The sequence below is a fragment of the Rhodanobacter sp. C05 genome (assembly GCF_002001165.1).
Classification (GTDB): Bacteria; Pseudomonadota; Gammaproteobacteria; order Xanthomonadales; family Rhodanobacteraceae; genus Rhodanobacter.
Genome location: NZ_MUNQ01000026.1, coordinates 171,109 through 228,064, shown reverse-complemented (window position 1 = coordinate 228,064; position 56,956 = coordinate 171,109). Strand labels below are relative to the sequence as shown.

Annotated in this window: 50 protein-coding genes, 1 tRNA gene and 1 riboswitch (1 of these 52 cut by a window edge); of the genes, 33 read left to right on the top strand and 18 right to left on the bottom strand. The window is 63.9% G+C overall.

Annotated elements, in window-relative coordinates; all coding sequences use genetic code 11:
* Positions 1-72: 72 nt before the first annotated feature.
* On the bottom strand, positions 73-2,241 hold the full coding sequence (locus B0E51_RS18815; protein ID WP_077446407.1) for a DUF6600 domain-containing protein: 2,169 nt from the start codon (positions 2,239-2,241) through the stop codon (positions 73-75).
* Positions 2,242-2,550: 309 nt separating this feature from the next.
* On the opposite strand from B0E51_RS18815, the gene B0E51_RS18810 reads away from it, so the two are divergent.
* From B0E51_RS18810 to B0E51_RS18775, 8 genes are all read left to right on the top strand, one after another.
* A tRNA-Gly gene (locus tag B0E51_RS18810) sits at positions 2,551-2,624 on the top strand.
* 34 nt (positions 2,625-2,658) lie between these two features.
* Positions 2,659-3,111 (top strand): RimK/LysX family protein, encoded by a 453-nt coding sequence (locus B0E51_RS18805; protein WP_077446406.1) that lies wholly within the window; start codon positions 2,659-2,661, stop codon positions 3,109-3,111.
* A gap of 10 nt (positions 3,112-3,121) precedes the next feature.
* A complete protein-coding gene (rimK, locus tag B0E51_RS18800) occupies positions 3,122-4,045 on the top strand; it encodes a 30S ribosomal protein S6--L-glutamate ligase (protein WP_077446405.1) in 924 nt (307 codons plus the stop codon).
* Positions 4,046-4,157: 112 nt separating this feature from the next.
* The gene (locus B0E51_RS18795; protein WP_077446404.1) at positions 4,158-4,646 is read left to right on the top strand and encodes a hypothetical protein; all 489 of its coding nucleotides are present in this window, start codon (positions 4,158-4,160) and stop codon (positions 4,644-4,646) included.
* A gap of 63 nt (positions 4,647-4,709) precedes the next feature.
* Positions 4,710-5,105, top strand: a complete 396-nt coding sequence (locus tag B0E51_RS18790) for a BlaI/MecI/CopY family transcriptional regulator (protein WP_077446403.1) — start codon at positions 4,710-4,712, stop codon at positions 5,103-5,105.
* Positions 5,105-6,814: a M56 family metallopeptidase gene (locus B0E51_RS18785; RefSeq protein ID WP_077446402.1), complete on the top strand. Its 1,710-nt coding sequence runs from the start codon at positions 5,105-5,107 to the stop codon at positions 6,812-6,814. The genes B0E51_RS18790 and B0E51_RS18785 overlap by 1 nt, the downstream gene beginning before the upstream one ends.
* Positions 6,815-7,167: 353 nt before the next feature.
* Positions 7,168-7,854 carry a response regulator transcription factor gene (locus B0E51_RS18780; RefSeq protein WP_077441131.1) on the top strand — a complete coding sequence of 229 codons (687 nt, stop codon included), beginning with the start codon at positions 7,168-7,170 and terminating at the stop codon, positions 7,852-7,854.
* Positions 7,838-9,121 (top strand): HAMP domain-containing sensor histidine kinase, encoded by a 1,284-nt coding sequence (locus B0E51_RS18775; RefSeq protein WP_077446401.1) that lies wholly within the window; start codon positions 7,838-7,840, stop codon positions 9,119-9,121. The genes B0E51_RS18780 and B0E51_RS18775 overlap by 17 nt, the downstream gene beginning before the upstream one ends.
* A gap of 68 nt (positions 9,122-9,189) precedes the next feature.
* On the opposite strand, the gene B0E51_RS18770 is transcribed toward B0E51_RS18775, so the two are convergent.
* The 3 genes from B0E51_RS18770 to metF are packed head-to-tail and all read right to left on the bottom strand — an operon-like array spanning position 9,190 to position 11,606.
* Positions 9,190-10,107, bottom strand: coding sequence for a branched-chain amino acid transaminase (locus B0E51_RS18770; RefSeq protein WP_077446400.1), 918 nt, complete (start codon positions 10,105-10,107; stop codon positions 9,190-9,192).
* Between the two features lie 43 nt (positions 10,108-10,150).
* Positions 10,151-10,738 (bottom strand): DUF4124 domain-containing protein, encoded by a 588-nt coding sequence (locus tag B0E51_RS18765; RefSeq protein WP_254424578.1) that lies wholly within the window; start codon positions 10,736-10,738, stop codon positions 10,151-10,153.
* 43 nt (positions 10,739-10,781) lie between these two features.
* The gene (gene metF, locus B0E51_RS18760) at positions 10,782-11,606 is read right to left on the bottom strand and encodes a methylenetetrahydrofolate reductase [NAD(P)H] (RefSeq protein WP_077446398.1); all 825 of its coding nucleotides are present in this window, start codon (positions 11,604-11,606) and stop codon (positions 10,782-10,784) included.
* Between the two features lie 151 nt (positions 11,607-11,757).
* Here metF and B0E51_RS18755 point away from each other — a divergent pair, with 151 nt between their 5' ends.
* The gene (locus B0E51_RS18755) at positions 11,758-12,720 is read left to right on the top strand and encodes a glutathione S-transferase family protein (protein WP_168172685.1); all 963 of its coding nucleotides are present in this window, start codon (positions 11,758-11,760) and stop codon (positions 12,718-12,720) included.
* A 102-nt stretch (positions 12,721-12,822) separates the two neighbouring features.
* On the opposite strand, the gene ahcY is transcribed toward B0E51_RS18755, so the two are convergent.
* Positions 12,823-14,265: an adenosylhomocysteinase gene (gene ahcY, locus B0E51_RS18750; protein WP_077446396.1), complete on the bottom strand. Its 1,443-nt coding sequence runs from the start codon at positions 14,263-14,265 to the stop codon at positions 12,823-12,825.
* Positions 14,266-14,286: 21 nt separating this feature from the next.
* Positions 14,287-14,387: riboswitch (S-adenosyl-L-homocysteine riboswitch) on the bottom strand.
* Positions 14,388-14,483: 96 nt separating this feature from the next.
* Between ahcY and ppc the strand changes: the two genes are divergently transcribed.
* Together ppc and B0E51_RS18740 are read left to right on the top strand one after the other, a co-directional pair.
* Positions 14,484-17,189, top strand: a complete 2,706-nt coding sequence (gene ppc, locus B0E51_RS18745; protein ID WP_077446395.1) for a phosphoenolpyruvate carboxylase — start codon at positions 14,484-14,486, stop codon at positions 17,187-17,189.
* Positions 17,190-17,249: 60 nt separating this feature from the next.
* Positions 17,250-17,750, top strand: coding sequence for a DUF3828 domain-containing protein (locus B0E51_RS18740; protein ID WP_077446394.1), 501 nt, complete (start codon positions 17,250-17,252; stop codon positions 17,748-17,750).
* Between the two features lie 18 nt (positions 17,751-17,768).
* On the opposite strand, the gene B0E51_RS18735 is transcribed toward B0E51_RS18740, so the two are convergent.
* Positions 17,769-19,652, bottom strand: coding sequence for an ATP-binding cassette domain-containing protein (locus B0E51_RS18735; protein WP_077446393.1), 1,884 nt, complete (start codon positions 19,650-19,652; stop codon positions 17,769-17,771).
* Positions 19,653-19,986: 334 nt separating this feature from the next.
* Between B0E51_RS18735 and B0E51_RS18730 the strand changes: the two genes are divergently transcribed.
* Entirely contained in the window at positions 19,987-21,060 is a 1,074-nt protein-coding gene (locus B0E51_RS18730) for a D-alanyl-D-alanine carboxypeptidase family protein (RefSeq protein ID WP_143526014.1), read from the top strand.
* A gap of 36 nt (positions 21,061-21,096) precedes the next feature.
* Here B0E51_RS18730 and B0E51_RS18725 read toward each other — a convergent pair whose 3' ends face one another.
* The 4 genes from B0E51_RS18725 to B0E51_RS18710 all read right to left on the bottom strand — a co-directional run bounded on the left by B0E51_RS18725 (position 21,097) and on the right by B0E51_RS18710 (position 24,712).
* On the bottom strand, positions 21,097-22,014 hold the full coding sequence (locus tag B0E51_RS18725; RefSeq protein ID WP_077446391.1) for a glutaminase: 918 nt from the start codon (positions 22,012-22,014) through the stop codon (positions 21,097-21,099).
* Between the two features lie 55 nt (positions 22,015-22,069).
* Positions 22,070-23,323: a polyhydroxyalkanoate depolymerase gene (gene phaZ / locus B0E51_RS18720; protein ID WP_077446390.1), complete on the bottom strand. Its 1,254-nt coding sequence runs from the start codon at positions 23,321-23,323 to the stop codon at positions 22,070-22,072.
* A 100-nt stretch (positions 23,324-23,423) separates the two neighbouring features.
* Positions 23,424-24,170, bottom strand: coding sequence for a class I SAM-dependent methyltransferase (locus B0E51_RS18715; protein WP_077446389.1), 747 nt, complete (start codon positions 24,168-24,170; stop codon positions 23,424-23,426).
* Positions 24,171-24,211: 41 nt separating this feature from the next.
* Entirely contained in the window at positions 24,212-24,712 is a 501-nt protein-coding gene (locus tag B0E51_RS18710; protein ID WP_077446447.1) for an RDD family protein, read from the bottom strand.
* Between the two features lie 50 nt (positions 24,713-24,762).
* Here B0E51_RS18710 and xerD point away from each other — a divergent pair, with 50 nt between their 5' ends.
* From xerD to B0E51_RS18680, 6 genes are all read left to right on the top strand, one after another.
* A complete protein-coding gene (gene xerD / locus B0E51_RS18705) occupies positions 24,763-25,680 on the top strand; it encodes a site-specific tyrosine recombinase XerD (RefSeq protein WP_077446446.1) in 918 nt (305 codons plus the stop codon).
* Between the two features lie 95 nt (positions 25,681-25,775).
* Positions 25,776-26,543, top strand: a complete 768-nt coding sequence (locus B0E51_RS18700; RefSeq protein WP_077446445.1) for a DsbC family protein — start codon at positions 25,776-25,778, stop codon at positions 26,541-26,543.
* Positions 26,544-26,634: 91 nt separating this feature from the next.
* Positions 26,635-30,498, top strand: coding sequence for a phosphoribosylformylglycinamidine synthase (gene purL / locus B0E51_RS18695; RefSeq protein ID WP_077446388.1), 3,864 nt, complete (start codon positions 26,635-26,637; stop codon positions 30,496-30,498).
* 29 nt (positions 30,499-30,527) lie between these two features.
* Positions 30,528-31,283, top strand: a complete 756-nt coding sequence (locus B0E51_RS18690; RefSeq protein ID WP_077446387.1) for a hypothetical protein — start codon at positions 30,528-30,530, stop codon at positions 31,281-31,283.
* Positions 31,284-31,377: 94 nt separating this feature from the next.
* Positions 31,378-32,265 (top strand): glycosyltransferase family 2 protein, encoded by an 888-nt coding sequence (locus B0E51_RS18685; protein ID WP_254424577.1) that lies wholly within the window; start codon positions 31,378-31,380, stop codon positions 32,263-32,265.
* Entirely contained in the window at positions 32,262-33,161 is a 900-nt protein-coding gene (locus tag B0E51_RS18680; protein ID WP_256364111.1) for a DMT family transporter, read from the top strand. Before B0E51_RS18685 ends, B0E51_RS18680 begins: the two co-directional genes overlap by 4 nt.
* Here B0E51_RS18680 and B0E51_RS18675 read toward each other — a convergent pair.
* A complete protein-coding gene (locus B0E51_RS18675; protein WP_077446385.1) occupies positions 33,149-33,634 on the bottom strand; it encodes a DUF2127 domain-containing protein in 486 nt (161 codons plus the stop codon). The genes B0E51_RS18680 and B0E51_RS18675 overlap by 13 nt on opposite strands.
* Positions 33,635-33,821: 187 nt before the next feature.
* On the opposite strand from B0E51_RS18675, the gene iadA reads away from it, so the two are divergent.
* The 4 genes from iadA (at position 33,822) to B0E51_RS18655 (ending at position 40,609) form a co-directional block, all read left to right on the top strand.
* Complete coding sequence (gene iadA, locus B0E51_RS18670; protein WP_217333131.1) at positions 33,822-34,985, top strand: beta-aspartyl-peptidase; 1,164 nt, start codon at positions 33,822-33,824, stop codon at positions 34,983-34,985.
* 86 nt (positions 34,986-35,071) lie between these two features.
* The gene (locus tag B0E51_RS18665; RefSeq protein ID WP_077446384.1) at positions 35,072-35,920 is read left to right on the top strand and encodes a cyanophycinase; all 849 of its coding nucleotides are present in this window, start codon (positions 35,072-35,074) and stop codon (positions 35,918-35,920) included.
* A gap of 127 nt (positions 35,921-36,047) precedes the next feature.
* Positions 36,048-38,843 carry a cyanophycin synthetase gene (gene cphA, locus B0E51_RS18660; protein ID WP_077446383.1) on the top strand — a complete coding sequence of 932 codons (2,796 nt, stop codon included), beginning with the start codon at positions 36,048-36,050 and terminating at the stop codon, positions 38,841-38,843.
* The gene (locus B0E51_RS18655; protein ID WP_254424576.1) at positions 38,840-40,609 is read left to right on the top strand and encodes a Mur ligase family protein; all 1,770 of its coding nucleotides are present in this window, start codon (positions 38,840-38,842) and stop codon (positions 40,607-40,609) included. Before cphA ends, B0E51_RS18655 begins: the two co-directional genes overlap by 4 nt.
* Positions 40,610-40,795: 186 nt before the next feature.
* On the opposite strand, the gene B0E51_RS18650 is transcribed toward B0E51_RS18655, so the two are convergent.
* Both B0E51_RS18650 and B0E51_RS18645 read right to left on the bottom strand, forming a co-directional pair.
* Positions 40,796-40,999 (bottom strand): YbdD/YjiX family protein, encoded by a 204-nt coding sequence (locus tag B0E51_RS18650; RefSeq protein WP_077446382.1) that lies wholly within the window; start codon positions 40,997-40,999, stop codon positions 40,796-40,798.
* A 10-nt stretch (positions 41,000-41,009) separates the two neighbouring features.
* The gene (locus B0E51_RS18645; protein ID WP_077446441.1) at positions 41,010-43,082 is read right to left on the bottom strand and encodes a carbon starvation CstA family protein; all 2,073 of its coding nucleotides are present in this window, start codon (positions 43,080-43,082) and stop codon (positions 41,010-41,012) included.
* Between the two features lie 174 nt (positions 43,083-43,256).
* Here B0E51_RS18645 and B0E51_RS18640 point away from each other — a divergent pair, with 174 nt between their 5' ends.
* The 5 genes from B0E51_RS18640 to B0E51_RS18620 all read left to right on the top strand — a co-directional run bounded on the left by B0E51_RS18640 (position 43,257) and on the right by B0E51_RS18620 (position 46,619).
* Complete coding sequence (locus B0E51_RS18640) at positions 43,257-44,048, top strand: DUF4197 domain-containing protein (protein WP_077446381.1); 792 nt, start codon at positions 43,257-43,259, stop codon at positions 44,046-44,048.
* Between the two features lie 126 nt (positions 44,049-44,174).
* Complete coding sequence (gene def / locus B0E51_RS18635) at positions 44,175-44,711, top strand: peptide deformylase (protein WP_077446380.1); 537 nt, start codon at positions 44,175-44,177, stop codon at positions 44,709-44,711.
* A complete protein-coding gene (locus B0E51_RS18630; RefSeq protein ID WP_077446379.1) occupies positions 44,711-44,992 on the top strand; it encodes a DUF427 domain-containing protein in 282 nt (93 codons plus the stop codon). The genes def and B0E51_RS18630 overlap by 1 nt, the downstream gene beginning before the upstream one ends.
* 72 nt (positions 44,993-45,064) lie before the next feature.
* On the top strand, positions 45,065-46,255 hold the full coding sequence (locus tag B0E51_RS18625) for an acyltransferase (RefSeq protein WP_077446378.1): 1,191 nt from the start codon (positions 45,065-45,067) through the stop codon (positions 46,253-46,255).
* A gap of 130 nt (positions 46,256-46,385) precedes the next feature.
* Positions 46,386-46,619, top strand: coding sequence for a hypothetical protein (locus tag B0E51_RS18620; protein WP_077446377.1), 234 nt, complete (start codon positions 46,386-46,388; stop codon positions 46,617-46,619).
* Positions 46,620-46,652: 33 nt separating this feature from the next.
* Here the strand turns inward: B0E51_RS18620 and pyrF are convergent, their stop codons facing one another.
* From pyrF to B0E51_RS18605, 3 genes are all read right to left on the bottom strand, one after another.
* Positions 46,653-47,471 (bottom strand): orotidine-5'-phosphate decarboxylase, encoded by an 819-nt coding sequence (gene pyrF, locus B0E51_RS18615; RefSeq protein WP_077446376.1) that lies wholly within the window; start codon positions 47,469-47,471, stop codon positions 46,653-46,655.
* A 64-nt stretch (positions 47,472-47,535) separates the two neighbouring features.
* Positions 47,536-49,197, bottom strand: coding sequence for an energy-dependent translational throttle protein EttA (gene ettA / locus B0E51_RS18610; RefSeq protein WP_077446375.1), 1,662 nt, complete (start codon positions 49,195-49,197; stop codon positions 47,536-47,538).
* A gap of 130 nt (positions 49,198-49,327) precedes the next feature.
* A complete protein-coding gene (locus tag B0E51_RS18605) occupies positions 49,328-50,326 on the bottom strand; it encodes an aldo/keto reductase (protein ID WP_077446374.1) in 999 nt (332 codons plus the stop codon).
* Positions 50,327-50,552: 226 nt separating this feature from the next.
* Between B0E51_RS18605 and B0E51_RS18600 the strand changes: the two genes are divergently transcribed.
* Positions 50,553-51,404, top strand: a complete 852-nt coding sequence (locus B0E51_RS18600; RefSeq protein ID WP_143526013.1) for a DUF817 domain-containing protein — start codon at positions 50,553-50,555, stop codon at positions 51,402-51,404.
* A gap of 21 nt (positions 51,405-51,425) precedes the next feature.
* Here the strand turns inward: B0E51_RS18600 and B0E51_RS18595 are convergent, their stop codons facing one another.
* Together B0E51_RS18595 and B0E51_RS18590 are read right to left on the bottom strand one after the other, a co-directional pair.
* Complete coding sequence (locus B0E51_RS18595) at positions 51,426-52,037, bottom strand: TetR/AcrR family transcriptional regulator (protein WP_077446372.1); 612 nt, start codon at positions 52,035-52,037, stop codon at positions 51,426-51,428.
* Between the two features lie 12 nt (positions 52,038-52,049).
* On the bottom strand, positions 52,050-53,126 hold the full coding sequence (locus tag B0E51_RS18590) for a prolyl oligopeptidase family serine peptidase (protein ID WP_143526012.1): 1,077 nt from the start codon (positions 53,124-53,126) through the stop codon (positions 52,050-52,052).
* 156 nt (positions 53,127-53,282) lie between these two features.
* Between B0E51_RS18590 and glyA the strand changes: the two genes are divergently transcribed.
* The 5 genes in view from glyA to ribD are tightly spaced (at most 35 nt apart) and all read left to right on the top strand, a layout consistent with a single transcriptional unit that may run on beyond the window.
* On the top strand, positions 53,283-54,536 hold the full coding sequence (gene glyA, locus B0E51_RS18585; RefSeq protein ID WP_077446370.1) for a serine hydroxymethyltransferase: 1,254 nt from the start codon (positions 53,283-53,285) through the stop codon (positions 54,534-54,536).
* Between the two features lie 10 nt (positions 54,537-54,546).
* Positions 54,547-55,245 carry a CTP synthase gene (locus B0E51_RS18580; RefSeq protein WP_077446369.1) on the top strand — a complete coding sequence of 233 codons (699 nt, stop codon included), beginning with the start codon at positions 54,547-54,549 and terminating at the stop codon, positions 55,243-55,245.
* Between the two features lie 2 nt (positions 55,246-55,247).
* On the top strand, positions 55,248-55,757 hold the full coding sequence (nrdR, locus tag B0E51_RS18575) for a transcriptional regulator NrdR (protein ID WP_077446368.1): 510 nt from the start codon (positions 55,248-55,250) through the stop codon (positions 55,755-55,757).
* Between the two features lie 17 nt (positions 55,758-55,774).
* Positions 55,775-56,116: an MmcQ/YjbR family DNA-binding protein gene (locus B0E51_RS18570; protein ID WP_077446367.1), complete on the top strand. Its 342-nt coding sequence runs from the start codon at positions 55,775-55,777 to the stop codon at positions 56,114-56,116.
* A gap of 35 nt (positions 56,117-56,151) precedes the next feature.
* Positions 56,152-56,956, top strand: the 5' portion of a protein-coding gene (ribD, locus tag B0E51_RS18565) for a bifunctional diaminohydroxyphosphoribosylaminopyrimidine deaminase/5-amino-6-(5-phosphoribosylamino)uracil reductase RibD (protein ID WP_077446440.1). 257 nt of this gene lie beyond the right edge of the window; only the first 805 of its 1,062 coding nucleotides appear in the window; it begins with the start codon at positions 56,152-56,154; its stop codon lies off the right edge, out of view.

Genomic DNA, 56,956 nt, shown 5'->3' with positions numbered 1-56,956 from the left:
GTTTGCAGAGTGACCCCAAAAGCAAAAGCCCGCAGGAACGCGGGCTTTTGCCTGGACTCGATAGCATGTTGCTCAGTGCTGACGGTCATCCTCACGCTTGCGCGGTTCGGATTTCTCTGCTGGACGCGGTTCCGCGTGCTGTGGCTGCGCTGGTGCCACTGTCCGCGGTGGTGGTGCGTACTGTGGTGCGCTGCGTTGCGGTTGCTGGTACTGCGGCTGCTGATAGCTCTGACGCACCGGTTCGGCCATCGTACGCGGCGGCTCGTTGGGATACGCGCGCGTACCGTTGTCGCTGCGTGGCGCCTGGGTGTCATCGCGCATGCCGCGCTCGCTTTCGTAACGAGGTGCGGGCCGATCGGCAGCCGGCTGCGGCTGGTTGATCACGGTGGCGCGTTGGATCTGCGGCACCTGAGGCAGCGTGCGGTTTTCAGGTGGCAGCGGCCCTCGATCCTGGTTGGCGCCGGGCGTGTAGCTGGCATCCGGGCGTGGCATCGACCCGCGCGGTTCCGGCGGCATGCCTCCGGAAGCGTCGCCGGCTTGCGAACGGGCGAAGCGTGACGACGGCAGATCACCCTGGCGCGGTTCGCCACGATTGCCTTGCGGCACACCGATCGGTACGCCGGCCGCCACGTTGGAGGTGGGCGGCAGATTGCGCTGCGAACGATCCACCGGCACGGCAGGACCGCGAGAATTCAGCACACGGACGTTGGCGCCCGGTGTGGCGGCACGTTGCGGGCCGGCCAGGTTGTTGAACGAAGCCGTCGTGCGTGTCGACGGCGGCGCATGACGGGCGACCACTTCGCGCTGGAAGCCAGCGGCAGGCAGCGACTGCGCATGCGAGCTGCGTGGGAGTGCGATGCTGCCTGGTGCGGGGCGCAGGCTGGTGCCGCGCGGCAGCACGGCGGCCGAAGCCAGCTGGCGTTGATCGACACGCACCAGATTGTGTTGCACATGCTGCCCACCGGCGAACGCCTGTCCCGGCATGGCCGAGAAGCCGTGGGGCGCGTCGCGGTTGGCGTAGCGTGCGTCGTTTACCGGTCGGCCGCTGCGGTAGCCGTTGTAGTGGATGTTGATGTTGTTGATCATCGTGTTGCGGTCGTAGCCGCGATAGCCGCGGATATTGGTGATGTTGACGTTGCTGTAGTAACCGCGGCTGGCGCGATACCACGGGTTGTAGATTTCGCCGGGACCAAGCGGGAACCAGCCGACCGGGCCACCGCCGATGCCGACAGACCAGCCACCGCCACCGACGAACGCCACCAGTGCCGGAGCATAGATGGCGCGCACGCCACGTGGCCCGGGAAGCCAACCCCAGTGACCACCGATATAAGCCCAACGCCCGTAGTGATACGGGGCGTAGCCCCACGGTGAATCATCCTCCCAGGTCCAGCCCCACGGGGCGATATAAGCCCAATGGCCATTGCGATAGGGTGCCCAGTCGACAGCGACGCTGGCGGGAAACCAGACCGCGCCGTAATCGCTGGTGGTCTGCCAGCTGCCGTATTGATCCAGATCCTGGGAACCGACCACATCGTCCGACACATACTGGCTGGAGGTGGATTGCGCGTAACGGCTGTCGCGATCGTTGCACCATGCGTCAAAGGCGTCGCCACCACCGATGTCGTTGATGGCTACTGCGCCCAGACTGGAATCGACGAAGCTGTAGCTGCGTCCGGCGTGGACTGTGCGCTGCGCATTGTTTTCGCCGTAAACCGTGGCATCGCCATTGAAGGCGGTTACCTGCGTGCTGCCACCGTTGTTGCCGATATCGATGCGGAACGTTCCCGGCTGGTCGACCACCAGGGCCACGGTCGGGGTATCGATCTCGTAGCTCTGCCCTTGATCAAGCTGCCTCACGGTGAGGTTCAGCGTGCCCTGGGTCAATTCGAGCTGGGCCAGTTGATCGTCCAGGCTGAGCAGGCCGAGATCGGTCCGGCCGGCGATGCGCAGGGTGCTGCCACCCAGTTCCAGTTCGGCACGGCCGCCCTGGCTGCTGGAAAGACGGTCGCCGGTCGTCAGCGGGCGATTGAGGTTGGCGTCGCTCCAGTCGGTCGCGCCGGATGGCAGGAAGCCCACATCGCCGGCCATGTACGACAACCGTGCCACCCGGCTCGGCGGATCGGCACTGTTGTCGTCGGCAGATTGCGCCTGGACCAGACCAACGGTCGTGCCTAGCAGCACGATCGCCAGCGGTCGCCAGCTGCGGCGCATGGGAGCAAGGATTTTGGCAAACACGTGCATGTGAAGATTCCCCTGGTGAGCGCGAGTGTCATCGCGCGATGAGTCCATTCGAGCTGCCAAACAGTCCTGGAACATGGCGCCGATGACGGCGTAATTATGGGCATAACAAAAGTCAGGTCGATCTTAGTTTCGCCGACCACGTGACGGGCAATTCAGCTGGCCGCCATCTCGGGTTCACGTGGCGTTGGGGAGGATGGCCAGCTGCGTACCTCCGGCGCGCATCAGGGAGGCCACTGTTTGCATGGAATGCAACTTGAGCGGGCCGACTTTCCAACGGCGCTTGTCACGCGCTACCATCCGCCGGCCAAGGCGGGTGTAGCTCAATGGTAGAGCTGTAGCTTCCCAAGCTACTGACGAGGGTTCGATTCCCTTCACCCGCTCCACTCCGCGATCCCCACCGAGCAATCCCGAACCTATATGGCGGATCTGATAACTCTCGGTTGGCGGGAGCGGCTGGCATTGCCGCAGCTGGGCATCGGCCTGCTCAAGGCCAAGCTCGATACCGGTGCACGCAGCAGCTCGCTGCATGTCGATACCCTCGAAGATTTTCAGCGTGATGGCATCACCTGGCTGCGCTTCACCATGCATGTCGGCCGGCGCCAGCCAGTGCCTGTGCATTGCGAGGCGCCGGCACTGGATCGGCGTGCAGTGACCGATACCGGTGGACGACGCACCGAGCGCTGGTTTATCCGCAGTGAGGTGCAACTGGCCGGGCAACGCTTCAGCACCGACATCAATCTGACCGATCGGCGGCATATGCTGTTTCCCTTGCTGCTTGGCCGCAGCGCCCTGTGCGGGCGTTTTGTGGTGGATCCGGCACGTTCCTATACCCAGTCGCGGCCGCTGGTCGTGGCCACTGACCTTTCGTGATGGCCTCTCTATGAAGATTGCGATCCTGTCGCGCAACACGCGCCTGTATTCGACCAAGCGACTGGTCGAGGCGGCACGCGAGCGTGGCCACGTGGTGCGTGTACTCGATCCACTGCGCTGCTATGTGCGCATCGCGCCGGGCGCCGTGGCAATCCGCTACAAGGGCAGGGAGGTGCGCGACATCGACGCGGTGATCCCGCGCATCGGTACCACCAGCACGTTCTACGGCACGGCCGTGTTGCGCCAGCTGGAAATGATGGGCGTGTACACGCCCAACCCGTCCGACGCCGTACTGCGCGCGCGCGACAAGTTGCGCTGCCTGCAGATACTCGCTGCGCAGGGTATCGACATGCCGATCACAGTATTCGGCGACAACCCGGATGACACGGCCGATGTGCTGGCCTTGCTCGGCGATCCGCCGCATGTGATCAAGCTCAACGAAGGCAGCCAGGGCACCGGCGTGGTGCTGGCGGAGAAACGCAGTGCGTCGCAAAGCGTGATCGAGGCATTCCGCGGCCTGTTCGCGAACTTCCTGGTGCAGGAGTTCATCGCCGAGGCGAAGGGCAGCGACCTGCGTTGTTTCGTGGTCGGCAAGAAGGTGGTGGCGGCGATGCAGCGCGATGCCAGCCCGGGAGAGTTCCGCGCCAACCTGCATCGCGGTGGTACGGCCATGGCCGCCACATTGAGCGCGGAAGAGAAGCGCATCGCGGTACGTGCCGCCGGCGCGCTGGGGCTGGGCATCGCCGGCGTCGACCTGCTGCGCTCCAACCGCGGGCCGCTGCTGCTCGAAGTGAATTCCTCGCCCGGTCTGGAGGGTATCGAGGCCGCCACCGGCGTCGACGTGGCTGGCGCAATCATGGACCTGTTGCTCGCCCAGGCCGGTGGCACGGCACCGGCTGGACGCATGCGCCGGAGCGCACTACGAAACGTATAGTACGAACATCTTCGTTGACAGTGTTTGGCCAGCTGACCTAGCATCCGTCGCAGGATGATCGGGTGTCGGGTGTTCCGCATCGGTACACGACCTGATCCGGGGAGAGTGGGGCATGAAACTGAGGTTCTGGCTGGTGGGTGCGGTTGTGGGTGCGGCTCTGCTGCAGGCAAGTGCTGTTTACGCCTACAAGACGGAAGTCATCGTCAAGGCAGAGAACAAGAGCGATTTCACTGCAGTGGTCGCGGCCGTGCATCAACAGATGCAGCCCGGTGGACGCTATGAATTCGTCGACAAGGGTGAGCGCGAGAAGGTCGATGCGAACTTCGCCGACATGCAGTCGTTGTTCGACAAATACGACACCACGGCGCAGATGGATGCCAGCGCGAAAGTCCAGTTGTTCAACGATCAGGAGGCTGTCAACGCGATCCTGACCCATCGTGACGACAAGCGGCTGGTATGCGAGTCAGTCGCGCCGTTGGGTTCCCATATTCCCAAGACGACCTGCCGCACCTATCGTGAAATCGAACAGGAACACCGTGACACCCAGAACTTCCAGCAGCAGATGCGGCAGGTGAATACTCCGGTCGGCGGCAAGGGTTGAACATCGCGTGACCTGCCATCGTCACGATGGCAGGTTCCAGCATCAGCGAATCGAGGTGTCGGCATGAAGGCGCAGCCAGCGATCAGTCCCAGACCCACCGAGGGTGAGCTTGAGATTCTGCATGTCCTGTGGACCCGTGATGGATGCACCGTGCGCGAAGTACACGACGTGCTCCGCCCCAGCATCAGCACCGGTTACACCACGACGTTGAAACTGCTGCAGGTGATGCATGCCAAGGGACTGGTCGAGCGCGACGATTCGCAGCGTGCGCATGTATACCGCGCGATCCTGAGCAAGGAGCGCACGCAGAAGCGATTCCTCGTCGATCTGGTGCAGCGCGTGTTCGACGGCTCATCTTCGCAATTGGTTTTGCATGCGCTCGGCAGCCAGCATGCCAGTCGTGAGGAGTTGCGCGCGATTCGCAATCTGTTGAACAAGCTCGACAAGGATGCATCGTGATGGACGCGCTACCGGTGATGCTGGTCGGAGCACGGGTGATCGGCTGGACACTGCTGCACTTCGTCTGGCAGGGGGCATTGCTGGGGTTGCTGTATGCCGCGGCACGCATGGCGTTGCCTCGCGGTGAGGCACGTTATCGTTTCGGCATGGTCATCCTGCTGGCACTTGCCTTGTGCCCGTTGCTGACCTTGTGGCGGCTGCTCGAAGCAGCACCCGCAGTCATTCAGGCAGCCACGGACGTGGTGACTCCTGCCGCGAGTGGCCAAGGCGTCGAGCTCGGCACGACCGCTCGAACATGGGATGCCGGCCTGGATGGGCTGCTGCCATGGCTGGCACTGGCATGGTCGGCCGGCGTGCTGCTGCTGTCGCTGCGGGCATGGCGTCAATGGCGTGGGCTGAAGGCCCTGGTGCGGATGGCCACATTGATCCCGGAATGGCAGCATCAGGTTGCCGCGATGGCTGCAGGTTTCGGCTTACGTCGGCGCGTTACCGTATTGTGCAGCAAGGTCATTGCCACGCCGGCCGTGGTGGGCTGGATACGGCCGGTGATCCTGCTGCCACTGGCGGTGGTATGCAATTTTCCTGCGACACAGATCGAACTGATCCTTGCCCACGAGCTGGCACATTTGCGGCGCTGGGATCCGCTCGCCAATCTGTTCCAGGTCGTTCTCGAGACACTGTGTTTCTATCATCCGGTAGTGCACTGGATTTCGCGCGATGTGCGCAATGAGCGAGAGATCTGCTGCGACGAACTGGCGCTTTCGGTCAGTGGTGGCAGCCGGCATGTGTTCGTGACGGCGTTGGCTGAACTCGGTGAATTGCGCGAACGGCATGGCTCTTTGCTGCTGGCGGCCAGTGGTGGCGTGCTGCTGGATCGCGTGCAGCACATGGTCATGCCCGAGCGTGAAGGCGCATTACTGCGCACGCCGGCCCGCTTTGTAGCGGTGTTGCTCGGTGCTGCGCTGGTGGCGCTTACGTTGCGGCTTGAGTGGAAGCAGAACCATCTGCGACAAAGCCTTGCCGGCGTGGCTGCGCAACTGCAGTCGGTGTGGATTCCATTGGAATTGTCGTTGACGCGGGCCGATGTCAGGTGGCATCCGGCCGATCTGGCATTGATGCACGCCGAGGCGCTGCGGCCGATCGAGAGTGTGGCGTCAATGCCGGACAGTACGGATCCGGTTGCTGCATCGCTGCCGATTGCGTCGATTGGCGTCATGCCGCTGCGGGTCTCGTTGCGGATTGCTGATCTGGCGCCAGTTCGTCACGACGAGTCCTTGATGGTCGTTACCGAGCCGGCTGTTCCCGCGGCTTCATCCAGAGCACTGGCGCCTACACCATTACAGATTCGCCAGCCGGTTTATCCGCATGCAGCGCTCGTGCAAGGTGTGGAAGGACAAGTGGTGATCGAGTTTGGCTTGTCTGCCAACGGCGATGTGCGGGATCCGCGTGTCGTCAGTGCCCAGCCTGCGGGTGTGTTCGACCTGGCGGCGATCGATGCAATGCGTGCATGGAAGTATGCGTTGCCCGAGCTGGGTACAACAGCACAACGGTATCGTCAGACCTTGGCGTTCACGCTGAATGCGGGGCGCACTGGAAGGGTATCTTCCGGCTTGCGCACCACTCGGGAAGTCCGCGCGCAGGTCAGCTGCCAGATTGTCACGGGAACGCATATCTGTCGTGAACCGGATAAAGCGGATACGGGCGATTGAGTCCATGTAGACGGTCCAGGGCTGATTCGGATCATGATGGTGGTGCGGTTGCGTGGCCTGTTTAACGGCGAAGTGAGTACCGGTTAACTGCACCGTAACCACGGTCCCCCTATAAAGATGACACTGTTTTTTGCATGGCATTCCAACCGCTGAGGGTGGGTGACGGCAGATGATGGTAACGGGGCAGTAGTTTGGGCCCAGATGCGGCGACGGCGAGTCGTGCATCTGGGCCTTTTTCTTGTCCGCACGAAGCCGTGTTCAGCTTTATGCCGTAAGCGGCGCGCTTCGTTCATGCAAGCTTGTTAAGCTTGCACCTTCAGCCGTCCTGTGTGCCGGCTGCGCAGGAGTGACACATGCGCGTTCTGGTGATTGAAGACAATAGCGATATCGCGACCAACATCGGCGATTATCTGGAAGACCGTGGCCACGTGGTGGACTTCGCCGGCGACGGTGTCACCGGGCTGCATCTGGCGGTGGTGCACGATTTCGACGTGATCGTGCTGGATCTCACGTTGCCGGGCATGGACGGCCTGGAAGTGGCGCGCAAGCTGCGTCACGAGGCGCACAAGCAGACCCCGATCCTGATGCTGACCGCGCGCGATGCGCTGGAGCAGAAGCTCACCGGTTTCGAATCCGGGGCCGACGACTACATGACCAAGCCGTTCGCGCTGCAGGAATTGTCCGCGCGGCTGGAAGTGCTGGCACGTCGCGGCAAGGGTCCGCAGAGTCGCGTGCTGAAGGTGGCCGACCTCACTTTCAACCTGGACACACTCACCGTGAATCGCGAGGGCAAGTCGATCCAGTTGAATCCGATCGGCCTGAAGCTGCTGCAGGCATTGATGGAGGCGAGTCCGTCGGTGGTTACCCGGCAGGATCTGGAACAGCGCGTCTGGGGTGAGGAGCTGCCGGACAGCGATTCGTTGCGCGTGCATATCCACGGCCTGCGCGCCGCCATCGACAAACCGTTCGAGAAGCCGCTGATCCATACGCGGCACGGCATTGGCTATCGGATGGTCGAGCCGGATGCAGTCCAGGCGTAAGCTTCGGTTTCGATTGATCGTCTCCTTCGCGTTGTTCGGCTTCGGCCTCAGCGCGTTGTTTGCCGTGGCTGCGTTGAATGTGCGCGCCAAGGTGGAGGATCAACTGGTCACGGCGAGCCTGCAGGACGAGGTCGACAACCTCAATGCGCAGGTGCGTGCGGATCCCACGCAGATCCCGCATTTCAACATCGTCAAGGCGTGGACGTGGAGTGATCGCACGATCTACAAGGCGCCATTGAACTGGCAACAGCTGGGAACTGGCGTACACGACATCGCCGAAACCGGTGCGGACGGCCAGATCAAGCGCTACAAGCTGGCTGTGCGGCGACAGGACGGCGTGATCAGTTTTCTGCGCTATGACGTATCGCGCGACGAACTGGGCAAACGGCAGCTGCTGATAAGTGTGATCGGCGCGGTGTTCCTGTTCGGTCTGCTCTCGCTGGTGCTTGGCATGTGGCTTTCGCGCAAGGTGCTCAAGCCTGTGAGCGAGCTGGCCAACCGTCTGCGCGATTTCCGCAAGGCCGGCAAGGCCGAGCCGCTGGCACCGCATTTCGCCGACGACGAAGTGGGCGAGCTGGCACACGCGCTGGATGAATACTCGGCACGGCTCACCGCGATGGTCGAGCGGGATCGCGAGTTCAATTCCGACGTGAGCCATGAGCTGCGCACGCCGCTGGCGGTGATCGCCAGTACCACCGAACTGCTGCAGGGTTCGCCCGATCTCACCGAGAAGCTGAGCGAGCGGCTGAAGCGCATCGAGCGCGCTTCGCGCCAGGCGACCGAGCTGATCGAGGCATTGCTGCTGCTGTCGCGTGCCGAACGGCGTGGCCCGACCCGTGGCGAAACCACCGAGGTCGGCAAGGTCGCGGCCGACGTGATCGAGAGCCAGCGCCCGCAGATGCGCGGCAAGCCGCTGACCATCGATCTGACGGTCAACGAACTGGTCAGCATCAATGCACCGGCCTCGGTATTGTCGGTAGCGCTGACCAACCTGATCGGCAACGCGATCAAGTACACGCTCGAAGGCAGCGTACGGGTCGAGGTGGGTCAGGGGCGCATCGAGGTGATCGACACCGGCCCCGGGATCAAGCCGGAGGATGCCGAGCGCCTGTTCCAGCGCGGCGTGCGCGGCGAAGGTGCCGGCGGCAGCGGTGCCGGCCTTGGCCTGGCGATCGTGCGCCGGTTGTGCGAACTGTATGGCTGGGATGTCTCGATGCGTCCGCGCAGCGATGCGAACGGCGCGATCGCCAGCATCGTCTTCAGTTGAAGCCGGTCCGGATTCCATAAAGAAAAACGCCCCGCACTGCGGGGCGTTTTTCTGGCACCAGGCTTTCCTCAGACTGGTTCCAGCCAACCCCACTTGTCGTGGGTGCGGCCATCGAACAGGCCGAAGAACAACTCCTGCAGGCGGCGGGTGACGCGGCCAGCCGTACCGTTGCCGATCTGCTTGCCGTCGACTGCGCGGATCGGCGTGACTTCGGCGGCGGTGCCGCACATCAGGATCTCGTCGGCCAGATACAGGTATTCGCGCGGCAGGTCACGCTCGACCACCTCGATACCGTCTTCGCGCGCCAGCGTCTTCAGCGTGTCGCGGGTGATGCCGGTGAGGATCGAGGCGCTGGCCGGTGTCGTGTGCAGTACGCCGTCGAACACCAGGAACAGGTTCTCGCCGGCACCTTCGCTGAGCAGGCCGCTGGAGGCGAGTGCAATGCCTTCGCCGAAGCCGAGCCGGCGCGCCTCACGCGCGATCAGCTGGCCGGACAGATAATTGCCGCCGGCCTTGGCGCCGGCCGGGATGGTGTTGGGTGCGAAGCGCTGCCAGCTCGACACGCAGGCGGTGATGCCATTCTCCAGCGCCTCCGGCCCGAGGTACGGCCCCATGGGCCACGCTGCCACGGCAACGTCGATCGGCGTTTCGGCCGACAATCCAAAGCCGCCCAGTCCGCGGTACGCGACCGGGCGCAGATAGGCGGCGCCGAGGCCGTTCTTCTGGATCACCGTACGGCAGGCCGCAGCCAGTTCATCGGCCGAGTAAGGCAGCACCATGTCGTAGATCTTGGCGGACTGGTACAGCCGGTTGAGATGATCGGTGAGCCGGAAGATCGCGGCGCCATCGGGTGTGGCGTAGCTGCGGATGCCCTCGAAGACTGATGAACCGTAATGCAGCGCGTGCGACATCACATGCGTGGTCGCCTCGGCCCATGGCTTGATGCTTCCGTTCTGCCAGATCCACTCGGGGTATTGCTGCGCCATGTCGCTTCTCCAATGGGGACTGCCCATGATACCTGCTGGGGATTCAATCCGCGTTGCGCAGCCACAGGCAGCCGGCTCGGCGCACGATGTCAAAGCGCAATTCCCGCGGGTCGCCGTTGCCATCGCTGCCGGTCGTGTGCAGTACCAGCTGGTTGCCGGAGACTGGTGTGGCGACAGCCGGCGCCGGATCAAACGGATCGGCCATGCTGCCGGCCGGTGCGGGCTTCGCTGCGCTGCTGGCAGAGGACGCCGGATCATCGGCAGGACTGATATCGAGCAATGGCTGCCTCATCAGGGAACCCAGCGAACGGATGTCCGCAATCGCCGCACCACGACCGTAGCCGCCCCACAGCATCAGGCCGGCCAACCGGTTGGCGTCGTGACTGGCAAAGGCATCGATCACGCTCTGGCGCAATTCACCGAGATTCGCCGCACACATGATGGGCGGCGGCACGCTCGACAAGTTGCTGACGTTGGCCACGGCCGCGGGGCTGACCGGCGTGGCCTGCAAGGCGGCACAGGGCTGGTCGGTGAACAGCGGATGGCCGTCCGCACCGACGCAACGATGAATCTCGGTCTGCGCCATCGCAGGCACAGTCCAGGCGAAGGCGAGCAAGAGGAGGCACAGCAAGGCAGCTAACCGGCGCATCCCGCAAGCATACCCGTCCGCCGGCTCAGGAAAGCTGCTGCAGCACCGATTGCGTCGCCCGGGCGCGGTTGAGCGTGTAGAAGTGCAGCCCCGGTGCACCGCCATCGAGCAGGCGCCGGCACAGCTGGGCCACCACCTCGGCACCCAGTGCGCGGATCGAATCGGCGTCATCGCCGTGCGCCTGCATGCGTTTGGCGATCCAGCGCGGAATCTCGGCACCGCACATGTCGGAGAAACGCTTCAGCTGGGTGTAATTGGCGATCGGCATGATGCCCGGCACGATCGGCACATCCACGCCGAGCCTGCGCACATCGTCGACGAAGCGGAAATACGCGTCAGGGTTGAAGAAATACTGGGTGATTGCACCGTTCGCGCCGGCGTCGATCTTCGCCTTGAAGTGCTGCAGGTCGCGCAACGCATCGTCCGCCTGCGGGTGGGTTTCCGGATACGCCGCCACTTCGATATGGAAGTGGTCGCCACAGTGCTCACGGATGAAGCCCACCAGCTCGGCGGCGTAGCGGAAGTCGCCCGCCGTGGCCATGCCCGAAGGCATGTCACCACGCAGCGCGACGATGCGGCGGTAGCCGGCCGTACGGTATTCGTCCAGCAAGGTAGCCAGTTCGGCGCGCGTGCCGCCCACGCAGGACAGGTGCGGCGCCACATTGAGACCATGCTGCACATGTAGCCGTGCCACGGTGTCGCCGGTGTAACTCAGCGTCGAGCCGCCCGCACCGAAGGTGACCGAGGCGTACTCCGGCTGGTAGGCCTTCAGTACCTGAGCGGCGCGATCCAGCTGCGTGCGCTGCTCGTCGGTCTTGGGTGGGAAGAATTCGAAGCTGATGGCCGGCATCGCAGAGGTTCCAGATGGACGATACCGGCAAGTATATATCTCTATCTCGCGATGAAGCGATATATGTGATTGATTCCGTACCGTTGCCATGCGGCGGCTTGCGGCATCGGTATGGCGGCCCCATTGCGATGGTTCGACAAGGAGGGCGCTCATGATCGAGCTGTACAAGCTGCACTGGTCGCACTACGTGGAAAAGGTGCGTTGGGCACTGGATTTCAAGCAGCTCGAATGGCGCGGCATCGACATCGTTGCCTTCAACAAGAAGGAAATGCAGCGCTTTGCATGTGCGCAAACGGTGCCGTTGATCCACGACACCGCCACCGGCGTGGCGATCAGCGATTCCTCGCCGATCATCCGTTACCTCGACGAGACCTATCCGGAGCACGCCCTGTTGCCCGCTGATCCGGTCGAGCGTGAAGCGGTATGGCAATGGATGCTGCGGCTCGACTCCACGCTCGGGCTGCACGCACGCCGGCTGGGTTACACCCAGCTGATCATGGAGTGCCCGAACGTGCTGTCGCGGCTGTTCATGCCGAATGTCGCCGGTGGCCTGTTCACACGGCCGGTATGGCGTGCGCTGGCCGCACCCGTGCTGGGCGCCATGCTGACTCTGCGTTTCCGCTTTCACTACAACCGCGAGGATCGGGTATACGAGGCGCTGGAGGCGCAACTGGTTCCGATTGCCGCGCAACTGGAGTGCGGCGGCTTCCTGGTCGGCGGTCGTTTCAGTGCGGCGGATATCACTCTGGCGTCGCTGCTGCGACCGCTGCGGATCGTGCCGCACTTTGCGGATCACCCGCAGTTGCAGTCGCTGTTCGTCTGGCAGGAACGTTTGTTTCGAGAGCATGGACGCGACGTGGCATTTCCGTACGAGGAGCTGATCCAGGCGCAACGGCAACGGCGCGGCAGCATGCGCGGGAAGGTGAACTGGATGCGATCCGTGTCGACCACGGTGATGCCCGTCGAGCCATCACATTTGCAGGTGGCGCACAACGATATCCATCCAGTGAACCGCTGGACTCTGGTGCGAGGTCTGCCTGCGTATCTCAAGCTGCGCTGGTTCGCGGGTATCGGCAAGGTGCGTTATGTGCCGGCGGCGTTTCTCGCCGGATAACACTGGCGACGCGCATTGAGGCATTCAGAAAGCTGCTGCGCATGAACAAAGAAGGGCGCAATAAATGCGCCCTTCCGGGTATTGCTCAGGTTTTTCCGTGACTCAGTAGCGGTAATGATCCGGCTTGTACGGACCTTCAACCGGCACGCCGAGATAGCCTGCCTGCTCCTTGGTGAGCGTGGTCAGCTTCACGCCGATCTTCTCCAGGTGCAGACGCGCGACTTCCTCGTCGAGCTTCTTCGGCAGGATGTAGACCTTCGGCTCGTACGTGTCCTTGTTCGCCCACAGGTCGATCTGTGCCAGGGTCTGGTTGGAGAACGAGTTGGACATCACGAAGCTCGGGTGGCCGGTGGCGCAGCCGAGATTCACCAGGCGGCCTTCGGCCAGCAGGAAGATCGCGCGGCCATCGGCGAACACGTACTTGTCCACCTGCGGCTTGATGTTGATCTTCGTCACGCCGGCCATCGCATTCAGCGCGTCGACCTGGATCTCGTTGTCGAAGTGGCCGATGTTGCAGACGATCGCCTGATCCTTCATCGCCTTCAGGTGATCCAGCGTCAGCACGTCCTTGTTGCCGGTGGTGGTGACGTAGATGTCGCCGCGGCCCAGGGTCGATTCAACCGTGTTGACCTCGAAGCCTTCCATCGCCGCCTGCAGCGCGTTGATCGGATCGATCTCGGTGACCACCACGCGCGAGCCGTAGGCACGCAAGCTATGCGCGCAGCCCTTGCCGACGTCGCCGTAGCCGCAGACCACGGCGACCTTGCCCGCCAGCATCACGTCCATCGCGCGCTTCAGGCCATCGGCCAGCGATTCGCGGCAGCCGTACAGGTTGTCGAACTTGCTCTTGGTCACCGAGTCGTTGACGTTGATCGCGGGGATCAGCAGCGACTTGGCCTCGGCCAGCTGGTACAGGCGATGCACGCCGGTGGTGGTCTCCTCGGAGACACCCTTCCAGTCGCGCACCACGGTGTGCCAGAAGCCCGGGCGTTCGGCGTGCACGCGCTTGAGCAGGTTCTTGATCACCTGTTCCTCATGCGAGGAAGCCTTCTCGTCGACCCACTTCGAGCCATTCTCCAGCTCGTAGCCCTTGTGGATCAGCAGGGTCACGTCGCCACCGTCATCGACCACCAGCTCCGGACCGAGGTACTTGTCGGCGCCCTTGCCGGGGAAGGTCAGCGCGTCGAGCGTGCAGTCCCAGTATTCCTCCAGTGTCTCGCCCTTCCAGGCGAACACGGGCGTGCCAGTGACGGCGATCGCGGCGGCGGCGTGGTCCTGGGTCGAGAAGATGTTGCACGAGGCCCAGCGCACGTCGGCGCCGATGTCCTTCAGCGTCTCGATCAGCACCGCGGTCTGGATCGTCATGTGCAGCGAGCCGGTCACGCGCACGCCCTTCAGCGGCAACGTGGCGGCGTGCTTCTTCCGGATCGACATCAGGCCCGGCATCTCGTGCTCGGCGATGTCCAGTTCCTTGCGGCCCCAGTCGGCGAGCGAGAGGTCGGCGACCTTGTAGTCGTGGGTGGTTTCTTTGGTAACGGCGTTCATAAATGTCTCCGGTTAGTGACAATCAACCGGGCGCCGTTGTGGAACGTGCCGCGCCGAGCCTGGCCGTTTCCCGACGACGGATGACTCCGCGTGATGGAACGGTCGCAGCGCCCCTCGGCGGGCAGTACAAGCCCGCTATTGTAGCGGGAGACGCGCCGGGATGCCTCCTGCGCCGCGATTGGTTAGTCTGGCTGTTCACCTTGCACTGGAGTCACCACGTGGAAGTAAGCCGCGAACCCGAATTCCTGTCGCACGACGGCCCGTTGCGCGAGGACGTCAGCCGGCTTGGCGCGATGGTCGGGCGCATGCTGGCCGAACAGGGCGGTGAAGCTTTTTTCGAACGGGTCGAACAGGTACGTCTTGCGGCGATCCGCCGACGGCGTGAAGGTGCCACAGTCGATGAGCTGGCCGATTCGCTGGCCGGCCTGGAGGCCGAGGATGCCGAAGCGCTGGCACGCGCTTTCGCTACCTATTTCCAGGCGGTGAACACGGCTGAGCGGGTGCACCGCATCCGTCGCCGCCGCGATTACCAGCGCGAGGGCAGTGCGCCGCAGCCGGAATCGCTGCTTGATGTGCTGGGCCAGTTGAAGGCCCAGGGTGTTGGCGCGGACGAGCTGATCGGCTGGCTGGACCGGTTGTGGATCGAGCCGGTGTTCACGGCGCATCCTACCGAGGCGGTGCGCCGCTCGCTGCTGGAAAAGGAGCAGGCGATCGTGCGTTCGTTGATCGACGGCTTCGATCAGAACCGCACGCCGCAGGAGCGCAAGGAGGACGACGATCGCATCTACATGGCGCTGTCCTCCGGTTGGCAGACCGCCGAGGCGTCGCCGGTGCGGCCCACCGTGCAGGACGAGCACCATCATGTGGGCTTCTATCTGGCCAATCCGATCTATCGCATCGTGCCGGCGCTCTTCGAGTCGCTGGCCGAGGCACTGCAGACGGTCTACGGCGTGGCGGCGAAACTGCCACAGCTGCTCGGCTTCGCGACCTGGGTCGGTGGCGACATGGACGGCAATCCGAACGTCGGCGCTGCCACCATCGCCGCCAGCCTGGCCACCCAGCGCGCACACGTGATCGAGCATTACGTGGCCGATGTGGCGGGGTTGGCGCGCCTGCTCAGCCAGACTGAAAGCCGCGTGGCCGTCGACACGGAGCTGCAGCAGCGTCTGGACGACTACCGTGCACGCTTTCCCGCAGCCACGAAAACGATACGGCCACGACATGCCGACATGCCGTATCGATGCCTGTTGACGGTGATCGGTGGCCGCCTCGAAGCCACTCGTGAAGAAAGTCATCCGGAAGGCTATACGTCCGTTGCCGAACTGCTCGACGACCTGCAGCTGATCGTCAGGAGCCTGGTCGATCATCACGGCTTGCATGCGGGTGCCTACGCCGTGCAGCGTTTGATCCGCCGTGTGCGCACGTTCGGCCTGCACCTGGCGCGGCTGGACGTGCGGCAGGATTCGCGTGTGCACGATGACGCGCTGGCGGCGCTGCTCGGCAATTCGCGATGGCCGCAACTCGCATCCGAGGCGCGCACGCAACAGCTGCGCGACTACGCCAGTGGTGGCGCGCTCTTTCCGATCAGTCATGTCGATGTGGTCACCTCGCTTTACGACGTGTTCGCCACCCTCGGCGACGCTCGTCGTCGTTACGGCAGCGAAGCCGTCGGCCTGTACATCATCAGCATGACGCGCTCGGCCGCCGATGTGCTGGCGGTGTTGGCACTGGCACGATACGGTGGCCTCGTCGAAAACGGCAACGTTCCGCTCAACATCGCGCCGTTGTTCGAGACCGTCGACGATTTGAAGAACGCACCGGCCACCCTTCGCGCGCTGCTTGTCGATCCGGTCTATCGGCAGCATCTGGTCTCGCGCAACGATCAGCAGTGGGTGATGCTCGGTTATTCCGACAGCGGCAAGGACGGCGGCACGCTGGCTTCGCGCTGGGGCCTGCAGCGCGCCCAGGTGGAGTTGCTGGAGGTGGCGAATGCGGCCGGCATCCAGCTGGCGTTCTTCCATGGCCGCGGCGGCTCGGCCAGCCGCGGCGGCGCGCGCATCACGCCGGCGCTGATGTCGTCTCCGCGCGGTGCGGTCGCCGGTGTGCTGCGGGTGACCGAGCAGGGCGAGGTGATCCATCGCAAGTACGGCATCCGCGCGCTGGCACTGCGCAACCTGGAGCAGACCGTGGGCGCGGTGCTGCGCGCCAGCCTGCGCCCGCGCGAGACCGAATCACGCGAGGAGCGCTGGCGCGAACAGATGAACCGGTTGTCGGTGAACAGCCGCCAGGCCTACCGCGCCTTCGTCGAACGCGAACACTTCGTCGACTACTTCCGGCATGCCACGCCGATCGACGTGATCGAGCGGATGACCCTGGGCTCGCGCCCGGCCAGCCGACGCAGCATGCGCGGTGTCCAGGATTTGCGCGCGATCCCATGGGTCTTCGCCTGGACCCAGTGTCGCTCGATCATCACCGGCTGGTACGGTCTGGGCACAGCACTGGAGCAGGGCGCTGCCGAATTCGGCGAGGCGGAACTGGCCGAGATGGCGCGCGACTGGCCGTTCTTCAGCAACCTGCTGGATGACGTCGAGATGGTGCTGGCCAAGTGCGATCTGGATATCGCCGAGGCGTTCTCGAAACTGTCAGGCCCATTGCACGACGAGTTTTTCGACCTGATTCGCCGCGAGTTCGAGCGCACCCAGCATTGGCTGCTGCAGCTCAAGAAGAGCAATGCCCTGCTGCAGGGCGATCCACGCCTCTCCGCGTCGATCCGCCTGCGCAACCCTTATGTCGATCCGATGAGTCTCATGCAAGTTGATCTGTTGCATCGCTGGCGCGCCGGCGATGGCAAGGACGATGCGCTGCTGCAGGCGCTGGTCGCCTGCGTCAATGGTGTGTCGCAGGGTCTGCAGAACACCGGTTGAGGGCTTGTTGCAGGACTACACTCACGATGGCAGGTCACTGCCACAACGAGGGTTGCAGCCATGATCAGGAAAATGGTGCTGGGACTGGTTGTCGCGGTGGGCATCACAAGTGCCGTGCTTGCCGCGGATCGGCCGGCGCAGGACATGCAGGGTACGGCGGCCGCTGAACGCTTCGTGCGTGGCATCTATGCCCACTACCGCAAGGATGGTGAAGGTGTCGGGACGGACAGCAAGGCCGTCTACACGGCGTCGCTGCTGGCACTGATGCGCGCCGATCAACAGGCTGCCGGCCCGGGCGAAGTTGGGCTGATCGATGGTGATCCGTTATGCGATTGCCAGGACTTCGAGATCAATGCGGTAAGGCTTGCGCTACGACCGTCTGGTCAGAATCGGCTCGTCGCTGAAGTGAGATTTCACAATCTTGATCGCGACGTCTCGTTGCACCTGGAGCTGCTTCTTACGCCAGCAGGCTGGCGTGTGGACAACGTGGATTCGGCGGGTTGGGAAGGTGGCAGCCTTCGCGCTGCATTACAGCGAGAACTCAAGGCTGCCGGCCACTGAATATGTTGACATGCAATGTCAGGCGTCCAGTTCGGTCCAGCGTGCATAGGCCGTTTCCAGCTCTACCTGCAACTTGGCGACCGCATCGTTGGCCTTGGTAATCGCCACGCTGTCCTGCTTGAAGAACTCCGGTGCGGTCATTGCCTCGCCATGCGCAGCGATCGCGGTCTCGAGTTGTTCGATGCGGGCGGGTAGTTGATCCAGTTCGCGTTGATCCTTGAAGCTCAGCTTTCGCTTGGCTGGCGCTGCTGTCGGTGTGGGCTCGTTGCGGGTCAGCCCCGGTTTGGCGGCCGCGGCAGCGACTGCCGTGGCCGCTGCCGGTCGTTGACGCAGCCAATCGGAGTAGCCGCCGATGTACTCGCCGATCTGGCCGTTGCCTTCCAGCACCAGGGTGCTGGAGACCACGTTGTCGAGGAAGGCGCGATCGTGCGAAACCAGCAGCAGGGTGCCCTGGTAGTCGGTCAGCAGTTCTTCCAGCAGCTCGAGGGTTTCGACGTCGAGGTCGTTGGTCGGCTCATCCATCACCAGCAGGTTGGATGGCTGCGCGAACAGCTTGGCCAGCAGCAGGCGATTGCGTTCGCCGCCGGACAAGCGGGTGATCGGCGCGCGGGAACGCTCGGGCGAGAACAGGAAGTCCTGCAGGTAACCCACGATGTGCTTGCGCTGCCCATTGAGCTCGATGAACTCGCGGCCTTCGGCCACGTTGTCCAGCGCATTGAGTTCGTTGTTGAGCTGCAGGCGATGCTGGTCGAAGTAGGCGACCTGGATGCTGGTGCCCATTTCCGCTTCGCCGCGTTGCGGCTGCAGTTCGCCCAGCATGATCTTGAGCAGGGTGCTCTTGCCGGCGCCGTTCGGTCCGATGATGCCGATGCGGTCGCCGCGCATGATGGTGGTGGACAGGTCGTCGATCAGCACGCGGCCGCCATAAGCCTGATGCACGTGCTTGAGGTCGATCACCTTCTTGCCCGATGCCTGCGCGGTAGCCAGCGTCATCTTCGCGTTGCCGCCGAGATTGCGTCGCTCGGCGCGTTCGTTGCGCAGCGCTTTCAGCGCACGCACGCGGCCTTCGTTGCGGGTGCGCCGGGCCTTGATGCCCTGACGGATCCACACCTCCTCCTGTGCCAGCTTCTTGTCGAACAGCGCGTTCGCCTGCGACTCGGCGTGCAACCGCTCCTCGCGCCGACGCAGGTAGTTGTCGTAGTCGCCCGGCCAGTCGGTCAACGAGCCACGGTCGATCTCGACGATGCGGGTGGCCAGCGCGCGCAGGAAGCTGCGGTCATGGGTGACGAAGATGATGCTGCCGGCGAACTGCTTGAGGAAGTTCTCCAGCCAGCCGATCGCTTCGATGTCCAGATGGTTGGTCGGCTCGTCCAGCAGCAGCACATCGGGTTTGCGCACCAGCGCCTGCGCCAGCAGCACGCGGCGCTTCATGCCGCCGGACAGCGCAGCGAAGTCGGTCTCGGCCGGTAGTTCCAGCTTGGTCAGCACCTCGGTGACACGGCGATCCAGATCCCAGCCGTGCTGCGCCTCGATCTGATGTTGTACTTCGCCCAGAGCGTCGAAATCGGCCTGGGTGTGCAGTTCATGCAGCAGGTGGTGATAACGCGCCAGCAGGTGACCGAGATCGCCGAGACCTTCGGAAACCACGTCGAACACGTTGCCGGCGGTGTCTTGCGGCACCTCCTGCGCCATCCGTGCGATCACCACGCCGTTCTGCACGCGCACTTCGCCGTCGTCGGCATGCAGCTCGCCGTCGATCAGCTTCATCAGGGTGGATTTGCCTTCGCCGTTGCGGCCGACGATGCATACACGCTCGTTCGTTTCGATCGACAGATCAACGTGTTCGAGCAGGAGAGGGCCGCCGATACTGAAGTCGACGCGTTGCAATTGGATAAGAGACATCCGCCCATTGTAGCGGCTGGCTTGTTGAAAGCTGTCTCAGCCGGCAACAGGTGTGCGGGATTTATGGATCGCGAAAGGTCGGAGTACCCGCACCGGGCAAGACATCCGTCGCGACAAATACACTCAGCACCTGATATCGACGAATTACACGAATCTAACAACCTATTCAAAAACATATGGTTGGTAAGGGAAGTTCGCGCATTACCTATGGATATTCCGGCGACTATGCATTATGTTCGCGCCCACGTGCGGCGATGTTGCAGTTCAGGAACGGGGTGACAGGTTGGCTATCAAGTTCATAAAGCCAGGACGGTCGCTGCACCGACTGCGAGGCATGTTTGCGGCGGTGATCCTGGCTGTCTTCAGCAGTTTCATGGGTGTGGCACATGCCGGCTACGCCGCCATTGTCGTCGATCCGGCGACTGGCCAGGTTCTCAGTGCGGTGAATGCCGATGAGCAGAACCATCCGGCTTCGCTGGCCAAGATGATGACGCTCTACCTCACCTTTCAGGCGCTGCAGAATGGCAAGCTGAAGGTCGATCAACTTTTGCCGGTTTCGGCCTGGGCGGCAGCGAAGGCGCCGACCAAGCTCGGCCTGCGTGCGGGTCAGACGATCTCGGTGCGTGACTGCATCCTCGGCATGGTCACGAAATCGGCCAATGATGCGGCGACCGTGATCGCTGAAGATCTCGGTGGCTCCGAGAGCCACTTCGTCGAATTGATGAATGCGCAAGCGCTGCGCATTGGCATGGCCGATACCCGTTTCGGCAATGCCTCCGGCTTGCCCGACCCGGATGACGCGACGACGACGCGCGACATGGCCAAGCTGGCCATCGCGCTGTATCACGATTTTCCGCAGGACACGCCCTATTTCGCGACCAAGGAATTCATGTTCCGTGGGCGGCTCGTGCGTGGCCACAACCATTTGATGGATCGCTACCCGGGTATGGACGGGCTGAAAACCGGCTTCACCGATGCGTCAGGCTTCAATCTCGCCTCGACCGCCGTCAGGGATGGCCAACGTCTGTTTGCCGTGGTGATGGGCGGTCGTACCGCGGCGGCTCGCGACCAATTGATGGCGCGACTATTGGACGATGGTTTCGATCATCGCCAGACCCCGGCGACACTCGTCGCTCAGGCCGGTGGTGCGCGTAGCAGCGTGGCGCGCCGCGTTCTGGCTGCGTTGTCGCCCATCGGTAGTGCCGAGGCCGAGGAAACCATGCCGTCGCCGCAGCATCACCACCGTCGCCATGGCAGATCCGTTCCTGTTGCGCGTGTCTGTACTCCGCACCGGGGCATCACCTGTACGCACCGCAACGTGGCGGCTCATCCCCATCCTGTGCGCGGCGCGAGCAGGCTCGCCCACCGCAATGCCAAGAAGCCGGTGGTCGTGGCATCGAGCCGCTGAGATCGTCGCATGGTTTCGCATTCCGGTTGCTGCTGACTAGAAGATCGACAGCCCGGTCTTGGCCGTAAAACGCTCCAGTGCGGCACTGCCAGCCAATGAGTTGCCCTTGGCGTTGAGCGCCGGCGACCATACCGCCACCGCCAGCTGGTTCGGGATGACTCCGACAATGCCGCCACCGACACCGCTCTTGCCCGGGATGCCTACCTGATAGGCGAAATCGCCGGCCGCGTCATAGGTGCCGCAGGTCAGCATCAATGCATTGATGCGTTTGGCCTGGTCGGTCGAGAGAATGTTGGTGCCGCTCCACGGGCAACGACCCTGATTGGCCAGGAACAGGAATCCGCGTGCCAGGTCCACGCAACTCATCGCCAGCGAGCACTGGAAGAAGTAGAAGTCCAGGATGTCGTCGATCGCATGCTCGAGGTTGCCGAAACTGCGGATGAAATTGGCCAGTGCAGCATTGCGGAAACCGTTGGCTTTCTCCGACAGCGCGACTTCCGGATCGTCGCGTATGTCGGGATTGCCGCTGCAGCCGCGGATCGCAGCCAGCAGTTGCGCGCGCGGATCTTTCCGCGTGGCGAGCACTACATCGGCGACCACCAACGCGCCCGCATTGATGAAAGGATTGCGCGGCAGTCCGTTTTCCAGCTCCAGCTGCACCAGTGAATTGAACGCGTTGCCGGAAGGTTCGCGGCCCACCCGCTGCCACAGTTTGTCACCGATGGACTGCAGCGCCAGGGTCAGCGTGTACACCTTGGAGATACTCTGTATCGAAAACGCTTCAGCGGCATCACCGGTCTGGTAGAGCTGGCCATCGAGCGTGACCACCGCCATGCCGAATTTCTCGCGCGGCACGCAGGCCAGGCGCGGTATGTAGTCCGCCACGTGGCCCTGCACTAGCAGCGGCTGCACCTCGTCGCGGATCTCATCCAGGATGGCTTGATAGTCAGGCATGGCTATGCGTACTTCCCGTGCAAGGCACGGGGAATCATGGCGGATTTGTGTGAGGTCAGCGCGTCGGACGATCGAACTTGCGGATGAAGTCGCGCACCTGCGGGTAGACCGTCTCGCGCCAGCGCCGGCCGCTGAAGATGCCGTAATGGCCGGCGCCTGCGATCACCTGGTGCGCGCGCCGCGAGGCCGGGACACCGCTGCACAGGTCATGCGCAGCCTGGGTCTGGCCGAGGCCGGAGATGTCGTCCAGCTCGCCCTCGATGGTCAGCAGGGCACTGCGCTTGATCGCGGCCGGATTCACCCGCTCGCCAGCGACGTCCCACAGTCCGCGTGGCAGCAGGAACTGCTGGAACACCTTCTCGATGGTGTCGAGATAGAACTCCGCAGGCATGTCGAGCACGGCGTTGTATTCGTCGTAGAACTTGCGGTGCGACTCGGCATCGTCGAGGTCGCCGCGCACCAGGTCCTGGTAGAAATCCCAATGCGAGTTGAGGTGGCGACCCGGGTTCATCGCGATGAATCCTGCATGCTGCAGGAAGCCGGGGTAGACCTCGCGGCCGCGACCCGGATAATTCGGTGGCACGGTGTGGATCACGTTGCCCCTGAACCACGACAGCGGCTGGTTGGTGGCCAGGTTGTCGACGCTGGTGGGGCTGCGCCGCGTATCGATCGGGCCGCCCATCATGGTCAGGCTGCGCGGCGTGTCTTCGCCGCGCGCGGCCATCAGCGACACTGCCGCCAATACCGGCACGGTGGGTTGGCACACCGAGATCACATGCAATGAGCTTGCGCCGATATGCCGGATGAATTCCTCGACATAGGCGATGTAGTCGTCCAGGCCGAACGTGCCTTCGGCCGTCGGCACCATGCGCGCGTCGACCCAGTCGGTGATGTACACCTTGTGGTCGCGCAACAGCGTGCGCACCGTGTCGCGCAACAGGGTGGCGTGATGGCCGGACAGCGGCGCGACCACCAGCACCACCGGGTCGGTCTTCATCTTCTCGATGGTGCCCGGATCGTCGCTGAAGCGCTTGAAGCGCTTGAGCTGGCAGAACGGCTTGGCCAGCGCGACACGTTCGATCACCGCGATCTCGTGATCGTGCGCCGTGGCGATGTGGATGCCGAATTCGGGCTTCTCGTAGTCCTTGCCGAGCCGGTGGATCAATTCGTAACCAGCGGCCATGCGCTGGGAGCCAGGCAGTTGCGCAAACGGGCTGCTGTTGTCGTTGAGCATGCTCGCGTTGGCTTGCGCGAAATAACTCAGCGGGCCGAGGAAGGCGCGCTGCCATTCGTGAATTTGGTAAAGCATCGTGATGGGATAGCCGGGGACGAAAACGCTTCCATCTTAGCGCCGTTTGGCTTCGCTGTGGTGCGATGCCGCAAAGGCGGTCGCCATCCGGATCAATCACTTAACTCCGGCGGCAGCGCAGCAGCAGTTCGTCGACCCCGTGCGTCTCACCGAGTCCGGTGCGCCATTGCAGGGTCTTCTGGAAGCGCAGACCGAGCGGCATGAACACCCGGTTGTACCACCACATCGCGCGCTCGCGCTGGTGGGTGAGATACCACTGGCCGAGATCGAGCAGGCGCGAGGATGCCGGCTGCATGCCGTAGACCGCGCTGTACTCGATGGTGAAGCCGTGCTGTGCCAGTCGTTCGACGATCTGCGCCGGTTCGTAGCGCCGGCAGTGGCCGACGAAATCGTCGAACGCGGTCCAGGCTTCCGGGTGCAGCGGTACCGAAAGCAGCAAGGTGGCGCCAGGCTTCGCCACCCGCGCCAGTTCGGCCAGCGCACTGTGGTCATCGGCGACGTGCTCCAGGATGTCGAAGGCGCAGATCAGGTCGAAGCGGCTGTCCTGGCATGGCAGCGAACCGATCATGCCGTGCACGGCATCGGCACCCTGCTCACGCAGGCGTTGCAGGGCGGCGCGGCTGAGGTCGACGAAGCAGGTGCCGCGCAACGGCAGGCGCGGACGCAGGCCCGGCGCCACTTCCAGTCGCTGCGCTGTGCTGGCAGCCAGTTCGCGCAACAGCGGCCAGGTGTTGAAGCGCTCCGGTCCGATCAGCCTGGCTTCGGCCCACAGCGATTCGTAGAAGCCGCGATTGGTGCGGATCAGTTCGGCATCGTTGCGACTTTCGACAGGGCGCGGATTCGGCATGGCCGCATTGAATCGGGTAGGTACTGAGCAGAATGTGAAGCTCAGCCCAGCAGGCGGACTTCGGTATGTGCAGCAAGATCGTGCAGCGCGCGGCGGCGCGGATCGAACAGTCCCACGGCAAACCAGCAGGCCCACACGATCAGCACGGTCCACAGCGTCATGCGCAACCCGATCACCGGTTCCAGCATCAGCAGCACCAGCGGCGCGGCTGCCACCAGCACGCGGATCACTGCCTGCTGCAGCGACGGCGTGCCGCCATCGTCGCGGGTCACCCGGATACGCCACGGCCGCATACCCAGCGTCTGCCCACCGCGGCGCCATGAACTGATGAAATACGCTGCCACCACCAGGCCCTGCAACGCCTGGTACCAGACTGGAATCACCGTCGTGGCGCCGGTATGGATCAGCTGGCCGCCAGTGGCCAGCTGGCACAGCAGGCCGACCACCATCACGATCGCCACCACGATCAGCAGGTCGTAGACCAGGGCGAGCAGACGGCGCCATAGCGGGCAGGGAACATCGGTGGTGAGAGTGGTCGGCATCGGTGGTCGGTCGCTTGCGTAGTTCGCGCGCAATGCCCAGCATCGTGCGCATGAAGAAGGAAGAAAGCCGTACCAGTATCGCCGAAGCCGATCGACTGAGCATCGCTGCATTTCTGGAGCGGGTGTGGTCGGAGGACGGCCTGGCCGATCGCACACTGGAGGCGTACCGGCATGATCTGGAGGCGCTGGCGGGCTGGCTCGGCGCCCGCGGTCGCAACCTGCATACGGCGCGGCGCGAGGATATTTCCGCCTATCACGGCCTGCCGTCGGTGGCGGTCCGCTCGATTGCGCGCCGGCAATCGGCATTCCGTCGCTACTACGCTTTTCTCGCGCGCAACGAACCGGGTTTCACCGATCCCACCCTGCTGATCGAGCGGCCGAAAATATCGCGCAGCCTGCCCAAGGCGCTCGCTGAGCGCGAGATCGTGGGCCTGCTCAACGCACCGGATGTGGCAACCACCCTGGGTTTGCGCGATCGCGCGATGCTGGAGCTGATGTATGCCTCCGGCCTGCGCGTGTCCGAGCTGGTCGAGCTTCCGCTGATGGCGTTGAATGCGCGACAGGGCGTGTTACGGGTCACCGGCAAGGGCGGCAAGGATCGGCTGGTGCCGGTGGGCGAACTGGCGCTGGAGCGCATCGCGGCCTATCTGGCTGACGCGAGGCCGGTGCTGGCGAAAGGGCGTCAGCCAGCGGCGCTGTTTCTCAGCAAGCGCGGCGAGGGCATGACCCGGCAGATGTTCTGGACGCTGGTGAAGCGCTATGCGCTGATGGTCGGCATCAATTCGAAACATATCTCGCCGCATGTGCTGCGGCACTCGTTCGCCACCCATCTGTTGAATCATGGTGCCGATCTGCGCGCGCTGCAGATGCTGCTTGGCCACAGTTCGCTCAGCACCACGCAGATCTACACGCTGGTGGCGAAGGAAGGCCTGAAACGGCTGCATGCGCAGCACCATCCACGCGGCTGAGCGCACTTCCGACGGCAGCACGATGCGTCGGCTGTGCGAGAATGAGCTGGTTGCACCAGCGCGGTGTACGCGGAACGGATGGAATGAGGTTGGTGATGTTGAAGAAGCTGTGGCTGGCGCTGAGCGTCGGCGGATTCGCATTCGGCGCTTGCGCGGCCGAGACTGTCACCACTGCCAGCCCGGCGGTAACGCCAGCTGCCGAACAGATGGTACGGCAGGCGATCCACAGTCTGTCGGACAAGGTCCAGGTCGACTCGATCGAGCTGGCGCCGATACCGGGTTTCTATCAGGTGATTGCTTCGGGCAAGATGGTCTACGTCAGCGCCGACGGCCGCTACATGCTGGACGGCGATGTGGTCGACCTGGGCCAGCATGCCAATGCCAACGACGTTGCCTGGGCGCGTTTCCGCAGGAACGAGCTGGCCAAGCTGCCCGTTTCCGAAGGCATCTTGTTTGCACCGCCGCACCCGAAATACACGGTCACCGTGTTTACCGATGTCAATTGCGGCTACTGCCGAGCGCTGCACGAGCAGATTGCCGGATTCAACAAGGCCGGCATCGCGGTGAAATACCTGGCCTGGCCGCGTGAGGGAGTACTCACCCTCGCCGGTCGTCCGACCCCGACCTATACCGAGATGGTGTCGGTCTGGTGTGCGGCCGACCCCAAGGCCGCGTTCACTGCGGCCAAGCAGGGTCATGCGCCGAAGCCAACCACTTGCGCGAACCCGGTCAAGGACGAGTTCAATCTGGGCCTCAAGCTGGGGGTTGACGGTACGCCGACGATCTTTGCCCCCGACGGCCGCACCCTGGGCGGTTTCGTCACCCCGGAGCAACTGCTGCAGGCCTTGCAGGAGGGCGGTTGAGCCAGTTCTGGCGGGGTTTGCCGGTCGTGTTCGTGCCGTATTGCAGCATCGGTTAGAATAGGCGTTTCCATCGCATAGCGCCGTTCCCCGCATGATCGCACTCGACGGGCAGAGCGCCCTCTCGCCGTTCCGCCTCGAACGTCTCAATGCCCGCCTGGATGCCCTGCATCGTGGCGTGCGCGTGCAGGCGTCGTGGTTCGTCTACTTCATCGACGTCGACACCGCGCCGGAAGGTGCGTTGCGCCAGCGTTTGCTGAGCGTGCTGGAAGCGAAGGATGGTGCGCCGGAGCCGGCCACGTTGTGGGTGGTGCCGCGACTGGGCACGATCTCGCCGTGGTCGAGCAAGGCCACCGACATCCTGCATGGTGCCGGTTTCGAGGTGCGCCGGGTCGAACGCGGACTGGCCTGGCAGGTTGCCGGCCTGCCGCCGGTCGAGGCGCCTGATCACGCCGCGATCATGGCGGTGCTGCATGACGCGATGACGCAATCGGTGCTGACCCGCATCGAGGACGCGCAGGGCCTGTTCCTGGCGGGATCGCCCGGCGACCTGGTGTATGTCGCGCGCGGCGCCGATCCGCGCGCGGCACTCGCCGAGGCGAACGCGCGGCTTGGCCTGGCGCTGGCCGACGACGAAATCGAGTACCTGGTCGAGCGTTACGCCGAACTCGGCCGTGATCCGACCGACGCCGAGCTCTTCATGTTCGCCCAGGCGAACTCCGAACATTGCCGGCACAAGGTGTTCAACGCCAGCTGGACGGTCGATGGCGCGGAACAGGACAAGAGCCTGTTCGGCATGATCAAGCACACCCACCAGCAGTCGCCGGCGCATACCCTGTCCGCCTATTCGGACAACGCTGCAGTGATCGAAGGCAGCGTCGGCAAGCGCTTCTTCGCTGATCCGGCCGATGGCGTGTGGCGCGGCCACGAGGAGCGCATCGACTACGCGATCAAGGTGGAGACGCACAACCATCCCACCGCGATCGCGCCATGGCCCGGTGCGGCCACTGGCGCTGGCGGCGAGATCCGCGACGAAGGTGCTACCGGCCGCGGCGGCAAGCCGAAGGCTGGCCTCACCGGTTTCTCCGTCTCCGACCTGCGCATTCCCGGTCATCCGCAGCCGTGGGAAGTGAATCGCCCGCTGCCGCCGCGCATGGCCAGTGCATTCGAGATCATGCGCGACGGCCCGCTCGGCGCCGCCGCCTTCAACAACGAATTCGGGCGCCCGTGCCTGGGTGGCTATTTCCGCAGCTATGAGCATGAGACCGGTGAAGCCGGCCTGCGTCGTGGCTACGACAAGCCGATCATGTTGGCCGGTGGCCTGGCCAACCTGCGCGCCGGCGATGTGCTGAAGCGCCCGGTGCAACCGGGCAACAAGGTGATCGTGCTCGGCGGCCCGGCGATGCTGATCGGCCTCGGCGGCGGTGCGGCCTCGTCGGTCGCCGGCGGCGCATCCAGTGCCGAGCTCGACTTCGCCTCGGTGCAGCGCGACAACGCCGAGATGGAACGGCGCTGTCAGGAAGTCATCGACGCCTGCTGGGCGCGCGGCGAGAACAATCCGATCGTCAGTGTGCATGACGTCGGTGCCGGCGGCCTGTCCAACGCGATCCCCGAGCTGCTGAATGATGCTGGTGTCGGTGGCGTGATCGACCTCTCGAAGATTCCATGCGACGACCCGTCGTTGTCGCCGATGCAGGTATGGAGCAACGAGTCGCAGGAACGCTATGTGCTGGCGATCGGCCCGGAAAACCTGGCCGAGTTCGAGGCGATGTGCGTGCGTGAGCGTTGCCCGTATGCAGTGGTCGGCGACGCTACCGTCGAGCGCCGATTGCTGCTGACCGATCCACGTCGCGAGCTGACCGTGATCGACCTGCCGATGGACGTGTTGTTCGGCAAGCCGCCACGGATGCATCGCGATGCGAAGCGGATCAAGCCGCGCGTCGACCTGCTGCCGGATCTGTCCGGCATCGGCATGGACGAGGCCTTGCTGCGCGTGCTGCGTCTGCCCACCGTCGGCAGCAAGAGTTTCCTGATCACGATCGGCGATCGCACCGTCGGCGGCCTGAATCATCGCGATCCGATGGTCGGCCCGTGGCAGGTGCCGGTGGCCGATTGCGCGGTGACCATCGCCGACTTCAACGGCTATGCCGGCGAAGCGATGGCGATGGCCGAACGCGCGCCGGTGGCCCTGCTCAACAGTGCCGATGCGGCACGGCTGGCAGTCGGCGAAGCGATCACCAACCTCGCTGCTGCGGCGATCCCCAGCCTCGGCGAGATCCGCCTGTCGGCGAACTGGATGGCGGCCGTGAACCATCCGGGTGAAGACGCTGCGCTGTTCGATGCGGTGAAAGCGGTCGGTATGGAGCTGTGCCCGCAACTGGACATCTCGATCCCGGTCGGCAAGGACTCGCTGTCGATGCAGACGGTGTGGCAGGAGAATGGCAAACCGCAACGCACGGTATCGCCGGTTTCGCTGGTGATCACCGGTTTCGCCCGTGTCACCGATGTGCGCCGTACACTGACCCCGCAGATCAAGCTCGACCGCGGCCACTCTGAATTGTGGCTGGTCGACCTGGGTGCCGGGCGCGATCGCCTGGGCGGCTCCGCGCTGACCCAGGTGTTCAACCGCAGCGGCGGCGTGCCGCCGGATCTGGATGACGTAAGGCAACTGAAGGCGTTGTTCGAGCTGGTGCAGGAAGCGAATGCGGGCGGCCTGCTGCTGGCCTATCACGATCGTTCCGATGGTGGTGTCATCACCACCCTGCTGGAGATGGCATTCGCCGGCCACTGCGGCCTGGAGATCCATCTGGACGGCTGGGCCGAGGCGGCGTTGCGCGCACTGTTCAACGAGGAACTCGGTGCAGTGATGCAGGTGGCCGACGCGAACCGCGAGGCATTCGAGGCGCTGCTGGTCAAGCATGGCCTGGCCGGCATCAGCCATCGCATCGGTCGGCCGAAGGAGAAGCTCGGCATCAAGCTGTTCCTCGGCGGCGATACCCTGTTCAAGTGGAACTGGGTCACGCTGTTCAAGGCGTGGAACGAGACCAGCCACGCGATGCAGCGCCTGCGCGACAACCCGCAGAACGCCGATGCAGAGCAGGAGTGGCGGCTCGACGATGCCGATCCGGGCATCACGCCGAAACTCACCTTCAGTCCCGCCGAGGATGTGGCGGCGCCGTACATTGCCAGTGGTGCACGTCCGCGCATCGCCGTGCTGCGCGAGCAGGGCGTCAATGGCCAGGTCGAGATGGCGGCCGCATTCACCCGTGCCGGTTTCGACGCGGTCGATGTGCACATGTCCGATCTGGCCAGTGGCCGTTACAAGCTGGCCGATTTCCGTGGCTTCGCCGCCTGCGGTGGTTTCTCTTATGGCGACGTGCTCGGTGCGGGTCGTGGCTGGGCCACTTCGATCCTGTACAACGAGATGTTGCGCGAGCAGTTTGCTGCGTTCTTTGCCGACCCGGCGAAGTTCGCGCTCGGCGTGTGCAACGGCTGCCAGATGATGGCGCAGCTGAAGGAGATCATTCCCGGCGCGCAGCACTGGCCGAAGTTCCTGCGCAACGCCTCGGAGCAGTACGAGTCGCGGCTGGTCACGCTGGAAGTGCTCGATTCGCCAAGCCTGTTCTTCAAGGGCATGGCCGGCTCGCGGATTCCGGTGGCGGTGGCGCATGGCGAAGGGCGGGTCAGTTTTCCGCAGGTGTGCAGCCCATCCAAGTCGAACGGCGCGGTGCGCTTCGTCGACAACCGTGGCAAGCCGACCGAGAACTTCCCGCTCAATACCAACGGTTCGCCTGGCGGTCTGGCCGGTTTCACCGCCGCCGATGGCCGCGTGACGATCATGATGCCGCACCCCGAGCGCGTGTTTCGCAGTGTGCAGCTGAGCTGGCATCCGGAAAGCTGGGGCGAGGACTCACCGTGGATGCGCATGTTCCGCAACGCCCGCGTCTGGTGCGGCTGATTGCGCATGACTTGAAGCCGGGCTGATTCATGGCCCGGCGTCACTGGCCTGCGTTGAACATCGTGCTGCCGGCACTGGCGTGGATCGTCTTGCTGGCGCTGCTGCCGTGGTGGCTTGGCCTGCCGTTGCTGCTTGCACTGGTGGCGGTACTGCTGTTGCTTCAGCACCGGCTGACTGTCGAACATCTGCCTTGGTGCCGCCGCGGTCTGCGCTGGGGTCTGCCGGGCGTGCTGTTTGCTTTGCAGCGGGCGCTCGGTGGCGACGCCTTCGCATGGGGTGCAGCGCTGCTTGGTGCCCTGGTGGGATACACCTTGCTGGCCGGATTGGAAGCTTGGCTGGATCGGAACCGGCGTGGCGTGCCCTTGCCAGCCGGGATGAATTCGTCGACGTCGGCCGAGTGGCCCGAACTGGCGATGGCGCCGATCGGCCCAGCCGCCGAAATCATCGAACTGCAACCACCGCTATGGCAACTGGCTGTCGATGAGTTTGCCGATCCGCGTGGCAACAGCGTGAGTTTCCTCGATGGCACCTATCGTTTCGCCGATGGCGGCCGGATCGACGGTGCCGGTCCGTATGTCGGCTTCAGCCCGACTGGGCGCTGGCTTGCGTTTCGCACAGCCGACGATCGCCGCCTCGTGCTGTGGGATCGCGAGCGTAACCAGCGGCATTATCTGCGTGGCTGGCAGCTGTGTGGCTGGTATCGCGAGCAGCCGTGGCTGATCCGGCGTGATGACGACATGCCGTTGGCGTTGCCTGCGGTACTGGGTCGGGACGACGAGGGCTGATGCCAGTCTGATGGCGGTTGTTGCAACGCGGATTTTTTGCAAATTTTCCCTCGGGAGTGTTTCATGGCGAGACATCTCCGCGCATACTTGTGAGGTGGATACGTCTGCCTACCATCGTTCGCCATTCTCGCTGGCGATCAGCGTCATCGTGGTGTCCGCCGACAGTGGCCCAATGCTGCGCGAATGCGTGCGCCAGCTGCTGACCAGCAATCTGTCGCTGGAGCTGATCCTGGTCGACAACGCCTCGCGCGACGGCGTGCCGGCGGCGATCGAACGTGCCTACGCACATGACGCACGACTCAAGGTGATCTACAACCATCGCAATCTCGGTTTTGGTCCGGCGGTGAACCTGGCTGCCAAACAGGCGAAGGGACAGGCTTTCCTGGTGCTCAATCCCGATTGTCAGCTGCAGGAAGGCGACCTGCATCGTCTGTTGACGGTGCTGGCCAACAAGCCGAAGGCGGGCGTGATCGGTGCGGTGGTATGCGATGCGGACGGTCGCCCCGATCCGGCCTCGTGGCGACGTGATCCGTTACTGCACCGGGCACTCAACAGCATGCTTGGACGTGCTGGCGAGCACGTCAACATGGATGCGGAGATTCCCGCTGAAGTCATCGAGGCCGAGGCGATCTCCGGCGCCGTGATGCTGATGCCGCGCGCGATGTTCCAGCGCCTCGGTGGTTTCGATGAAGACTATTTCCTGCATTGCGAGGACCTCGACCTGTGCCGTCGCGTGCGTGACCTGGGCTACCAGGTGCTGTTGGCCGGGGATGTCCGGGTGGCACACGGCAAGGGCAGTTCCAGCCGGCACCGACCGGTCTTCGTCAGTCGTCACAAGCACTTCGGCATGTGGCGCTGGTTCCGCAAGCACGATCCGGCGGCGCGCAACCCGCTGGTGACCGGCGTGGTGTGGATCGGAATCTGGGGGCATTTCCTTCTACAGATCCCGGGCCAGTTGTGGCGGCGGCTGCTGCGTCGGTGACGAACTCCCGACGGTTGGCGGCGCTGGCGACCCTGGGTCTGCTGGCGATGACGGCGGTGTGGGGCTCGACCTTCGTGCTGATCAAGGACGTGGTCGCACGCATGCCGGTGGCGGATTTCCTGGCTGTGCGCTTTGCGATCGCGGCGTTGGTGATGCTGGCGTTGTTTGCTCGGCCAGTGTGGCAGCTTGGTCGCAAGCAGCTCATGCGCGGTCTGTTGCTCGGTATGGTCTACGGTGCGGGGCAACTGCTGCAGACCTGGGGGCTGTCCCTGATCGCGCCCAGCGTCAGCGGTTTCGCCACCGGCATGTATGTGGTGTTCACGCCGATCCTGGCGATGCTGCTGTTGCGCCAGCGCATGGCTGGAGTGGTATGGCTGGCGGTGCTGCTGTCCACTGCCGGGCTGGCGCTGTTGTCGCTCAATGGCGTCTCGGTCGATCCCGGCATATGGCTGACGCTGGCCTCGGCCGCACTGTACGGCCTGCACATCGTTGGCCTTGGCCAGTGGTCACGCAAAGGCGAGGCGTTCGGCCTGTCGGCGGTGCAGATGGTAGCGATTGCGGCGGTCTGCCTGCTTGCCACCGCACCACATGGACCGACGCTGCCGCCTGATCGCAGCGCATGGTTTGCCGTGCTGTACATGGCGTTGGTGGCCGGTGCCGGCGCGATGCTGATGCAGACCTGGGCGCAGTCGCATCTGCCGGCTGCACGTGCCGCGATCGTGATGACCACCGAGCCGGTGTTTGCCGCCGCGTTCGCGGTGCTGCTGGGCAGCGATGTCCTGACCTGGCGCATGCTGGTTGGCGGCGGCCTGATCCTGGCGGCGATGTACCTGGTCGAACTGATGCCGCGGCGCGTTGATGAACTACCGGCCGAAGCGGTGCATCACGAGGTATGAGGCTTGCGCGACTGCAGCGCGACACGCACCAGGTAAATGATGATGACCACGTTGCCCACCAGGGTGGCGAGCTTGAGCCAGCCGAAGTGGTGCAGTGTTTCGTAGATCTCGAGCGGGATCAGCGAGCCGGTGGTGATCACCGTGAACCATTCCGCCCATGGCTTGCGCAGCCACAGGCCGATACCTTCCACGGCGAAGATCGCGGCATAGGCCAGCGCCACGATGCCGACTGCCACGAACTTGCTCGGACCCATGTCCTCCAGCAGGTTGACCAGCTTCCAGCGCAGGCCATTGCTGTCGGCCAGGGACAGATGCTCCAGCCAGTGCACCAGGTGTTCGAAGTTCTGTGTGCGGTTGAGATGAAAGGCCGCGATGGCCACCAGGATCAGACCAACCGTCTTGACTACCTCGTAGATCGCGATCACTCGCAGGCCGACGCTGTGCCGGGATTCGTGCTTTGGGGTTTGCTTCATGCAGGGAGTGCCGGAGTGTCGGACATGCGGGGACTCGGGAGATTAACTGATCATTGTGGCGGTCTCGGCGTGATTGGTCGAGTCGGCGTGCTTGTGGCGCGCAGTCGCGGATACCTGCCACAAGTCCCCAGCCCCGATCCTGCTTGACGACATCACGGGTGATCGGCACGCTGCACCGATGAATCTCATGCTGTTACGCAACGCGCAGGTCCATGCGCCCGAGCCGCTGGGGCAGCAGCATCTGCTGCTGGGTGGCGGACGCATCCTGTGGATGGGAGCGACGCTGTCCGAGCTGCCGGCCACGCTGGCGGTGGAGACCATCGACCTTGAGGGGCGCCGGCTGATCCCCGGGCTGATCGATGCCCATGTGCACGTGACCGGTGGTGGTGGCGAGGCGGGTTTCCGCACGCGCGTGCCGCCGCTCGGCGTGTCGCGCTTCACTCGCGCGGGCATCACCACGGTGATCGGCCTGCTCGGCACGGACGATGTGGCGCGTGGCCCGCGCGACCTGCTGGCCACGGTCTATGCATTGCGCGAAGAAGGGCTGAGCGCGCTGGCCTTCACTGGTGGCTATCACGTACCCCCGCGTACCTTGACCGGCAGCGTGCGTGGCGACCTGGTGCTGATCGAGGCGCTGATCGGCATCGGCGAAGTGGCAATCAGCGATCATCGCTCCAGCCAGCCAACACTGGACGAGCTGCTGCGACTGGCTGCCGACGCGCATGTCGCCGGGTTGATGACGGGCAAGGCCGGTGTGCTGCACCTGCATCTGGGCGATGGTCCGCGTGGACTGGACCTGGTGCGTCGCGCGCTGGAGCAGAGCGAACTGCCGCCGCGCGTGTTCCACCCCACCCACGTGAACCGCCGCAAGGCGCTGTTCGACGAGGCGCTGGAGCTGGCCGCACGCGGCAGCACGATCGACCTCACCGCGTTTCCGGTGGAGGAGGGCGAGGATGCCTGGAGCGCGGCCGATGGCTTGATCCGTTTCCTGGACAGTGCCGCCCCTGCCGAACGCATCACGATCAGCTCGGACGCTGGCGGCTGCCTGCCGGTGTTCGATCACGAAGGTCACGTCTGCCGCATGGGCGTGGGCGAGTCCGGTGCGCTGCTGCAAACCCTGAATGAGGTGCTGCAGCGTGGCGTGCCGCTGGAGCGTGCGCTGCCCGCGTTCACCAGCAATCCGGCGCGGTTGTTGCGGTTGGCGGCCAAGGGTCAGATCCGGGTCGGTGCCGATGCGGACCTGGTGGTGCTGGATGCCGAGGGCGCGGCCCATGACGTGATCGCCAGCGGTGTGGTGCACCTGCGTGGCGGCCGGGTCGAACGGCATGGCATGTTCGAGCATCCGGGCTGACGCGGCTGCCCGGTCAGTTTTGGCGGGCTTCTGGCCCCTCAACAGCTAAGATAGTGTCAGTCGAACCGAAACAGGGTGAAGGTTGCATGTGTCCAAGCAAGGTCCGTGAGGGCGAACAGCGCGGTTGGATCGTTCCGATCGGCGGTGCCGAGCAGAAGGAGAACGATGCGCGCATCCTGGAGCGTTTCGTTGCTCTGTGCGGCGGTGATGCCGCGGATATCGTGGTGATTCCGACCGCGAGCCAGTTGCCCGACACCGGTGCGCGCTACGAACAGATATTTTCCGAGCTTGGCGCGGGCCGGGTCACCGCGCTCGATTTCGACACGCGTCGCGATACCAGCGAGCGCAACCGCATGCAGCGCATCGAACAGGCCAGCGGCATCTTCTTCACCGGCGGCAACCAGCTGCGCATCTCGACCCTGATCGGCGGCACGCCGATCGCGCAGCTGATCCGCACGCGCAATGCGCAGGGCGTCCATGTCGGCGGCACCAGCGCGGGCGCCAGCATTCTCAGCGAGCACATGATCGCGTTCGGCAAGGAAGGCTCGTCGCCGACCGCCGGCAGCGTGCGCCTCGCACCGGGGCTGGGCCTGACCAACCGCTTCGTGATCGACCAGCATTTCCGCCAGCGCGATCGGCTTGGCCGTCTGCTCGCCGCGCTTGCCTACAACCCGTTCGCGATCGGCATCGGTCTCGACGAGGACACCGCGGCGTTCATCCGCCCGGACAACACGCTCGAGGTCGAGGGCAGTGGTGCGGTCACCGTCGTCGATGCGGGCGAGATGCAGTTCTCCTCGATGGATCGCGCCGACGAGAATCAGCCGGTCTGCCTGCTCGGCTTGAAGATCCACATCCTGATCGCGGGAGCGACGTTCAACCTGCACACGCGGCGTGCCTCGTCGGGCACGCTGGCGGTCAACAAGGGCACGCACTGAATACGTCATTGAAAGTCTGCAGGAACCCGCGCCATGCTGCATCTCGTTCGCCGCGCAAGAGCCAAGCGAATGACGAAATAAACCTACGTGCCAGTTGACCAGCCTGCGGGCTTGGGGAGATCCGATCATGCGTATCCTGGAACGTTCCGTTTTTGTCGGCCCGTCGTTGTATGCGCATTTCCCGGTGATCCGGCTCGAGCTGGATCTGGGTGAACTGGAGCAATGGCCGACCGGACGGTTGGGACCAGTCTTTGTCGATGGGTTGATCGCTGCACTGCCGGGACTGGCCGAACACGGCTGCTCGTATCGCGAACCCGGAGGCTTCATCCGCCGCATGCGCGAAGGCGACGGTACCTGGCTCGGCCATGTACTCGAACACGTGGCGATCGAACTGCAGAATGTCGCCGGCGAAGATGTCACCTTCGGCAAGACGCGCAGCATCGACAAGCCGGGCGTCTATTCGGTGGTCTACGAATACGTGCAGAAGGAGGAGGGTGTCGCCGCCGGTGAGCTGGCCCTGCGCCTGCTGTCCTCGTTGCTGCCCGTGGAACTTCAGGTGCGTGGCAGCGTGCCGGAAGGCTGGGAATGGCCGGCTGCACGCGACGAGTTCATCCGCTATGCGCAGCGTCGCGCGCTGGGACCGTCCACAGCGTCACTGGTGCGCGCGGCGGAGGAACGCGACATTCCGTGGCTGCGCCTCAACGAGCAGTCGCTGGTGCAGCTGGGTCACGGCAAATACCAGCAGCGCATCCAGGCCACGGTGACCGGGCGCACGCCGCACATCGCGGTGGAGCTGGCCAGCGACAAGGAAGAAACCAACAAGATCCTCGCCTCGCTCGGGCTGCCGGTACCCAAGCAGGAACTGGTGCAGAGCGAGGAGGGTGCACTACGTGCGGCACGCCGATTAGGTGTGCCGGTAGTGACCAAGCCGTTCAACGGCAACCATGGTCGCGGCATCTCGATCCACCTGATGACCGATGAGGAAGTCATCGAAGGTTTCAAGGCCGCGCGCGAGCACTCGCGCTCGGTGATCGTCGAGAACTTCCTCAGCGGCGACGATCACCGGCTGTTGGTGGTCAACGGCGAACTCGTAGCGGCGACACGACGTACGCCGGGTCATGTGATCGGCGACGGCAACAGCACGATTGCGCAGCTGGTCGAGGTCGTGAACGCCGATCCGCGCCGCGGCGTCGGCCATGAGAAGGTGCTGACCCGGATCGAGCTCGATGCGCAGGCGACCATGATGATGGAGCGCGTCGGCTACACCGCTGCGTCGGTGCCGAAGGCGGACGAGATCGTCTATCTGCGTTCCACCGCGAACCTCTCCACTGGCGGTACCGCCACCGACGTCACCGACATCATCCATCCGGACAACCGCGACATGGCGGTGCGCGCGATCCGCGCGATCGGGCTGGATGTGGGCGGCGTGGATTTCCTGTCGACCAATATCGCCGAGAGTTACAAGAGCATCGGTGGCGGCATCTGCGAGGTCAACGCTGCGCCGGGCTTCCGCATGCACGTGAGTCCGAGCGAGGGCACGCCGCGCGATGCGGCCGGCCCGGTGATCGACATGCTGTTTCCGCCCGGCTCGCCGGCGCGGGTGCCGATCGCGGCACTCACCGGCACCAATGGCAAGACCACCACCGCGCGCATGCTGGCGCACATCACCAAGATGGCCGGCTATACGCCGGGGCTGACCACCACCGACGGCGTCTACATCGACGGCCAGCGCACGGTCGAGGGCGACATGACCGGGCCGGTGTCGGCGCGCATGGTGCTGTCCGATCCGCAGATCGATATCGCCGTGCTGGAGACCGCGCGCGGCGGCCTGCTGCGTGCCGGCATGGGCGTGACCAAGGTCAACGTCGGTGCCGTGCTCAACGTGCAGTCCGATCATCTCGGCCTGAAGGGCATCGACACGCTGGAGCAGCTCGCCGAGGTCAAGCGCATCGTGATCGAGGTGGCCACCGATTGTGCGGTGCTGAATGCCGACGATCCGCTGGTGCTGAAGATGTCCGGCTACACCGACGCCAAGGTGATCTGCTACGTCACCATGAATCCGTCGCACGCGCTGGTGCGCGAGCATGTGCGTGCGGGCGGCCGTGCCTGTGCGCTCGAGGCTGGCGTCAACGGCGCGATGATCACGCTGTACGACAAGGGCAGCCATATCCCGTTGCTGTGGACGCACCTGATCCCGGCCACGCTGGAAGGGCGCGCGCTGCACAACGTGCAGAACGCGATGGTCGCTGCCTCGATGGCGTTCTCGCTCGGCATCAAGCTGGACGCGATCCGTCAGGGCCTGCGCACGTTCGACACCACGTTCTTCCAGGCGCCGGGGCGCATGAACGTGTACAGCGAGCATCCGTTCAAGGTGCTGTTCGACTACGGCCATAACGCGCACGCGGTGGCGGTGATGGCCGATCTGGCCGGACGTCTCGACGTGACCGGCCGCCGCATCGTGGTGCTGGCCGGTCCCGGCGATCGTCGCGACGAGGATCTGGTAGCCATCGCCAACGCGGTGGCGGGTCGCTTCGACCACTACATCTGCCGTCGTGACGATGCGCTGCGCGGCCGTGACGGCGACGAGGTGCCGGGTATCCTGGCGCGCGCGCTGCGTGCGGCCGGCGTGACGGACGATGCAATCTCGATCATCCCGGACGAGCAGAAGGCGATCGATGCCGCCTTGGGCATGGGCCGCGCCGGCGACCTGCTGCTGGTGTTCGCCGATGCGCTGGTGCGTTCGTGGAAGCAGATCATCAAGTTCCGTCCCGAAGGTGCGGCTGAGCTGCGTGCGGAACCCGGTGCGACGCCGATCACGCCGCCAGTGACCGAGGCTTCCTTCGATGAGGCCAGCTTTGCGGATCTAGGCGACGTAGTGCGCGACGAACGCGGTGTGCGTTTCTCCCGCGAGAGTGACGATTGAGCATCCTGCCCCCTGTCTTGCCGTTTGACGATTCGCGCCGCCTCACTGGTTCCAACCTGTACTTCGATGGTGCCGGTGCGGTCCTGGAGACCGTGATCGTCATGCCGGACGATGCCTTGCTGGCCGGCTGGCGTGCCCGTGTAGAGTTTGCACGGCACGCGTTGGGCTGGGCTGATGCGGCGATTGTGGTACGCCGTCACATCGGTGGAGCGGCCTTGGCTATCGGAGCGCCGATCGATCAGCTGTTCAGCGCCACCGAAGTGAATGAATGGGCATGGCTGGCGACGCTCGCCGATGCATCCGTGGATGCAGGCATGCATGCGCCGGGTCATCCCGCAGCATGGGATGAAGACTCCGCGCTGCATACGTTGCGCGCATTTGCCGATGCCGAACGCCGGCCCGGGCTGCGCGCCCTGGTGCAGGCTGCCGAGGCGCGTGGGCTCACCGTCCTGATTGACGACGATGTGTTCTCGATCGGCGAAGGCACCGGTGCCTGCTGCTGGCCACTGACACAGCTGCCGGCGATCGAAGCGGTGCCCTGGGCAGTGCTGCACGATATTCCGGTGGCGCTGGTGACCGGCTCCAACGGCAAGACCACTACCGTGCGCCTGCTCGCTGCGATGGCGCGTGCACATGGCTGGCATGCCGGACACAGTTGCACCGATGGTGTGTTTGTCGACGGTCACGCCATCGGCGCGGGCGATTTCTCCGGTCCCGCCGGTGCACGCGTGGTCCTGCGGCATCCGCAGGTCGAAGCAGCCGTACTGGAAACCGCTCGCGGCGGCATGTTGCGCCGTGGCATTGCCGTGCAGCGTGCAAATGTCGCAGTAGTCACCAATGTCAGCGACGACCATTTCGGCGAGTACGGCATCCACGATCTGGATGGCCTGGCCATGGTCAAGCTCGCCGTCGCCCGTGTGCTCGGCAGCGATGGCTTGCTGGTGCTGAATGCCGATGATGCCGTGCTGGTCAGGCAGGCCGATGGCTTGTCCGTGCCGCTGGCCTGGTTTGCGCTCGATGATGCGCATCCGCTGCTGCGCGCGCAACGCGAACAGGGTCGCAGTACCTGCGGCATGCGCGAAGGTCGTCTGCGCCTGTTCCATCAGGGTGCCGATCACGATCTCGGAGCTGTCATGCAGATGCCGTTGAGCTTCGCCGGCAGCGCCATCTACAACATCGCGAATATCGCCGCGGCTGCGTTGGGCGCCATGGCGCTGGGCATTCCGGCCGATACCATCGCCAGTGTGCTGGCACGCTTTGGCGAAACGCATGCGGACAACCCCGGTCGGTTACAGCACTGGCAGTTCGGTGCGCTGCAGGTGTTCGTCGACTACGCGCACAACCCGGAAGGGTTGCGCGGCCTGCTGCAGGTGGCGACAAAATCACTGAACAACGGGCACCTAGGTCTGGTGCTGGGCCAGGCTGGCAATCGCGAGGACGCGGATATTCGCGAACTTGCAGCGGTCGCCGCCAGCTTTGACCCGCAGCGCGTGGTGCTGAAGGATATCGAAGGCTTCATGCGTGGCCGCGTGTCAGGCGAGGTTGCCCACATCCTGCGTGATGAGCTGCTACACCAGGGAACACCGGCGAATGCGCTGATCGAATGCCTCGACGAACTCGACGCCGTACGCGGCCTGCTTGCCTGGGCGCATGACGGTGATGTGCTGGTGCTGCCCACGCATGGCGCGCAAGCACGTCAAGCGGTGGTCGCGCTGCTGGTTGGCTTGCAACTCGCAAACTGGCGCGCAGGCATGCCGTTGCCGTGACTGTGTTTCCTTCAGTCGCGACGATTTGAAGAAAAGACATCACGATGGAGGTGCCTTGTATCCCCTAGTCGTCATTCCGGCGAAGGCCGGAATCGCACCATCAACAGCGCAACGCGCCATCCCTTATCCCTTCACCACAGCAACGCGGATCTCGGTTTTCGCCGGGACGACGGTCGCGTGCCGCTTTCAGCAACACCGCCCGCCGGTACCCTTGTAGCGCGCCACCTGCCGCTCGCGGAAGAACTCCTTGTAGCTGGGCACATCTCTTTCGGGATGATGCTCATGCAGATGCCTTACGTAGGCATCGTAGTCGGGCACGCCGCAGCAGAGGCGGGCGGTTTGCACCGCCCACCTCCAACCCGATTCAAGCGCCTGCATCGACCTGTTCATGACGGCCTCCTCAGCTGCTGACGCTGCTCAGCGCCACGTACGGTTCTTCGTGCGCGGTCGGGTGATTGGTTTGCCATGCGCGGATCAATGCGCGCAGCGAGAAGCCGAGCATCGCCGCGATCAGCAGCATGAACAGGCCGGTAAGTGCCATGTCGACGTAGTTGTTGGTGACGATCTGCTGCATCGCGGCCGGCGTCTTGGCCGGCGCCAGCAGTTTGCCGTTCTGCATCGCCTGCGCGTATTTCTGCGCGGCAGCAGTGAAGCTGATCGGGCCGCTGAGCTTCTCCCAGCCGGCGGTGAGCGTACACACGATCAGCCAGATCGCCGGGATCCCCGGCACCAGCACATAGCGCTCGCGTTTCAGCTTCACCACCACCACGGTGGCCAGCATCAAGGCGATCGCGGCGAGCATCTGGTTGGCGATGCCGAACAGTGGCCACAGCGTGTTGATGCCGCCCAGCGGATCGACTGCACCTTGATAGAGAAAATAGCCCCACAGGCCCACGCAGATCGCGGTGGCGAGCAGGTTGCCGGTCCACGATTCGGTGGCCTGCAGCGGCTTGTGAATCAGCCCTGCGATCTCCTGGATCATGAAGCGGCCGACGCGGGTGCCGGCATCGACCGTGGTGAGGATGAACAGCGCCTCGAACAAGATGGCGTAGTGGTACCAGAACGCCATCATGCCGCTGCCGGGGATGATGTTGTGCAGTAGCTGCGCCATGCCCACGGCCAGGGTCGGGGCGCCGCCGGCGCGGCCGAGGATGCTGGATTCGCCGATATTCTTCGCGGTCTGCAGCAACTCGTCCGGGGTCACCACGAAGCCCCACTGGCTGATCGTGGTGGCGGCATCCTGCACGGTGCTGCCGACGACTGCGGCCGGCGAATTCATCGCGAAGTACACACCAGGGTGCAGCGAGGCGGCGGCGATCAGCGCCATGATCGCCACGAACGCTTCCATCAGCATGCCGCCATAGCCGACCAGTCGTGCCTGGCCCTCGTTGGCGAGCAGCTTGGGGGTGGTGCCGGAGGCGATGATCGAATGCCAGCCGGATACCGCACCGCAGGCGATGGTGATGAACAGGAACGGGAACAGGTTGCCCTGGAATACCGGACCGGTGCCATCGATGAACTTCGTCACCGCCGGCATCTGCAGCGTCGGCGCAGCCAAAAAGATCGCCAGCGCGAGCAGCGCGATGGTGCCGATCTTGAGGAAGGTGGACAGGTAGTCGCGTGGTGCCAGCAGCAGCCACACCGGCAATACCGAGGCGCAGAAGCCGTAGGCGATCAGCAACCACGCCAGCGCTTTCGCGTCGAAATCGAACAGGGGTGCCAGCGCGGCCGAATCGGCCACGGTCCTGCCGAACCAGATCGAGGCTAATAGCAGAACCAGGCCGATGATCGACACTTCCAGAATCTTGCCCGGGTGGAACCAGCGCAGATAGACGCCCATCAGCAGCGCGATCGGGATCGTGGCAGCCACGGTGAAGGTGCCCCATGGGCTGTGTGTGAGCGCCTTGACCACCACCAGCGCCAGCACCGCCAGCACGATCATCATCAGCACCAGCACGCCGAACATCGCCACGACGCCGGCGACCGGTCCCAGTTCTTCGCGCAGCATGTGGCCGAGCGAGCGGCCGTCGCGGCGCAGCGACAGTCCCAGGATCATGAAGTCCTGCACTGCGCCGGCGAACACCACGCCGAACAATATCCACAGCGTGCCGGGCAGGTAACCCATCTGTGCGGCCAGCACCGGCCCGACCAGCGGACCGGCACCGGCAATCGCGGCGAAGTGGTGGCCGAACACCACCCACTTGTCGGTGGGCACGTAGTCGAGACCGTCGTTGCGCAGCACCGAGGGCGGTGCGCGGGTAGGGTCCAGCTTCAGCACCGAGTGCTCGATGAACTTGCCGTAGTAGCGATAGCCGATCACGAAGATCGCGATCGAGGCGGCGACCAGCCAGATCGCATTGATAGGTTCGCCGCGGCGCAACGCGACCACGCCCAGACAGAACGCGCCGACGGTGGCGATGGCGACCCACAGGATCTTGCTGGCCGGGCTCGGCTTGGGGATGGCAGAGTGCATCAGTGGCTTCTTCTTGGGCTGATGCCCAAGGGTCGCCCCGTCCGTCGTGGTGGTCAATGCCAACACGGTTCGGCAGACATCGGCCAAGGCTCGAACAGCCATGCCGCGGGCTGCCAATTTGTGGATTGGGTGCCGGGGTACACTGGCTTCCCTGTCGAGTACAAGGAGTTCGGTATGCGCATCACGGTACGCTACGGTCTGCTCGGTTTCGTTCTCGTCGTAGCCACCTTGCCGGTCAGTGCCGCCGGATCCGGTCAATTCAAGGATCTGTTGAACAAGGCCAAGCAGTCGACATCCAGCTCGTCGCAGCTTGGCAGTGGTCTGCCAAACAGCGACATCGCTTCCGGCCTCAAGGAGGCGTTGGCCAAGGGCACCACCAATGCGATCAACAGTCTCGGGCGCAGCGACGGTTTCTGGAAGAACGCCAAGGTGCGCATTCCGTTGCCGGGAAAGCTTGAGCAGGCGGGCAACCTCGCGCGCAAGATGGGTCAGGGCGCCAGGGTGGACGCATTCGAGCTGAGCCTGAACCGCGCAGCGGAGCAGGCCGTACCGCAGGTGGCAGACATCTTCGGTGACGCGATCCGCAAGATGACCGTGAGCGACGCACGCAGCATCCTCACCGGCGGCGATCATGCGGCCACCGACTTCTTCCGCCGCGTGGCCGGTGATGCGCTGACCGCGCGCATTCATCCGATCGTGGCCAAGGCCACGGCCAGCGTCGGTTGCACCGAGAAGTACAAGGAATTCACTGCCGGCAGTGGCGGTGGCGGCCTCGGCAGTGCGCTTGGTGCGCTCGGCGGCGGGCACAAGTCGAGCAACGGCGGCAGCCCGATCGACCTGGACAACTACGTGACCGGCAAGACGCTGGATGGCCTGTTCACCATGATCGGTGAAGAGGAGCAGTCGATTCGCCACAACCCCGCCGCGCGCAGCAGCGATTTGCTGAAGAAAGTGTTCGGCGGCTGAGTGCCTGGCTGTTGCTGTTTTCATCATTCCGGCCAAGCCGGAATGATGAAAACACACACGCAGGCTTGTATTCACGCTGAGAAAGCCACAATCAGTAGATGGACGCTATCTGATGGTGAGGTTCCCATGATTCGCGACATCCTGAAAATGGGCGATCCGCGCCTGCTGCGCATTGCCCCGCCGGTCCCCGATGCGATGCTGGGCAGCGTGGAACTGGACGCGCTGATCGCCGACATGTTCGACACCATGCATGCGGCCGATGGTGTCGGCCTCGCTGCACCGCAGATCGGCGTCGACCTGCAGCTGGTGATCTTCGGCTTCGACAGCAACGAACGTTATCCCGATGCGCCGGCGGTGCCGCGCACGATCCTGCTCAATCCGGTGATCACGCCGCTGTCGCAGGATATGGAAGAGGGCTGGGAAGGCTGCCTGTCCGTACCCGGTCTGCGCGGCGCGGTGAGTCGATACTCGCTGATTCGCTATGAAGGCATCGACCCGCAAGGTCAGCGCATCGAGCGTACCGCCGAGGGCTTTCATGCGCGCGTGGTGCAGCACGAATGCGATCATCTGATCGGCCGGCTGTATCCCACGCGGATCACCGACTTCAGCAAGTTCGGCTACACCGACGTGCTGTTTCCCGGGCAGGACATTGGAGACGACTGATGCGCGCGATATGGAGAGATGTGGTGCTGGCCGAGAGCGACGATACCGTCGTGGTCGAGGGCAATCACTACTTTCCCGCCGATTCGCTCAAGCGCGAATATTTCCGCGACAGCGATCATCACACCATCTGTCCGTGGAAAGGCACGGCCAGCTACATGGACGTGGTTGTCGGCGGTGAGGTCAACGTCAACGCGGCGTGGTACTACGCAACTCCTTCGGAGGCGGCCATGCAGATCAAGGACAGCGTGGCGTTCTGGCATGGGGTCGACGTGGTGAACTGATCGGTGGCGTTGGTTGCCGCCCATCAAGCACTCGCGGATGATGCAGCTCTTTCGGGATGAGTGCACCCAGCCATGCTGCCAGCGGAACCGATTCGGGTGGGTGTTTGCCCTGATGCCAGCGTCCGCAACCCCGGCATCGACCTGTTGCGCGGACTGGCGATCGTGCTGGTGGTGTTCAACCACATCGGTCTGCGCATTCCGCTGAAGAAAACCGCGCTGGCTGACGTGTTGCCAACATGGTTGCTGAGCCGGCTGAACTACAACGGCTATGAAGCCGTGTTCGTGTTCTTCGTGATTTCGGGATTCCTGATTGCAGGCAACGCACTGCGCCGCTGGGGCAGTCTGGAACGGATCGACATGCGCACGTTCTACGCGCGGCGTTTCGCCCGCATCGTGCCATGTCTGCTGGTGTTGGTGGCCGTGTTGAGCGTGCTGCATCTGCTTGCGGTACCGGACTACACGATCACCCGCGCCGGGCAGTCGCTGCCACGCGCGATCATCGCCGCACTCGGCCTGCATCTGAACTGGTACGAAGGGAAGACCGGTTATCTGCCGGGCAATTGGGATGTGCTGTGGTCGTTGTCGATCGAGGAGGTGTTCTACCTCGGCTTTCCACTGGTGTGCCTGCTTACGCGACGCCGCCTGGTACTGGCACCGATGCTGGGACTGCTCGCATTGTCGATGCCGTGGACCCACGCTGCCTTGAGCGACAACGAGATCTGGCAGGAGAAAGCCTATCTGCCCGGCATGGCGGCGATCGCCATGGGCGTGCTCGGCGCGTTGCTGGCGTCGCGTTGGCAAGCGCCGCCGCGTCGCACGGTCAGCCTGCTGGGATGGCTCGGTGCGCTGGGCCTGGTGGCAGTGATGCTGGACGGTGCCGCGATATGGCACTTGCTGCGCGACGGTTATCTGCTGGTGCTGACCGGGTCGACACTGTGCCTGCTGCTGGCCAGTCAGCAACGGCAGTCGCGCGGCAGTTGGCAGCCCACGCGCGGACTGGGTTGGCTGCGTTCGTGGGGGCGCCTGAGCTACGAGATCTATCTCAGCCACATGTTCGTGGTGTTTGCGGCGGTGCGGCTGTTCAAGTTCAGCGGCGCGGATGTCCGGTGGGGCTTCCTGTGGTATCTGCTGGCGCTGCCACTGTGCTGGCTGCTGGGTGCAGCGGTGGAACACTGGCTATCGGTGCCGTGCGAGCGCTGGTTGCGCAGGCGGCTGACAAGGCCGGCACGCATGGACGCGACGGCCATCTGCCCGGTTCCTTGAGTACATCGCCCACGCCAATTTGCAGACAATGCAGATACGCGCAACAACGGCTGAACTCTCCAGGGCGTAAGCTGCACACAGGCGGATATCCGCCGGGAGAAGTCCAGTGATGAAAGAAGATGAAGTACACATGCAGATTGTCTCGGCGGACATCAGCTCGGAATCGCTCACTGGCATGGTGATTTTCCGCCCGCATTGCGTTTCACGTGCGGGTCGCAAAGTGCCTGAAACCAGCAAGACCGGGAACTGGTATGCCCTGCGGCCGGCCGAGGTGCGCAGCTTTGCGCGCGCACTGCTGGATGCAGCCGATGCGCTGGACCTGAAGGTAAAGATGTTGCAGGCGGCCAAGACCGCGACGGGATAATCGTTGCCTTGCGTGGATTGATACGCTACGTATTCAGGTGTGCCGGTAGCGATTGATCGTGTCGCGCAATTCCTGTGTGGCGCTGCGCGCAGCGTTCGCGAAATCCTCGCCATTGCCGGCATAGAGGATCGCCCGTGACGAGCTGATCAGCAGGCCTTCGCCGTTTCGGGTACGGCCATGGCGAACCACGGCCTCGACATCGCCGCCCTGTGCGCCGATGCCGGGTACCAGCAACGGCATCTCGCCGACCAGGACACGCACTTCACCGAGCTGCTCCGGCCAGGTAGCGCCGGTAACCAGGGCGCAGTTGCCGTGGCTGTTCCAGTCGCGCGCGATCATCTGCGCCACATGCTGGTACAGCGGCATGCCACCCACATCGAGATCCTGCAGATCGGCGGCGCCGGGGTTGGAGGTGTGGCAAAGCAGGATCACGCCCTTGTCGGCACGATCGAGGAACGGCTGCACCGAGTCGCGGCCGAGATACGGGTTCAGCGTCACCGCATCCGCACCATAGCGGTCGAACGCTTCGCTGACGTAATGCTGCGCGGTGCTGCCGATGTCGCCGCGCTTGGCGTCGAGGATCACCGGTACGCCTGGATGCTTCTGGTGGATATGCGCAATCAACCGTTCCAGCGCATCTTCGGCACGCAAGGCGGCGAAGTGGGCGATCTGCGGTTTGTACGAGCAAACCATGTCGGCGGTGGCATCGACGATGGCGCTGCAGAACTCGAATACCGCATCCGGGCTGTTGCGCAGATGGACGGGAAACTTCGACGGTTCCGGATCAAGGCCGACGCAGACCAGCGAGTTGTTGCGCTGCCAGACTGCTTGCAGTGACTGCATGAAACTCATCGTGGTCTCCGGTAGTCTTTGCTGTCATTCCGGCCTGGGCCGGAATGACGTTGTCTTGTTGCGTTTACGCCAGCTTCTTGTACTTCACCCGATGCGGCCGCGCGCCTTCATCGCCGAGGCGGCGCTTCTTGTCGGCCTCGTACTCGTTGTAGTTGCCGGGGAAGAACTCGACGTGCGAGTCGCCTTCGAACGCGATGATGTGGGTGGCGATGCGGTCGAGGAACCAGCGGTCATGCGAGATCACCATCGCGCAGCCGGGGAATTCGAGCATCGCGTCTTCCAGCGCACGCAGCGTCTCGACGTCCAGATCGTTGGACGGCTCGTCGAGCAGCAGTACGTTGCCGCCCTGCATCAGGGTCTTGGCCAGGTGCAGGCGGCCGCGCTCACCACCGGACAGCGTACCGACCATCTTCTGCTGGTCCACGCCCTTGAAGTTGAAGCGGCCGATGTACGCGCGTGACTGCAGCTCGTACTTGCCGATGGTGATGATGTCGGCGCCATCGGACACTTCCTGCCAGACGTTCTTGTTCGGATCGAGCGAGTCGCGCGACTGGTCCACATAGGCGAGCTGCACGGTGTGGCCGAGTTTCACTTCGCCCTTGTCCGGTGCTTCCTTGCCGGTGATCAGTTTGAACAGCGTCGATTTACCGGCACCGTTCGGACCCATCACGCCGATGATCGCGCCTGGTGGCACCTTGAAGCTGAGGTCGTCGATCAGCAGGCGATCGCCGAACGATTTGCTCACGTTCTTGAACTCGATCACTTCCTGGCCCAGGCGCTCCCCCGGCGGGATGTAGAGCTCGTTCGTTTCGTTGCGCTTCTGGTACTCGACCGAGTTCAGTTCCTCGAAGCGGTTGATGCGCGCCTTGCCCTTGGACTGACGGCCCTTGGCAGCCGAACGCACCCACTCCAGTTCGCGCGCCAGCGCTTTCTGGCGACCCTTCTCGGAGGCCTCCTCGCGGGCGAGGCGCTCGCTCTTCTGTTCCAGCCAGTCGGTGTAGTTGCCCTTCCACGGAATGCCGCGGCCGCGATCGAGTTCGAGAATCCACTCGGCGGCGTGTTCGAGGAAGTAGCGGTCATGCGTCACCGCCACCACGGTACCGGGGTAGTCCTGCAGGAACTGCTCCAGCCAGTCCACCGACTCGGCGTCCAGATGGTTGGTCGGCTCGTCGAGCAGCAGCATGTCCGGCTTGGACAGCAGCAGGCGGCACAGCGCCACGCGGCGCTTCTCACCACCGGACAACGGGCCGATCTTGGCGTCCCATGGCGGCAGCCGCAGCGCATCGGCGGCCACTTCCAGCTGGCGCTCCAGCGCGTGGGCGTCGTTCGCGGCGAGCAGGTTTTCCAGCTCCTGCTGCTCTTTGGCCAGCTTGTCGAAATCGGCGCCTTCCTCGGCGTAGGCGGCGTAGACCTCGTCGAGGCGCTTCTGCGCGTCGAGGATGACGGAGACGCCTTCCTCGACCGCTTCGCGCACGGTCTTCTCCGGATCCAGCTGCGGCTCCTGCGCCAGGTAGCCGACCTTGATGCCCGGCTGCGGCCGCGCCTCACCCTGGAAGTCGGTATCCACGCCGGCCATGATCTTCAGCACCGTGGATTTGCCCGAGCCGTTCAGGCCGAGCAGGCCGATCTTCGCGCCCGGGAAGAAGGACAGCGAGATGTCCTTGATGATCTGGCGCTTCGGGGGGACGATCTTGCTGACCCCGTTCATGGTGTAGATGTACTGCATGGAGCCTCCGGAGGCGTGCGCTGCGCCTGCCTCCAACGAGGCCGGCACCGCAAAGGGAATGCGTCAAACCGCGCATTATAGCGGCTTGTGGTGCGGCTTCGATGACGCCGGGGTGGCTCAAGCCAGCCAATCAGCCGCGTTCGCTGTCCAGCGACGCCATGCCCTGGCTGTTGTAGCGTTCGCCGGCGGCGGCGCCGGGCGGCACAGCCTGCTCGATCGCGGCGAGGTCGTCCGCGCTCAGGCCGATGTCCAGCGCACCCAGTGCCTCGGCCAGCCGGGTTCGGGTGCGGGCGCCGACCAGCGGCACGATGTCCTCGCCGCGGGCCAGCACCCAGGCGATCGCCAGCTGGGCCACGCTGACTCCGCGCGCCTCGGCCAGCCCACGCAGCAGCTCGACCAGAGCGAGGTTGTGGTCCAGGTTCTCGCCCTTGAAGCGCGGTGAATGGACGCGAAAATCGTGTCCGCCACTGCTGCGATCCTTGCTCCAGTGCCCGCTGATCAGGCCGCGCGCCAGCACGCCATAGGCGGTGACGCCGATGCCCAGCTCGCGGCAGGCCGGCAGGATGGCCGGTTCGATGCCGCGTGAGATCAGCGAATACTCGATCTGCAGATCGGCCACCGGCACCACGGCATGCGCGCGGCGGATCGTTGAGGCACTCACTTCGGACAGGCCGAGCTGGTGCACGTAGCCGGCCTGGATCAGCTCGCCGATCGCACCCACGGTGTCCTCGATCGGCACGTTCGGGTCCAGTCGGGCCGGGCGATACACGTCGATGTAGTCGGTGCGCAGGTGTTTCAGCGAATAGGCCAGCGCGGTCTTCAGCGCTGCCGGACGTGCGTCATAGCCCAGCCAGGCGCCGTCCGGGCCACGTTGCGCACCGAATTTCACGCTGAGTTGGTAGCTGTCGCGAGGCCGTCCGGCCAACGCCTCGCCCAGCAGCATCTCGTTGTGACCCATGCCGTAGAAATCGCCGGTGTCGAGCAGGCTGATGCCGTCGTCCAACGCTGCGTGCACGGTGGCGAGGCTCTCGCTGCGTTCGGTGGCACCGTACATGTCCGACATGCCCATGCAGCCAAGGCCGAGGGCGGAAACCGGAAGGCCATGGCGGCCAAGAATGCGCTGTTTCATCGGGGTGACCTGCGCGAAAGGCTAAGGGCGCATGGTGCACCCGCTGTATGACGGAGACCAGATCACATCCGGCCAGACCCCAATTGGTATTTCGCCGCGGATGCCCGCGCCAGGTCATCTTCCGGCAGGCATGACGTCAGAACAGGCGGGCAACCTGCAGAGCGCAGCGGCGTATTGGGGATGAACGATGAGAGCGAAGCCAGTGACATGGCCGGCAACGGGGCTGATGCGTCGGCTCATCGGGCTGGATCAACGCATCGCGTGGCAGTTGCGGGCGCACGGGCGCTGGGCCGTAGGCATGCATGAGCTGGTCTGTTTCGGCGTGAAGCAGGCCTCAGCCTGCCTGTTCGGCGGGATGATGGTGGCCCTGCTGCTGGCCACGTGGCGCTGGTACCCGGTGTCGGCGCCGCTGGCCCGCTTCGACTTTCTCACGCTGGCTGCCATCGCGATTCAGCTGGGCCTGCTCGCATTGCGGCTGGAAAGCCTTGAGGAGGCGAAGGTGATCCTGCTGTTCCACGTGGTCGGCACGCTGATGGAGCTGTTCAAGACCGCGATGGGATCGTGGAGCTATCCGGAGGCTTCGCTGTTGCGTCTGGGCGGCGTGCCGCTGTTCAGCGGCTTCATGTACGCATCGATTGGCAGCTATATCGCCCGCGCCTGGCGGCTGTTTGATTTTCGATTTACGCATCATCCGCCGTTTGCAGCGATGGTGTGGTTGGCGATCGCCATTTACGTCAATTTTTTCACGCATCATTTTCTGCCGGACGCTCGACTATTTCTGTTCGCGGGCGTGGCCGTGCTTTTTGGCCGAACGTGGGTTTATTTTCGAGTCCGTCAGGTGCATCGACGGATGCCATTGCTGCTTGGCTTCGTACTTGTGGCGACCTTCATCTGGTTCGCGGAGAACATCGGCACGTTTACTGCTGCGTGGCGCTATCCGGCACAACGTCATGCATGGAGCATGGTCCCGTTGTCAAAACTGGGTGCGTGGTTGCTGCTGATGATCATCAGCTACGTGATGGTGAGTGCTGTGGCCGTGCGTAGAAACGGTCACGCTGCAGCGAGAGAAGATAAGTAATGCTTCTCGCTGTGGCGATGATCAGGCGTCCTTCTTGCGGGATGGATGCGCCGATTCCATAAGCGCCGAGAACGTGCGTGTGTGCAGCGATGCCGCATCAAAACCTTCGGGCAGCAGCCCGGCGACCTCGAGCATGACTGCGCCATGAAGTGCGGCCCATATCTGATGACCGAGAATCGGCGCCTTCGCTTCAATGGTGCCTTCGTCGATCATCACTTTGGTATCCGCTGAGATGCATTGCCACATGCGTGCTTGAGCTTCGCGATAGGCAGGATCGTCGCGGTTGGTTTCGGGGAATTCGAACAACAATCGGTAGGTTGCGGTGTCGCGGCGCGCAAAGTCGATGTAGGCATCGCGTACACGACGACTGCGCGTGCGGCCATCATCCGGCGTATCCAGTGCGTTTTCCAGTGTTTCCGCCATCTGATGCATGCCGCGCGTGCGTACTGCGGTGACGATTTCTTCCTTGCTGTCGTAGTAGCGATAGAGCGTCATCGTGCCGCATCCCAGTTCGGTGGCCAGACGGCGCATGGTGACCGCCGCTGGGCCTTCTTCGACGAAAAGCTTTGCCGCAGCGCTGCAAATGCGTGCGCGGAAGGTTTCGGTTTCGCTTTCGCTAAGCGCTTTGGGCACGTGGTTCTCGAATTACGGGTTTTGTACGTCGAGTGTCTTGCGGAAGAAGGTCAGGGCATCTGCTTCAATCTGTTGATGCACTTTCACGCGATCGACGCCCGGTGGATCGCTGCAAATGTCTTTCGAATCTTTGGCGAGTTCGGGCGAGCAGGGATCGAGGAACACCCAGTGATCGGCAAGCGGAACCATCTTCACGTCAACCAGCGTTTTCATCAGCGGGCGAATGTATTCGGCGTTTTCCTTCGGTATCAACACATGATCGTTCTGGCCGTAGTAAAGAAAAACGGGGCGATCGATTTTTGCGAGACCGGCTTCGTCGAAGATCAGGCCAAGTGGCGCCATCGCGAAGGCAGCTTTCACGCGCGGATCAGCGGTATTGCCCCAGTGCGTAAGTTGTTTTTCGACGCCATCCATCATTTGTTCGAGCGTCTGACCATGACTTTGCGCTTCATCGGCCAGTCGCTTGGCGTCATGACAGACGCCCTGATCATTCGGATAGCGATTGCAGTAGCCGATGAAGCGGCGAAACTGCGGTACGGCGCCGATGATCATCAAGCTCGTGTATCCGCCCGCCGAGAAGCCGGCTACACCAATGCGATTTGCATCGATCAGAGGTTTCCAATGAGGGTCGTTGAGCAACGTGGTGATGGTGGCTTTGACTTGAATCGGTCGACCAACCAGCACCGGCGCGTATCCCAGACCACTCACATCGTGGAAGTTGTCTTTGGGATGTTCGAGCGTGGCGACCATGAAACCATGGCTCGCCAGGTAGGTCGCCAGTTCGCGGTGACCGAGATTCGAGCCGCCGCTGCCGTGTGAAATCACCACCAGCGGTTTCGCGCCGGGAATCGCCGGCGCATCGATGGTCGCTGCGACGTGGTAGGGGCCGATCGTGGTCTCGCCCGGCACATGTGTCGTCGGATAGAACACCCAGCCCGGCATCGTGCCGCCGTTCACCGGGTCGTTGATGGTGATGTGGTGGAAACCCACACCGGTGACGGTTTGGGCCAGAAGCATCGTCGGGGCAAGAAAGAGCGTTAGGGCAAGCCAGCACCATGCGCAGGCGAGCCGGGAGCGAGCGAACGTCATGCGATTACTCTCCTGGAGATCATTGCGTACGATGTACGGTACATTGTACGAAATCGACGCTGCAAGTCCCGCCGGTGGTCGCAAACACCCCTGACCGTTACACTTTCAAGTCTCACCCCTGTCCGCTACTTATCCCATCATTCCCACGAGGCTCGAATGTTCCCGAAGACCGACACAATCGCCGGCTATGACGATGAACTGGCCAAGGCCATCGCCGATGAAGGTCAGCGCCAGGAAGACCACGTCGAACTGATTGCTTCGGAAAACTACGCCAGCCCGCGCGTGATGGAAGCGCAGGGTTCCAAGCTCACCAACAAGTACGCCGAGGGTTATCCGGGCAAGCGCTACTACGGTGGCTGCGAGTACGTCGATATTGCCGAGAAGCTGGCGATCGAGCGCCTGAAGCAGCTGTTCGGCGCCACTTACGCGAACGTGCAGCCGCATTCGGGTTCGCAGGCGAACCAGGCGGTGTACTTCGCGCTGCTCAATCCGGGCGACACGATCCTTGGCATGAGCCTCGCGCATGGCGGCCATCTCACCCATGGCGCCAAGGTCAACATCTCCGGCAAGCTGTTCAACGCAGTGCAGTACGGCGTCGATGCCGAAGGCCGGATCGATTATGACGAGGTGCAGCGCCTTGCTACCGAGCACCAACCGAAGATGCTGGTCGGCGGCTTCAGCGCCTACTCGCAGGTGGTGGACTGGGCGCGCATGCGCCAGATCGCCGATTCGGTCGGCGCGCTGTTCTTCGTCGACATGGCGCATGTCGCCGGCCTGATCGCCGCCGGCGTGTACCCGAGCCCGCTGCCGCATGCGCATGTAGTCACCTCGACCACCCACAAGACCCTGCGCGGTCCGCGTGGCGGCATCATCGTCGCGAAGGACGCAGGTGAAGAGATCGAGAAGAAGCTGCAGTCGATCGTGTTCCCCGGCATCCAGGGCGGCCCGCTGATGCACGTGATCGCCGCCAAGGCGGTGGCGTTCAAGGAAGCACTCGAGCCCGAGTTCAAGTCTTACCAGACCCAGGTGGTGAAGAACGCCAAGGCGATGGCCAAGACCTTCATCGAACGCGGCTACAAGATCGTCTCCGGCGGTACCGAGAATCACCTGATGCTGGTCGACATGATCGGCAAGGATGTCACCGGCAAGGACGCGGAAGAGGCGTTGGGCAAGGCGCATATCACGGTCAACAAGAACGCGGTGCCGAACGATCCGCGCAAACCCTTCGTCACCTCCGGTCTGCGTGTAGGTACGCCGGCCGTCACCACCCGTGGTTATCTGGAAGCGGATTGCGTCGAGCTGACGAACTGGATCTGTGACGTGCTGGATGCACCGGGCGACGAGGCGGTGATCGCCAAGGTGCGTGCAAGCGTCACGGCACAGTGCAAGAAGTACCCGGTGTACGGCTGAGCCCATCGGCATGCATGCCTTGCAGATCGGACTGATCGGCGACCGCAATGACGATGTGGTCGCCCATCGCGCCATTCCGCTGGCTTTGGGGATGGCGGCCGATGCCTGCGGTGTGGAGATCGAGCCGATCTGGGTATCGACCGAGCAGGTCGGTGACGGTGCCGCGCTGGCCGAATTCGATGGCCTCTGGTGCGTGCCGGCCAGCCCCTATCGCAGCATGGAGGGTGCGCTCACGGCGATCCGCGTGGCACGCGAACGGCACGTTCCGTTCCTGGGTACTTGCGGTGGCTTCCAGCATGCGGTGATCGAGTACGCGCGCAATGTGCTGGACTGGACCGACGCAGAGCATGCTGAAACTGCACCGCAGGCGCAGCGCCAGGTGATCGTGCCGCTGTTGTGCTCGCTGGTCGAGGTGACCGATGCGGTGCAGCTTGTCGCAGGTTCACGGCTGGCGCAGGCATATGGGGCAACCTCGATCGTCGAGGGTTATCACTGCAACTACGGCCTGAGTCCGGATTTCCGCCAGGCACTGGCCAGTGGCCCGCTGCAGATCAACGCAGCGGACGATGCCGGCGACGTACGCGGCATCGAACTCGATGGCCATCCCTTCTTCATCGCCACCCTGTTTCAGCACGAGCGCGGTGCGTTGCACGGTCAAGTGCCTCCGCTGGTACGTGCTTTCGTGCAGACGATGATTGACACTTACTGAGCATGCATTGCCCCTTCTGCCAGCACGAAGACACCCGCGTGATCGATTCGCGACTGACCGAGGACGGCAGCACCGTGCGCCGTCGGCGCGAATGTCCGCAATGCAGCGAGCGCTTCAACACGTTCGAGACGGCCGAGCTGAAGCTGCCGACGATCGTCAAGAGTGGCGAGCGACGCGAGACGTTCGACGAGCGCAAGCTGCGCGTGAGTTTCGAACGCGCACTGCAGAAGCGACCGGTGCCCAGCCATGATGTGGACAGTGCGGTGCGCACCATCATCAACGACCTGCGTCGCAGCGGCGAGCGCGAGATATCGTCGCGTCAGCTTGGCGAGCTGGTGATGCGCGAACTGAAGAACCTCGACCAGGTCGCCTATGTGCGCTTCGCCTCGGTCTACCGCAAGTTCGAGGATGTGCACGCGTTCCGCGAGGAGATCGAGAAGCTGGAGCGCGACCTGCCGGGGCTGGACGAGATGCAGTTGCCGCTGCTGGGTGGCGGCAGGCGCGACAAGTGAGCGCGGGCTGACTTTGCATGGTCACGCTGGATCGCTTCCGCGAACTTGCCATGCAGCTGCCGCAGGCGGAAGAGGTCGATCACTTCGGCACACCGTCGTTCCGTGTGCGTGGCAAGATCTTCGCGCAGTTTTCCCGTCGCGATGATCGCGCCATTCTCAAGTTTTCTCTCGACGAACTCGACGTGTTGCGCATGTCGGCCGGTGATCTGTTCGAGCCTGATCCAAGCTGGGGCAAGCATGGTTGGACGCATGTGCGCATTGCCCGGATGGAAGAGGCGTGGGTGAATCAGTTGTTGCGGGATGCATGGCGGCGTGTCACGCCGAAGAAACTTCATCTTGAGCTGGAATCCAGCACATGAACGTGGCTGCTTTTTCGGCGCTGGATCACGCGCATATGGCGCAGGCGCTGCGGCTGGCCGAGCGCGGCCTGTTCACCACGCAGCCCAATCCGCGTGTGGGCTGCGTGATCGCACATGGCGCGGAAATCGTCGGCGAAGGCTGGCACCAGCGTGCGGGCGAGCCACATGCGGAAGTATTCGCGCTGCGTACGGCGGGTGATCGAGCGGGCGGTGCGACCGCCTACGTGACGCTGGAGCCGTGCGCGCATCAGGGGCGCACACCACCGTGCGCCGATGCCCTGATCGCTGCCGGGGTGAGACGGGTGGTGGTTGCCGTCGAAGATCCGTTTCCCCAGGTGGCAGGGCGTGGCATCGGCAAACTGCGTGCGGCCGGCATCATGGTCGACATTGGCCTGATGCGCGAAGCGGCGCGTCAGCTGAATATCGGTTTCTTCAGCCGGATCGAGCGTGCACGGCCGTGGGTACGGCTGAAACTGGCGATGAGCCTGGACGGCCGCACGGCGCTGGCCAACGGTGAATCGAAGTGGATCACCGGCGAAGCTGCGCGCACGGATGTGCAGCGCTGGCGTGCACGCAGCTCGGCGATTCTCAGCGGTAGCGGCACGGTGCTGGCCGACGACCCGCGACTTACCGTGCGCCTGTCCGATGATGAGGAGTACATGCCGCCACTGCGTGTGATTCTGGACCGTGGCTTGCGCACCCCGGCAGGTCACCACGTGCTCGATGGCTCGGTACCCACGCTGGTGCTGCATGCTGCAGCCGCATTCTGTGCGGACCGGCGCTTCGAGCGTGTCGAGTGCATGGCGGTACCGATGTCTGGCGACGTACTCGATCTGCGTG

Excerpts from the sequence above, each read along its gene's own strand:
- B0E51_RS18600 (WP_143526013.1), top strand. The coding sequence starts at position 50,553 with ATGCGTCGGCTCATCGGGCTGGATCAACGCATCGCGTGGCAGTTGCGG.
- ettA (WP_077446375.1), bottom strand. The coding sequence starts at position 49,197 with ATGCAGTACATCTACACCATGAACGGGGTCAGCAAGATCGTCCCCCCG.
- B0E51_RS18795 (WP_077446404.1), top strand. The coding sequence starts at position 4,158 with ATGAAACTGAGGTTCTGGCTGGTGGGTGCGGTTGTGGGTGCGGCTCTG.
- B0E51_RS18790 (WP_077446403.1), top strand. The coding sequence starts at position 4,710 with ATGAAGGCGCAGCCAGCGATCAGTCCCAGACCCACCGAGGGTGAGCTT.
- B0E51_RS18665 (WP_077446384.1), top strand. The coding sequence starts at position 35,072 with ATGTGTCCAAGCAAGGTCCGTGAGGGCGAACAGCGCGGTTGGATCGTT.
- rimK (WP_077446405.1), top strand. The coding sequence starts at position 3,122 with ATGAAGATTGCGATCCTGTCGCGCAACACGCGCCTGTATTCGACCAAG.
- cphA (WP_077446383.1), top strand. The coding sequence starts at position 36,048 with ATGCGTATCCTGGAACGTTCCGTTTTTGTCGGCCCGTCGTTGTATGCG.
- B0E51_RS18645 (WP_077446441.1), bottom strand. The coding sequence starts at position 43,082 with ATGCACTCTGCCATCCCCAAGCCGAGCCCGGCCAGCAAGATCCTGTGG.
- glyA (WP_077446370.1), top strand. The coding sequence starts at position 53,283 with ATGTTCCCGAAGACCGACACAATCGCCGGCTATGACGATGAACTGGCC.
- xerD (WP_077446446.1), top strand. The coding sequence starts at position 24,763 with ATGAAGAAGGAAGAAAGCCGTACCAGTATCGCCGAAGCCGATCGACTG.
- B0E51_RS18770 (WP_077446400.1), bottom strand. The coding sequence starts at position 10,107 with ATGGCGCAGCAATACCCCGAGTGGATCTGGCAGAACGGAAGCATCAAG.
- B0E51_RS18630 (WP_077446379.1), top strand. The coding sequence starts at position 44,711 with ATGCGCGCGATATGGAGAGATGTGGTGCTGGCCGAGAGCGACGATACC.
- iadA (WP_217333131.1), top strand. The coding sequence starts at position 33,822 with ATGCTGTTACGCAACGCGCAGGTCCATGCGCCCGAGCCGCTGGGGCAG.
- B0E51_RS18725 (WP_077446391.1), bottom strand. The coding sequence starts at position 22,014 with ATGCCTGACTATCAAGCCATCCTGGATGAGATCCGCGACGAGGTGCAG.
- nrdR (WP_077446368.1), top strand. The coding sequence starts at position 55,248 with ATGCATTGCCCCTTCTGCCAGCACGAAGACACCCGCGTGATCGATTCG.
- B0E51_RS18735 (WP_077446393.1), bottom strand. The coding sequence starts at position 19,652 with ATGTCTCTTATCCAATTGCAACGCGTCGACTTCAGTATCGGCGGCCCT.
- B0E51_RS18780 (WP_077441131.1), top strand. The coding sequence starts at position 7,168 with ATGCGCGTTCTGGTGATTGAAGACAATAGCGATATCGCGACCAACATC.
- B0E51_RS18580 (WP_077446369.1), top strand. The coding sequence starts at position 54,547 with ATGCATGCCTTGCAGATCGGACTGATCGGCGACCGCAATGACGATGTG.
- B0E51_RS18805 (WP_077446406.1), top strand. The coding sequence starts at position 2,659 with ATGGCGGATCTGATAACTCTCGGTTGGCGGGAGCGGCTGGCATTGCCG.
- B0E51_RS18755 (WP_168172685.1), top strand. The coding sequence starts at position 11,758 with ATGATCGAGCTGTACAAGCTGCACTGGTCGCACTACGTGGAAAAGGTG.
- B0E51_RS18775 (WP_077446401.1), top strand. The coding sequence starts at position 7,838 with ATGCAGTCCAGGCGTAAGCTTCGGTTTCGATTGATCGTCTCCTTCGCG.
- B0E51_RS18620 (WP_077446377.1), top strand. The coding sequence starts at position 46,386 with ATGCAGATTGTCTCGGCGGACATCAGCTCGGAATCGCTCACTGGCATG.
- B0E51_RS18640 (WP_077446381.1), top strand. The coding sequence starts at position 43,257 with ATGCGCATCACGGTACGCTACGGTCTGCTCGGTTTCGTTCTCGTCGTA.
- metF (WP_077446398.1), bottom strand. The coding sequence starts at position 11,606 with ATGCCGGCCATCAGCTTCGAATTCTTCCCACCCAAGACCGACGAGCAG.
- B0E51_RS18625 (WP_077446378.1), top strand. The coding sequence starts at position 45,065 with ATGCTGCCAGCGGAACCGATTCGGGTGGGTGTTTGCCCTGATGCCAGC.
- B0E51_RS18590 (WP_143526012.1), bottom strand. The coding sequence starts at position 53,126 with ATGACGTTCGCTCGCTCCCGGCTCGCCTGCGCATGGTGCTGGCTTGCC.
- pyrF (WP_077446376.1), bottom strand. The coding sequence starts at position 47,471 with ATGAGTTTCATGCAGTCACTGCAAGCAGTCTGGCAGCGCAACAACTCG.
- B0E51_RS18710 (WP_077446447.1), bottom strand. The coding sequence starts at position 24,712 with ATGCCGACCACTCTCACCACCGATGTTCCCTGCCCGCTATGGCGCCGT.
- B0E51_RS18650 (WP_077446382.1), bottom strand. The coding sequence starts at position 40,999 with ATGAACAGGTCGATGCAGGCGCTTGAATCGGGTTGGAGGTGGGCGGTG.
- B0E51_RS18700 (WP_077446445.1), top strand. The coding sequence starts at position 25,776 with ATGTTGAAGAAGCTGTGGCTGGCGCTGAGCGTCGGCGGATTCGCATTC.
- phaZ (WP_077446390.1), bottom strand. The coding sequence starts at position 23,323 with ATGCTTTACCAAATTCACGAATGGCAGCGCGCCTTCCTCGGCCCGCTG.
- B0E51_RS18605 (WP_077446374.1), bottom strand. The coding sequence starts at position 50,326 with ATGAAACAGCGCATTCTTGGCCGCCATGGCCTTCCGGTTTCCGCCCTC.
- B0E51_RS18690 (WP_077446387.1), top strand. The coding sequence starts at position 30,528 with ATGGCCCGGCGTCACTGGCCTGCGTTGAACATCGTGCTGCCGGCACTG.
- purL (WP_077446388.1), top strand. The coding sequence starts at position 26,635 with ATGATCGCACTCGACGGGCAGAGCGCCCTCTCGCCGTTCCGCCTCGAA.
- B0E51_RS18785 (WP_077446402.1), top strand. The coding sequence starts at position 5,105 with ATGGACGCGCTACCGGTGATGCTGGTCGGAGCACGGGTGATCGGCTGG.
- B0E51_RS18675 (WP_077446385.1), bottom strand. The coding sequence starts at position 33,634 with ATGAAGCAAACCCCAAAGCACGAATCCCGGCACAGCGTCGGCCTGCGA.
- B0E51_RS18715 (WP_077446389.1), bottom strand. The coding sequence starts at position 24,170 with ATGCCGAATCCGCGCCCTGTCGAAAGTCGCAACGATGCCGAACTGATC.
- B0E51_RS18740 (WP_077446394.1), top strand. The coding sequence starts at position 17,250 with ATGATCAGGAAAATGGTGCTGGGACTGGTTGTCGCGGTGGGCATCACA.
- ahcY (WP_077446396.1), bottom strand. The coding sequence starts at position 14,265 with ATGAACGCCGTTACCAAAGAAACCACCCACGACTACAAGGTCGCCGAC.
- B0E51_RS18730 (WP_143526014.1), top strand. The coding sequence starts at position 19,987 with ATGTTTGCGGCGGTGATCCTGGCTGTCTTCAGCAGTTTCATGGGTGTG.
- def (WP_077446380.1), top strand. The coding sequence starts at position 44,175 with ATGATTCGCGACATCCTGAAAATGGGCGATCCGCGCCTGCTGCGCATT.
- B0E51_RS18815 (WP_077446407.1), bottom strand. The coding sequence starts at position 2,241 with ATGCACGTGTTTGCCAAAATCCTTGCTCCCATGCGCCGCAGCTGGCGA.
- B0E51_RS18570 (WP_077446367.1), top strand. The coding sequence starts at position 55,775 with ATGGTCACGCTGGATCGCTTCCGCGAACTTGCCATGCAGCTGCCGCAG.